The organism is Streptomyces sp. NPDC048383, assembly GCF_040651775.1.
GTDB lineage: Bacteria > Actinomycetota > Actinomycetes > Streptomycetales > Streptomycetaceae > Streptomyces.
This window is the reverse complement of sequence record NZ_JBEZKS010000063.1, coordinates 1-49,741: the sequence shown is the minus strand read 5'-3', so window position 1 is coordinate 49,741 and position 49,741 is coordinate 1. Positions and strand designations below refer to the sequence as shown.

Sequence of the window (49,741 nt, the reverse complement as noted above, 5' to 3'; positions counted from 1 at the left end):
GGCCCCCCCCCCCCCCGCCGAGCGCAGCGAGACGGTTCGTTGGCACAGCGCGCAGCGCTGTGGGACCCGCTTCGCGGGTCTGGGTGACCCCGTTTCACGGAGTCCGAGCCTTCGGCTCGTTGGGGTGTCCGCTCCGCTCCGACCCCGGGCCCTTCCGGCTTCGCCTTCAGGGCCAGTCCGCTTCGCGGACGGCCCGCAACAACGGGGGGCGGGCCTTCTGTCTCCTGGTGCTGGGGGAAGGCTATAGGTCGGGCCGGGGCACGATGGGGCTGCTCTCACCGCCAGCAATGAGCCGGATACGCGCGGCGGGGAACAGACCGGATTCGAACTGGCGTCATCCCCCCTTGTCGAGAAGGGCGCGTCGACCTCTGCGCTACAGCCCCCGCCGCGGTACACACAGTCTATGTGACCGGCCCGGCTTCGCCGGGTCGGTGCCGGTCCTTCGGGCCGGGGGTCCTGCGCTTCGCTCCGTCCCGAATGGCCCGCTAAGCAGGCCCGAGTGGCCCCGTTTCACGGAGTCCGGTCCTTCGGCCCCGTTGGGCGTCCGCTTCGCTCCCGCCCTTTCAGTCCTTCCGGCTTCGCCTCCAGGACCACAGCCCGCTTCGCGGGCGGCTGGCAGTAGCTGAGGTGATGCGGTTTATCAGGCGGTGGGCGATGTCGTGACCGTAGTGGTCGGCGAGGTCGACCGCGCACATGCTCCCCGGGGGTTGCGGTCTCGGATCGGCCCCGTAGGCCAGCAGGATCACTGTGAGCCGGCTGTCGATCGGGGTCCCTGACTGAAGTGCCGAGTCCCCTTCCAGGTCGATGGCATGCTCCAAGAGAGTCATTCCGCAGCAGACCTCGTTGGCGTCTGCGCCTTCCTCGAGGAGGCGGGTCAGCTCGGCATGGTCGCTGGACTCGACCGCCTGGTGAGCGGGCGTCCAAGGGTTCTCGATCATCCGATTCCTTCTACGCTTCCCGCTGCTGGGGGCTCAGACACGTCTCCCCTAGCATGATGCAGCATGTACCGTTGGCGTAAATAGATGATGTGGTCTGGAGAAGGTGGGACGGTTATGGGGAATGCGCGGGCCTACCCGGTCTATCGGGATGAGACCGGGCGCATAGAAGCTGTCATTGCCGTAGCCGAGCTTCTGGTCGGATGCGGGGATCTGCCGGCTGACGCGACCGTGAACCTGGATGCCGGGCTGTCTCGAGTGGACGATGTGCGGTGTGCCGCGAGGCTGTTCCCGCGCGCCTTGTTCCCCCGCGCCTTGTTCTGGGGAGGCGATTCCTATCTTCGGGGTCCGGAGCTGCCGCAGGACGATGCCGTGCTGGCTTCTCTGCTACCGCTGACTGTATCGATGGAGGCGCCGGTTGCAAGCGATCTCCTGACCAGGGCAGCTGAGGTCCTGTCCCGCGCGACGTGGGGACAACTCGCGTGGATGGCCCTGTCCTGGCCTGCCGTGCCTGAGCTCGGCCTCGAACCCGAGCACGCGCGCACCGGCGTGCAGGCGTGCTTCAACATCAATGCCAATCACGAGCCCGCCACTGCCCACACCGTCTACGCCCACGTCCACCCTCAAGCCGGCGAACGAGCACAGCACCTCGCCCGACAGATCGGCCACCACATCACCGGCCCCTCCGAGCACGGCTGGTAAAACCCCCCTCACGAACGTCGAGCTGCTCCTTTAACGGCATCCCGAAAGGCGTATAGCAGTGATTCAGCTCCGTGAGCATCAGGTAGACCAGAAACTCGCATTTCGGAAGTGGGTGGGATTTCCTGCAAGATCATCTGTGGTCCCGCAGGGGGGCCGGGGCACGATCGTGTCCGCGACCGGGTCCGGGAAGACGATCACGGCCGCCGCGAGCGCGCTGGAGTGCTTCCCCACCGGCCGGATCCTCGTCACGGTCCCCACCCTGGACCTGCTCGCCCAGACCGCCCAGGCGTGGCGGCTGGTGGGTCACCGGGCCCCGATGGTCGCGGTGTGCTCGCTGGAGAACGACCCGGCCCTGAACCAGCTCGGGGTCCGCACCACCACCAACCCCATCCAGCTCGCCCTGTGGGCCGGGGCAGGACCGGTCGTCGTGTTCGCCACGTACGCCTCCCTGGTGGACCGCGAGGTACCCGAGGGGCAGCGGAAGGTCCGCGGCCCACTGGAGGCCGCCCTGACGGGCGGACAACGCCTCTACGGGCAGAAGATGGACGGCTTCGACCTCGCCATCGTCGACGAAGCCCACGGAACCGCCGGCGACCTCGGCCGCCCCTGGGCCGCCATCCACGACAACACCCGCATCCCCGCCGACTTCCGGCTCTACCTCACCGCCACCCCGCGCATCCTCGCCGCAGCCCGCCCGCAGAAGAGCACCGAGGGCCAGAAGGCGGAGATCGCGACCATGGCCGACGACCCGGACGGAACGTACGGCGCGTGGCTCGCGGAGCTAGGACTGTCCGAGGCCATCGAGCGCGGGATCCTCGCCGGGTTCGAGATCGACGTCCTGGAAATCCGCGACCCCTCCCCCGTACTCGGCGAATCCGAGGAAGCCCGGCGGGGCCGGCGCCTCGCGCTCCTGCAGACCGCGCTCCTGGAGCACGCCGCGGCGTACAACCTCCGTACGGTCATGACGTTCCACCAGAAGGTGGAGGAGGCCCGCGCGTTCGCGGGCAAGCTCCCCGAGACCGCCGCCGCGCTGTACGTCAACGACGCCTCCGACGCTGACCTGGCCGCCGCCGACAAGCTGCCGAAGTCCTCCATCGACGCGGAGTTCTACGAGCTGCAGGCCGGCCGCCACGTACCGCCGGACCGGGTCTGGTCGGCGTGGCTGTGCGGCGACCACCTCGTCACCGAGCGCCGCGATGTCCTGCGCCAGTTCGCCAACGGCATCGACGCCGACAACCGGCGCGTACACCGCGCGTTCCTCGCCTCCGTACGCGTCCTCGGAGAAGGCGTCGACATCACCGGCGAACGCGGAGTCGAAGCGATCTGCTTCGCCGACACCCGCGGCTCCCAAGTCGAAATCGTCCAAAACATCGGCCGCGCGCTCCGACTCAACAAGGACGGCTCCACCAAGGTCGCGCGGATCATCGTGCCCGTCTTCCTGGAGCCGAACGAGGACCCCACCGACATGGTGGCCTCCGCGAGCTTCCGCCCTCTTGTAGCGGTCCTCCAGGGCCTCCGCTCTCATGACGACCGCCTCGTCGAGCAGCTCGCCTCCCGCGCACTCACCAGCGGCAAGCGCAAGCTGCACGTCCGGCGCGACGAGAACGGGCGGAGCATCGGGGCCGGCGGCGAAGGTGACGGCGAGGACCAGGAGGACGGCACCGACGCGGCGGCCGAGTCGGCGCTGCTGCGCTTCTCCTCGCCCCGGGACACCGCCACGATCGCCGCGTTCCTGCGCACCCGCGTCTACCGGCCCGAATCGCTGGTGTGGCTGGAGGGCTACCAGGCCCTGCTGCGGTGGCGGGCCGAGAACGAGATCACCGGCCTGCACGCCGTCCCGTACGACGTCGAGGTCAAGGTCGGCGTCACCAAGGACTTCCCCCTCGGGCGATGGGTCCACCAGCAGCGGAAAGCCCTGCGCACCGGGGAACTCGAAGACCGGCGCAAGGAGCTGCTGGACGCGCCCGAGGCCGGGATGGTGTGGGAGCCCGGTGAGGAGGCGTGGGAGGCCAAGCTCGCCGTGCTCCGGTCCTACCGGAAGGCCACCGGCCACCTCGCGCCCCGGCAGGACGCCATGTGGGGCGAGGACGACGAGATGGCACCCGTCGGCCAGTACATGGCCAACCTCCGCCGCAAGGGCACCAAGAACGGCCTCGGGAAGAACAAGGACACCGCCACGACCCGGGCCGCGCAGCTCGCCGCGATCGACAAGGACTGGAACTGCCCCTGGCCACTCGACTGGCAACGCCACCAGCGCGTCCTGGCCGACCTCGTCGACGCCGACGGACAGCTGCCCGACATCGCCCCAGGTGTCCTCATGGACGGCGACGACATCGGACGATGGCTCCAACAGCAAAAGCAGCCGGCCACCTGGACGCGGCTGCTGCCCGAACAGCAGACACGGCTGACCGCACTGGGCGTGGAGCCCGCTCAGGCGCCGCCTCCAGCCCCGGCGGCCGCGCGTACAGCGAAAGGGCCGAGCAAGGCGCAACAGGCATTCCAGCGCGGCCTGGCGGCCCTCACCCAGTGGGTCGAACGGGAAGGCGCCCACGGGCCGGTACCACGCGCCCACGAAGAGGAGATCACGGTCGACGGCGAGACGGAACCGGTGACCGTCAAGCTCGGCGTCTGGGTCTCCAACACTAAGACGAGGCGCGACAAGCTCGACCAAGGGCAGCGGGCCGCACTACGGAAACTGGGCATCGGCTGGATCTGACGGTCGTCGGCAAGGTCCCTCCCGTTCAACAACCCCGGCAAGGGTCAAGCCCGCTGGACATGCGCTGGGAGACCGCGCTGAACGCTTTCGACATCGTCTCGACGGCCGCCTCTCTGCAGCACGGCAGTAACCCATCAACCTCAGTTGCACCACTCGTTTGACAGACCTGTGCGGCCGTTGTGCCCCTGTGAGTGCGCCAGCAGACCGCCACAAAAGCGAGCAGGGGAGAGTCCAGTGGCCCCGCTGATCGAGATGATTACAAGTCCCTCGTGAACCGGCTGCGATGTGTGATGAGGTGGCCTCATGGGTTCCCGCTCGAAACGCCGCGACGCGCAACAAAAGGCAGCGCCGTGCTGGGCCCGCGCCATCACCAACGTTCGACCCGCACGCCCAAGTGATGGCGGACACCTGGGAGGCGTTGACATCGCTGATGGCCACCTTCGTCGACGACGAGGACCCGGCGACAGCGGTCGACGCAGCATTCGACAAGGCTGTCGACAAGCTCGTCGCGAAGCTGCAGCGGTTCGATCCCATCCGACTCATCGAGGTAGCGCGCCAACGGTTCCTACCGATGGCGTTCGGAGACGAGATACCCGTCACCGCGGAGGCGGGCGCCACCTACGTGGAACTGCTGGCGCTGGTTGCTCTCGCCGCCCGGCAGGAGACGGCGGAGGCCACAGCTCCCGCCGTCGAACACCAGCAGATGAGCCACTTCGTCTCCGAGGTGAAGCAGCAACTCGACGAGCTCTTGCACCTCGCTCAGCTCCGGTCGCTCGCTGCCGTCGACCCCGCCGATAAGCTCGCCCTCATGTCCCTACTCATCCGGGGCACCGAGGTCTGGGTGCGCAATGCGTCCTACTCGGAGATGGTCGCAACGACCAACCTGGCTCTCCTGGACGGCAATCCGAGCGTTCGCGCAGCCCTGAACACTCGGCTCGGCTTCGACGCGACCGATGCCCTGGCGGTCCTCGACACAGTCCACCACTTGCAGCAGGACGGCCTGAACACCCGGCTGCAAGCAATGGACGCCGCCGTGCAGGAGGCAATGAAGGCGACGAAGGAAGGCCGACCGGATGACAGGCTGACGGCACTGGCCGGAGCCAGTTTGATGTCGCTGTTCGAGCCCGCCGCCGACCGGGCCGCGGTCACGCTCGACGCCGTCGCCGCGCACACGGGCATGACCGTGGAACGTGCCAGAGCCGTGGTCGAGCGGTTCCGCCTGGACCACGTGGAGGCCACTGCTGCGGAGGTTGTCGACGCGTTCACCACCGGCAAGAACCCGATGCGCACCCGGCCGCTCATTGTCGACGGCCACGGGCGCCTCATGCTGCCGCACCCGGCGCTGCACGTGTTCGCCGTCCGGGAAAACCTCGAAGAGCACCTGAAGACAGCGAAGCCCGTCTGGGACCAGTACGCCAAGCACCGCGGCGAACTTCTCGAGGCCCGCACGCGCGACGCGCTGGACCGTGTACTGCCCGGGGCCCGCTTCTGGGACGCCTTCGAGTACTACATACCCGCGAACGACGCACAAGCCACGGCCGCCGATCCGGCGCGGTACACCAAGCGCGTCGAGGGCGACCACCTCATCGTCCTCGACGACGTCGCCATCATCGTGGAGGACAAGGCCGTCGCCTTGAGCGCCATGTCCCGCGGCGGCAAGGCGACACGCATTCGCACGGATCTAACCGGCATCATCACAAAAGCGGCCGAGCAGTCCGGCCGTATGAAGGATGCCATCGAGCGAGACGGTGGTCTGCGCATCGAGAACGAAGGCTGGGTCGACCTCCGCCACATCCGCGAGATCCACACCATCGCCGTCAGCCTCGACGACATCTCCACCGTCCTGACCGCCACCGCGGAGCTGGTGCGGGCCAGCCTGCTTACCCGTGACAACATCCCCTGGACCTTGTCCCTGCACGACCTGGAGCTGATCACCGAGCTCGTCGCACGCCCGGCCGAGTTCCTGCTTTACCTGCGCCGCCGCCGCAACCTCGACGTCACCGTCATGTTTCGCGCACCGGATGAGTTGGATTTGTTCCTGTACTTCTACGAGGCGGGCCTGTGGGTCGAACCTGACCCGGCACAGGTGCAGGTCGCGTACCCCTTCCTCCCCGAGCCGACCACAGCCGAACTACGCCGCTACCGCGCACAAGAGCTGACCTTCCTGACCAGTCGAACCGACGCACTCGACCGGTGGTTCCACAGCAGACAACGTGACGATGTGACTGCCGGACCCGCTCCCAAGCCAACGATGGTGCCCTCACCACTCGCGCCTCTCATCGACGAACTGCAATCACGCAACGTCACCGGATGGCTCAGCATCGGCGCGACGCTGCTATCCCTAGCAACGCCCGCCCAGCACAAGTTCGCGAGCCACGGTGACATACTCCTCAACAACCCGCGCCCGAACGGCCAAGGCCGCAGCATGACGGTGCCCGTCACGGCCAGCGTCGATCCGGCCGAAGGATGGTTGTTCGTGTGGGCGACACGCCCAGCTGGACAGGACCGCGACGGCGCCGAGAAGAGCCTCCGTGGCTACCTGCGGGCTAAGAAGCATCAGCTCGGCCTGCCGCGTGGCGTCGTCTTCCTCTACGACGAACCGACTCGCGATCTCGTCGGGGTCCTTTACGACGGGCACATCGGACCGCTCGACGCCACGCTGAACGCCACCTTGCAAACCCTGCTGCCCGCCACACGCCTGCAACGCTCGATCCATCCGAACGTGAAGCGACCCTCGCAGGGCACGAATAGCACTCCGAAGCGCAAAAAACAGAAGCCGAAGCGGTAGCACGCGAGGGCTGACCGGCACACGCACCGGGGCGTTTACGGGGGCGGATCCAGATGTCGGTCCGCAGGTTGCCGACAACTCCCCCGGACCTGCCTAACAGAGCCATACCGTGGGCATTCCATTCTGACTCTGTCCTTCTACCTGGCACAGGAAGGAGCTCGGCATGCCCGGCGCCTCAACCTGCGACCACATCTGCTGGCACCCGGGATGCAACGGAGTATTCCGCGCGCAAGTTGGCGAAGCCCCGGCGGGGGGGCAACGGCACGCCGCTGCCAGCGGCCACCCTCCGGCCGAGTACGGGCTCCTCCGCAAGGCCTACGTCCCCGCCAGCCACCCCCTCACCTGCCTCTTCGGCACATGCAGCCAGAGTTTCCCTGCCCCGTTCGGCGGCGAAGTCAAAGCCGCAACCAGACACGCCAGAGCAGCTGGCCACCCTGGCGGCGCGTTCATCCGCGGTCCCCACCCCGACGGCCACGCCCCCGTTGCCAAAGCGTCCAAGGCCGGTGGCTCGCTCGACTTGCTGGCCTGGTTCATCATTGCTGTGCACGTCGTCGCGGTCACCAGTCTCATCGCCGGATTCATCACGGCCAGACTCGGCGGTACTTATGGCATCTGCGACGACGCCTACGCCTTTGGGAACTGCACCGATCCTCACCAAGAAGTTCACGCCGTCGCCAATGTCCTGCTCACCGTCGGCTTCGTCGCTCTCTTCGTAGTCGCCCTGATCTGGGCCTTGGTCTTTCTCTCCACCCCCGCCGGCCAGTTCGTCGGATTCATAGCGTTCGGACTCATCACGAGCGCGGCATCAGTCCGCGGCCGCCACCACAAGGGTCACCCAAGCAGCGGCCGCAGCGCCTGGGGGCCCGAGCAGCCAGGTGGCGGATGGGTCTCCAGCGACTAGCTGTGCTGTGACCGTGAACGTTCGCCGGGTCGATGGTCGGGAACCGGGTACCGGGTTCTGTCCGGTGTAGGGCTGTGGCACGATGCCGCGATGATCACCTCACCCATACCGCCCGTCGTTCCCGCAGGCCACATGGCCAATATGGAACAGCCCGTACTCGCTCTCCCCAGTGGTCTGGAGCTGCGTCCCTGGCGTATCAGCGACGCCGACGCTTTGGTAGCCGCCGCTCAGGAACCGGGCATTCGCCAGTGGAACCGGCTCTTCGTGACGACGAAGGAGGAAGCACGCGAGCGAATCGAGCGCATGCGCGAGCGTTGGCAGACAGAGCAGAGCGCGATATGGGCCATCGCACGGCCCGATGGTGGTCAGGCCGTGGGCTTGATCGGCTGGGGTGACATCGACCTCCAGAGCGGCAGCGCCGAAATCCTGTACTGGCTCCTGCCCGCAGGGCGTGGCCACGGCGCCATGGTCGAGGCTACGAAGCGCATCAGCCGGTGGGCGTTCGAAGACCTTGGTCTGCACCGTCTCCGGCTGTGCCACGCGGTGGCCAACTCGGCATCGTGCCGAGTAGCGGAGAAGGCCGGCTACTCCATCGAGGGCACGATGCGCAGCGCCCTGCTACACAAAGACGGATGGCACGACGAGCATCTGCACGCCTTGGTCCACGGCGACCTCTGATGCTGTGCTGGGCGGTCAGGCCGCGGGGTTGAGGGGGCGGCCGCCCCAGCGGATGCCTCTCTCGCTGCGGATGCGGGCGCGTTCGCGCCGCTGTGCTGCGAGGACGTCGGAGTGGCGGGCGTTTCGGTTTCGCCAGCGTAAGTACGCGTGCAGGGCCCGGGTCTGGGCGGTGTGGTTGGGGTGGTGGGAGTTGGCGAGGGTGAACTGCCGCAGGGGTCCAAAGTGGGCTTCGATGGGGTTGGCCCAGGAGGCGTAGGTGGGGTGAAGCACAACTCGATCTTGTTCTTCATCGCCCAGCGCTTCATCCGCCAGTTCGTGTGGGCGGAGAGGTTGTCGAGGATCACGTAGATCGGGGCGCCATCCGGGCGGGCGGCCCGAATCGATCTCAAGGCAGCCCAGGTGTGATCGATGCCCTTGCGTCTGTGGTTGATGCCCCAGAGCTGATCGTCTCCGACGGAGTAGCAGCCATGGAAGTAGGTGATTCCGTGGGTACGGCGGTAGGTGGCTGGCAGTCGGTCGGGGCGGCTTTCCACCGCCCAGCGGGAGCCGGGGGTCGGATGCCGAGCGGGCCGAACTCGTCCAAGGCGAAGGTGCGGTTGGGCCGCTGGTTGATCGCGTACTCGATCCTGGCGAGCTTGGCGTCGAAGTCCGGATCCGGGGACTCCTTCCAGGTCTTCGTTCGCTGGAAGGTGACTCCGCGGCGGGCCAGTAAGCACCGCAGTGCCTCCCGTCCGATCCGGACGGGCCTGGTGATGTTGCGTCGTAGGTGATCGGCGAGCTTGCGGATGGACCAGCGGGTGAAGGGCTTGCCCAGCGCGGTCGGACGGGTGGTGGCCGTCTGGACGACGAAGTCCTCGTCGTCACGGTCGAGAAGGCGGGGACGGCCTCCCGCCCAGCGAGGGTCCAGGCATGCGAGCCCGATCTCGTTGAACTTGTGGATCACGTCGCGGACGGTGTCCTCGTCCGCCTGGACCAGCGGGGCTATGACGGGGACCGTGCTGCCGCCGGCCGAGGCCAGCAGCATCATCGCCCGCCGGAACCGCACTGAGCTGGTATTTCCGCGCTGACGATGTGCTGAAGTTTCTGTCCCTCCTGCTCGGTCAGCCCTCGAACCCGAACCGGTTGCGCCATCCCGCCTCCCCACTGGTGCGGGAAAGTATTTCCAACCAGCACCAGGATGGAACCCGGCGAACGTTCCCGGTCACAGCACTAGCTTTCGCTCGAATGCGTTTCGCCTGATAGCGGGATTCCACCCCTTCGGGTGACAGCAGCTCGTCAACTGGCTCCGGCCGCGTCCCTGACCGCCAGTCCGGGCCCCTTCTTGTCCGTACGGTTGCGATGCCGAGGGCGACGTCGACGAGCGCGACCAGGCGCATGCCGAGCCGGACGACGGCCGCACGGACCACTGACACTTCCGGTGTCGGAACAACTGACATTTCCACGTCGGCCGACAGCCGGCAAGGCGTATCAGGAGGCGGCACCGGCAGCGGTGGAGCAGCTGTTCCCCGCAGCGGTGGACCGCCTGGGCGATCGACGAGCCCTACACCTACGACTGCATCGGCCGGGACCCGCCGGCCACGGGTGCCCGAGGATGGCTCATCGGCCCGCCAGGTGTGTGGTTGATCCGTCCCCTGAGGCAGGTTGCGGCCAGGGTTGTCCGAGTCCGCGATCAGTCCGTAGTCGGCCCTGGCCGAGACGCACTCGGCCAGGTACCGGCAGCGGGTGTACAGGGCCGAAGCAACCCGAGTCGCGGTCGCCTTGCGAGCGGTCGGTCCTTCCGGTGACCGTGACCACTCGTCGTGCGGCCCGGCAGGCGGAAGCGTGCCGGACCGCACATCTGGTTGAGACGGCAGGTTCTGCGACGCCGACGGCGAGTTGCCGTGACGGGGCTGTGGGGTTCTCCGGGGGTCAGCGGGTCCTGAAGCGGCGGTAGAGGTTGCGGGCCACGTAGACGCCTGGGCCGCCGAAGCCGATGATGTCGACGCGTCCGTCGCCGGTGATGTCGGCGAGGAAGCGGGGGTGGTGGTTGACCCGCCAGGCGCCTGCGTCCTCGTTGTACCCGAAGCCGCGGCACACGAGCTGGGCCTGCTCGAACTGGCCGTCACCGAGGCTGTGGGACACCCATACTCCCTCGTCGCCGAAGCCGATGATGTCGGGGTTGCCGTCGCCGGTGACGTCGGCGAGGAGCCGGAGGTGCTTGCCGCTCGCCCACCCCTGGGCGTGCCCGAAGTCGTTCAGGACGAGTTCGGAGGGCTCGAACGTGCCGTCGCCGCGCCCACGTGCGACGACGACACCCTGCGGGCCGAACCCGACGATGTCCACCGCTCCACCATCGGTGGTAGCGACCAGGAACCGGGGGTGCTCTGCGGCCGAGCTCCACCCTTGGCCGACCCCGAAATCGTCAAGAACGTACAGGGGGTCGGCGAACGTGCCCGCCTCGTCCTGGAGCGATACCCAGACGCCGTCGTCGTGGAAGCCGACGATGTCGAGCCTGCCGTCACCGGTGGTGTCCACGAGGAAGCGGGGATGTTTGTCAGCCCGCCAGCCACCCGCTGTCTCGTCGTGGCCGAATGCTCGCAGGACGGCTTCGTCGCCGATCGGCGCGAACTTTCCTTCCTCGTCCTGGAGGGACACCCAGAGCCCGTCGTCGTGGAAGCCGACGATGTCGAGCCTGCCGCTGCTGGTGGTGTCGGCGAGGAAGCGGGGATGCTTGTCGGCGAGCCACCCGCCGGCCTGCTGGCCGTGTCCGAACGCCTTGAGGACCGGCTCGCCGCCCGCGGGCGCGAACCTCCCGTCCTTGTCCTGTGGGGACACCCGGACACCGTCGGCAGCAAGCACGACGGCGTCGGGCCTGCCGACGCCCGTCATGTCCGCGAGGGTCCACAGATCCTTCGGGCTCGAGGAGGGCGCGGGCTGGTGCAGGACGCGCTCGGCGTCATCGAACGTGCCGTCACCTCGACTCGACGACGTCACAGCTCCCTTCGCGGGTTTGAGCCCCACGATGTCCGCTGCGCCCGCTCCCGTGGTGTCGGCGAGGAACCGGTCACCGAGCCCGGCCCACCGGCCCAGTTGCCCGCCGGGTGAGCGGCCGGGTCCCACACTCTTCCACCCCCCGGCGTCCTGGTCGGTCCCGAATTGCTTGAGGACCAGCAGCGTGTCGCTGAAGGAGGGCGCTGCGCTGGGCGCCGGGCGCAGCGCGGCCGAGCGGGCAAGCCGCCAGGAGCGGCGGCCGTTCCAGTGGCTCAGAGGTGCGTAGCGCAGTACGGGGTCGCTGGTGCGTTCGGGCTGGGCCGGGACGAACCGCCAGCGTTGGCTCTCCGCGCTGTCGTCGTACTCGCGCAGAACGACCCGTGTGTCGTCCGTTGCGGGGGCGGCGAGGTCGAGCACGGCGCCGTCGGTGGCGTCCTCGATGAAGTAGAGGCCCGCTTCGCCTTCGACGGGGACGACGTGCCACTGCTGGGCCTTCTTGCCGGCGGCGGCGTCCCACTGGCGGACGCCGCGGTCCGCAGCGGCGGGATTGTCGAGCACCTTGCCGCTGACCGCGTTGCGGATCACATACGCCTGGCCGTCCTGCGCGGGCTTAACGGGGGTGAACTGCCACTGCTCCGGGCTCGGACCGCCCGCGGGGAAGTCGCGGACGACGAGCGCCCCGTCCGCGCCCGGCACGGCCTTGGCGCCGAGGGTCTTGCCGGTGGCGGCGTTGACGATCTCCAGCCTTAGTTCTTCGATGGGCACGGGCATCGTGGTGCCTCTTCCAGGCGGTGCGGGCGTGGGCTCGGGAGGGGTGTGCTGCGGCGGCGGTGGCCGATCACGTGAAGACGTGGTGGTAGGGGACGCTCCACTCGTTGGGCAGCCGTGGGTAGAAGGTGTTGATGACCGTCCCGGTGAAGTCCCCGCCCCAGTTGTAGGTGAGCCGCACTTCGCTGTCGGCCCCCACCGCGTAGTCCTTGAACCCGAGGATGGCGTCGGGGTGGGTGATCGGCACGAACGTGATCCCGCCCCACGGCGTCACCGTGACGATCCAGAGCTGGGTGTCCTCGGGCGCGCCATTCCTTCCGCGCCACAGGGCGTCCACCTTGTCAGGCAGGCCGACCTGAATGGTGTCGGCCGTGCTTTCGGGAGCCTTCTGGTGGACGGTGATGCGCCTGCGCTGCGGCTTGGGCACGCCGTCGTCGCCGCGCCCGGCGTCGGCATCGCCTGCGGCGGCGGGTTTGGGCGTGACCTGGCCCGCGGCACTCTCGATGAAGTACAGCGGTCGCTGCCCGAAGAAGCCGGCGGGGGTGATGTACCAGAGGTGGCCCTTGGCCTCCTTGGTGGCCGGGTCGGGCGCGGTGGACAGCTTGACCCCGTTCTTGTGGTCGTCCTCCTTCAGCTCTGCGGGTCGCAGGTAGCCGCCGTTGAAGGCGTGGACGAGCATGACCGGCCGGTTCTCGACCAGCGCGGCCACGATCGCGTTGTCGTAGCTGTTCACCGCCACCGGGCCGCCGACCACCAGATTCGACATCGCCGTGCGTTCCTGGGTGTACATCGCGGAAACCTCACCTGTTCTAATTATTGAAAACGCATCGGACGCTCATTGCAGTGGCCTGTCGCGCGGCATTTCCGCACACTCGAGAAAGACTGGGTTGACTGACACGAATACCCCACCCGCGCAACAGTCGCAGCTGTGAAATCCGTAGGAGAGTTGATTCGGGAAGTCATCAGTCGAGTTATCGACGAGCCCCAAGCTACCCATGAAATAGGAAAGTTGAGGAGGCTGTCGAGTGTTTATCACTCGATTGAGCGCATAGTGCGGAGATGTCTTCCCGGGCGGCGAAGCGCATGTTAGCTTCGCTTTTCTGAGCAGGCAGATTCTTTTTTGCGTTTCATCAAGTGGAATTTCGGCCAGATTAGTCAAGGGCGGGGAATGTCTTCCAACGCGTACATCCTGGGGCGGGCCAAGCGCCAGCCGCTGACGAAGAAGAACCTGCGGGAGCTCAACATCGCGGAGATTTGGGAGTCCATCCTGGACCACCCCAATCTGGTCTACGTCGACAGCTACGGTGTGCGGCACAAGCCCGTCGGGTTCTCCGTGAACAAGTCGAGCTTCGGCACCTTTCCCGGGACCGCGTTCGAGCGTGGCTGGCTCGCGTACATGAACCTCGGGGAGCCGCTGATCGAGGAGCGGTGCGACATCAGCCAGCCCCCGCCCGACACGTTCTCCTGCCGCACCTACGTCAACCGCAGCCAGACTTCCCCCATGACGTTCACCGACTCGGTCGATTTCACGGTGTCGAACGGGGTTACCTGGTCGCTTTCGGGGGAGGCCAAACTCACCTTCGGTGGCAGCGTCACCGCGCAGCTCCAGCTCCAGCTGCAGAACCAGCTCAAGATGGACCTGCAGACGCAGCTCCAGATGCAGCTGCAGAACGAGATGGCGAACAAGAACGCCAACACGGTGACGAACAAGAACAGCAAGGACAGCGTGGGGGTGGACAATGCCAACGCCACCGAGACGGGTGTGAGGAACGCGGCGACGAACTCCGCTACGAACGGGGTGACGAACTCGGTGGCGTTCACGACCACGGGCAGCGCCACCGGCAGCGCGGCGCTCAACGCCTCGTTGCTTATGGGCATCTCGGGCTCGGTCGGCGGCTCCCTGAACACCAGCTGGGCCTCGAAATCGCAGATCTCCGGCCAGGTCCCGCCCGGCTCCCGCGTGGATACCCTCGCCACGCAGCGGCGTTGCCTCAAGCAGTACCGCTACGAGATCCCGGTGACCTTCTCCGGGTTGATCGCGGTGCTGTACGCCGTGCCGGTGGCGGTGCTGTCTCCCCCGCAGTCCGGCGGCTATCCCGGTCTCGACAAGCTGGTCGCCCGCGACATCGGTGACATCGACCTGGCCGGCGGCGGCTTTCGTATGAAGGGGCTGGCCGAGGTCGTCTCTTCCCTGGACGTCCACCACACGATGTTCGACGGCGAGGACCTGATCGACGACCCGCGAGCCTTGTACAAGCAGCCCTGACCGGGCACACGACGACGACAAAGGGTGACGACCATGGTGTTCAAAAACATTTTCGGCGCTGCGGGCGACAGCGCCGGGCTCTTCTCGGTAAACACCAGCAAAGCCAAACCCCGACCGGCGGCGGGTGTCGACGACTTCGAGGACGTCGAAGCCGACGCATACGACGACACCAGCACGAGCCTGTTCAACAACGCCATCCACGGGGCTTCCTTTCAGGCGAAGGTCGTACGCGAGCAGTCACCCGAAGCACGGGCCATGCTGGGCTTCCTCGGCTCCTTCATCCGGACCACCCAGCAATCGGCCGTTAAGCAGGCCGATTACGCCCAAGATCCCGGCTCGGTGTCCACGGCGGCGGAGGACGGCATGCGAAAGGCGCGTGAGACGGTGGAGAAGCACGAGGGCCTTCAGAAGAACCCGGACCTGGAGAGCAAGCCGACCAAGAGCGAGTACACCAAAGCCCCCAAACCTCCCGAAGCACCCAAGGCCGAGAAGCCCGGCAAGCCCCCCCAGACGAGCGCCGAGAAACCCCCCCGCTTCGAGGAGCCCCCCCGTTCCGAATCCGAGTAGGGCCCGGCTTTACGTGGGTCAGGGGCGACGCGGCCCCTGACCCACGCGTGTGTCACACGGGGAGCAACTGCCACTGCCGGTTGCGTTGGTCGCCCTGCGAGCCGTGCTGCCTGATCACGGTGCGGGCATTGGTGTCGACGTACAGAAGCAGACCGCTGTTCCGGTTCGCGATCTCGAACACCCGCGGGCTGTCGGTCACCGAGCCCACCGGGATCAGCTTCCACTGCTGGTGGCGCGCGACAGCACCCTCGTGGGCACGCTGCCCCACCACCGCCCCCTCCGCCGTTCCCGCTCCGACGACCTCCAGCACCTTGCCGCTGCGCACGTTCTCGATCCTGTACAGAATGTCGCCGTCGTCATGGCCCGCCGCGATCAGCCGCCACTGCTGGTGATCCCGGGAGGCGGCGAGGGTCTGGTGTACCTCGGCCCCGTCCTTGGTCGACTCACGTACGACCCCCATCCGCAACTTGCTGCGGACGTTGGCCCAGGAAGCCACCGTGCCCGAATCGGGCAGCCCGGCCATCCTCGCCGAAGCGACCCTCCGGACCCGGTGGTTGGCGTGGTCAGCGATGTAGAGGGTGTCGACGCAGTCCACGGCGAGCCCGTACGGGTTGTTCAACGGGGCCGAGATTGCCGGGACGCCGTCAGCGCCGAAGGTTCCGGCGCCCGTTCCGGCGACCGTGCTGATGTTCTTGTCGGCCGTCACCTTCCGGACCCGGTGGTTGTAGCAGTCCGCGATGTAGAGGGTGTCGGTGCTGTCCACCACCACCGCCATGGGGGCGTACAACGGGGCCGAGGTTGCCAGGACGCCATCCTTGCCGAAGGTCGGGGTGCCCGTGCCGGCGACCGTGCTGATCTTCCCATCGGCCCACGTGATCTTCCGGACCCGGTGGTTGTTGTGGTCGGCGATGTAGAGGTCGTCCGCACTGTCCACCGCTACTCCCATCGGGTGGTTCAACGGGGCCGAGATTGCGGGGACGCCGTCGGCGCCGAAGGTCGGGGTGCTCGTGCCGGCGACCGTGCTGATCTTCCCGTCGGCCATGGTGATTTTCCGGACCCGGTGGTTGGCGTAGTCGGCGATGTAGAGGTCACCCGCGCTGTCCAGCGCTACTCCCGCCGGGTAGTTCAACCGGGCGGCGGTGGCGAGGTCGCCGTCACCTCCGAAGGCCGCGGCGCCCGTGCCGGCGACCCTGCTGATCTTCCCGTCGGCCATGGTGACCTTCCGGATCATGTTGTTGCCGGCATCGGCGATGTAGAGGTCACCCGCGCTGTCTACCGCCATCGCGCGCGGGCTGCTCAACTGGGCCGAAACGGCGAGGGCGCCGTCTCCCCCGGGTCCCGCGACCCCGGTCCCCGCGACCGTACTGATCTTTCCGTCAGTCGTGATCTTCCGGACCTGATGGTTGCCGGAGTCGGCGACGTAAACGGTGCCGGCGCTGTCCACCGCGAGCCCGAGCGGACCGTTCAACTGAGCCGAAAAAGCACGCTCAGTCTCCCCTTTGGGCGGCCCCGCGACCCCGGTCCCCGCGACGGTGGTGATCGTAGGGTCGAAGTGCTCGTCACCCGTGGCTGCCGTGGGGGCAGTGCTCATGATTTTCCCTTCACCGTTCACCGACCACTGACTACAAGCGGTTTTCAGTTGACTCCAGAAAGTCACAGGAGCGTCAGGGTTGGCAAGATCCCTGCCGGGTGGTCCTTACGGAGCACGTTGACGAAACATCGCCCACGATCGGAAGCCGAAGCGCGCGGCGATGCGCCCCGGCAATCATCGGGCCGTCAAGCCACGGATCAACGGCGGGAGCGCTCGCCTCCAGCACCCTGGCACCGCTCTGCCCGAAGACGATGAACGTTTTGACACGGCCACGAAAGCGGCTCGCCGCAACGGTATCGAAGCCCCGGAGCGTGGAGGCCGCCAGCAGGACCGCAAGGTCGGGCTCCGGCGTAGGCGACCAGCGGCGCGGCCGCAGTCACACAGAGCACGCCGCCGTCGAGCGGCAGCCAGGTCATTCCCCTGACACACCAGTTTCGGCGTCGCAATCCATGGAGCCGCTGGAGCGGCGAGAAATGTGCCTTACATGCCTACATAGACTCCACGCCTACGACCAGCCGTACCTTGGCGCGGCCGGACAGCTGGCGCCAAGGCGCGGCCCGCGGTCGGTTCTTCAGCTGGGGTGCCGAACATGGTGACGGGGCGGGCGGGGCCGGGCCCGATGTTCGCGGCGACGACGAGGGCGCACTGCGAGACCGTGTTGCGGTCGTTCTACGACTTCCACCTGGACGCGGATACCGGTCCGATCATCAACCCGTTCCCTACCCGGCGGGAGCGACGTCAGCTGCCCGCGAGTGTTGGCGGACCGGACTTGCGAGCTGGGCGGGTGATTCGGTCACTGACCGTGACGGCGGCCCTGTCGCTGGCTGGACGGCTGGGTGACCCGCCTGGGAAAGGCGTTCTGGAGTTGAAGCGGTGCTGAGCAGCTCCCGAGCACGGGCATGTCCCAGGTGCCGTGCCAGCGCCGGTGGTCACGGCCTGGGGCGCGGTCCGTCAGCTCGATAAGCCGTTCTCTGATGTCGCGGGTGGACAGACGCAGACATTGACGAGCCATGGCCAGTAGCGCTGCTGCTGCCGGCGCGGATTGCGGGATAGTTCGCCAAGACGGGTCGAGCCGGGGCGGCCCCTTGATCTGCGGCTCACGGCTCTTGGCAAGTCTGTTTTGCGCGTCGTGGTGAGTGCTGAAGGCGTCGAGCAGTCCGGTCTGCGCCGTGAGTCCGGCGACACGGCCAGGCGGCGGAGACGAGGGTGGCCAGGAGGTTCAGGTCGTAAGTATCTCTGGGCCTCGGTGGGGCCAGTGGTCTTCAGCAGGTCGAGCAGTTCTTGCTGGACGGCGGCGATGTCGGGGGTGAGCAGGGGCATGGCGTGCCCGGTGTGAACGTCGGGTTGATCGAGGCGAGCCCCGCTGGTGGGTTGGCTCGGCGCGAAGGAGGGGATCCGGCGGCATCGCGCTGGATGGAGGCCGCCCCGCCCCTGTGCTCGAAGTCCAGACGGAACGGCTGCGGCAGCACCTCCACCACAGTGAGAAAGTCCAGCGCCAGAAGAAGCCGTTGCTCCTCCAGCGACTCGAATCCGTGGTGTCGGCCGGTCGACACCATGAACTGCAGACCAGGGCAGTGCCGCTGTCGGGCCCGCCAGGTGAACCGGCGAACCGGCCGCGAGTCCAACACCGGCACCGACTCCAGGTGCCGCACCGGCCAGACGACTTCACCGCCTTCGAGCAGCAGGTCGTCGACCACCGACGCGGCCAGGACCCGCCCAGCACAAGCTGCCCGCGAAGAGTCTCGTCACCCGTGAACGGGCTGATCAGCGCATCAAGATCGCACCCATCCGACCGGATCACCGGCCTGGCCCGCGTACTCATGCGCCAACGAGGCCACCCCCAGCCGCCTCACCGACCGCAGCGGGACAGATCCCACCCGTCCGAGTGACAGCCGAACCCGGCCCGAGGCATTGTGGTGGCGCAGTTCACTCGCCGATGGCCGCCTTGTAGCCGGCAGCGTCGAGGAGATGATCGAGTTCGGAACTGTCCGACGGCCTGATCTTGAAGATCCACGCCTCGTGGGGCCAGTACCCCGTGTTGATGAGATGCGGTTTGGAGGACAGCTCCTCGTTCACGGCGATCACCTCGCCGCCGACCGGCGCGTGGATGTCCGACTGGGCCGTGACCGCCTCGACGGCACCGACGACATCGTCAGCCGCGACGGGGTTGCCGACCTCCGGCAGCTCCACGAACACCGCGTCGCCAAGCGCCTGCTGGGCGTGATCGGTGAGCCCGACCGCCAACGTGCCGTCCGACTCCAACCGCACCCACTCATGCGACTCGGTATACCGCAGATCAGCCGGAATGTTCGACATGCTTACTCCACAGTTGTCCTAGTTGATCAGCAGACTCAGCATGCCCGATATCACGAAAGATCGACCGGATTTCAATAATGTAACTGACGAGACGTCAACAACCCTTGACGACGCGCAGCCGGCCGACGTGGAGCGGCCAGACCGCGATCATCTTGAACGCACAGAGTGATCAGCGCGTGGCGTTCGCATGCTATGGCGTCCATTCGCAAACTGTGCCTGTGACCGAGCGCCCAACTTGGCCCGCTCGGCCAACTACAACGCTCAACTCCAGACGGACGCGGACAGTCATCGTCGGCAAGCGCCACGAACTCGCCCTGTATCGGGCCCACGTCGACGGCCTCACCCGGCTCCTGCGCGACGCCGTCGACACCGTCGCGGCCCGCAGCACACCCGGGGGTGGCCGGTGCTCCCACTGCGACGGCACCGGGCTTGCCCGCCCGCTGTGGGAGCCGGCCGCCGGACAAGCCTGAACACCTGAACACCCTGGGCAAGCCCAAGGCGACCCTGGGCAAGCCACCCGCAAAGGCGGCTTGCCCAGGGGCCGGGCTACGCCATCGCGGCGGCCACGGTCTCCAGGTTCCGTGGTGACGCCGTGGGTGACTGTGCGGATGAGGTCGTGGAGGTGCCCCATCGTCTCCGTCCCGGACAGCTCCACCCGTGCGGCGAAGAGGACGTCGTCCGGCTCGGTGAGGGACAGCAGGGCCTCCGGTCGCTCGAACGGCACGAGGCGGCCGACCGGGTCGTGGTGGGCGGCGTGAAGACGCGCCAGGGCCAGCCACATGTCGCCCGCATCGCTCTGCCCGAGCACGGCCGGGCTCTCCTGCTTGATTCGTCTCATGACTCCGGTCTACGGCCTGCGAGGAGGCGTCGGCCGGCTTGTTACGACGGCGTCGCCATCGGGGTCGCGCACCGCCCTTCCGACATCAGGGTCTTCCTGGCCGCCGCCGGCCTGGAGAGTGCCGAGAACGTGGACCTGACCGATCCCGACTTCGTGGAATGGAGGGGTGCCGGCCCCGAAGCGTGGGAGCCGACGCCGTAGCGGCCGGGCCCCTGTCCCGGCCTGCGAAACCACCGTCGGCGGCCGGCCCGAGAAACACGACCGCCGCGAGATCGTCGACGCGATCCGCTACGTCGTCGACACCGGCTGCAAATGGCGGGCCCTGCCCGCGGACTACCCGCCCTGGCGGACCGTCTGGGGGTTCATGGAACGCTGGGCCGCCCGCGGCATCATCAATCAGATCCGAGACGTCCTCGCGCAACGAATCCGCCGCGACATGGGCAAAGGCCCCCGCGCGGTCGCCACCGTCATCGACTCCCAGTCCGTCAAAGCCGCCGAGACCGTCGGCAAGGACTCGCGCGGCTACGACGCAGGCAAAAAGATCAACGGCCGCAAACGCCACATGGTCGTCGACACCCGCGGCCTGCCCCTGCTCGTCATGGTCACCCCCGCAGACCTCCACGACAGCCACGCCGCCAAGGAAGTCCTCTTCCGCCTCCGCCTCATGCACCCTGAGATCACCATCGTCTGGGCGGACTCCGCCTACGCGGGCAAGCTCGTGACCTGGGCAAAGAAGTACCTCAACCTGACGATCAAGACCGTCAGCAGACCCAAGGACTCCTCCGGCTTCGTCATCCTGCCCCGCCGATGGGTCGTCGAACGAACCTGGTCCTGGATGATGCGAGCCCGCAGACACGTGCGCGACTACGAACGCCTCATCCAGCACTCCGAAACCCTCATCACCTGGGCAGCCATCACCCGCATGACCCGCCGCATCACCAAGACACGCAAGCCCCCAGAGCGGTTCTCACCCCTGCTCTGACCAGGTACATCAAGCCATCCACCCCCGTACACAACGTCAGCACTGCACCTCGCCACAGCACTTCTCATGGCGGCCCCACAGACGCTGAGACTTCAACCCACGAGGTCACGCCAGAACGGGACGGTCGCCTGGTGGGCACAGGCCTCGCCCTGACGATCCGGCTTGGGCCCGCCGAACTCCTGATGGACATAGTCGATCAGATCGGCGCCGTAGTAGATGATGTCGGTCTGATACATCGACAAGACGGGGTGGCCATAGGTACCACGCCCCGCAGGCAGGTATCGATGCGAACAGATGGGCACCATCTTCGGCACTTCAGCCAGACGTGCGCGGGCCAGCACCAGGGCATCGGCCGGCGCTCCAGGCTTGGCCCCCCCAGTCTTCCGACCAGAAGTCGTTGTGCTCGACGTCAAAGAGCACTCCGTCAACCGGCCAGGCCAGCTGGTCACGGAGCTCGTCAGGATCACCGTTGCGCCAGTCAGGCCACCTTGGCGAGACACGCCCCTGCCCTGACGGACGACCGATGGGCAGGCCTGCCGCCAAGAACGCGCGGTGGTCGTCACTGAACTCAAAACCGAACTGCTCTTCGATGCGTCCGAACTCTGCATCCGACAGGCCCGGCGAAATATCGAAACGCCCGAGTTGAGACAAACGGCGGGCGGCTTCCGCCCCCAACGGGGCACCTTCACTCGTGATCATGCCGCGATGGTAACGACGGCTCGACGCGGCCCTCCATGAAATTTGCGTTGCCACCTCCACGCAGGAGGTTCCACCCCTTCGGGCGCGCTCCATGCCCCATGTCATGCGTGGATCACAAACAGGCAGTTACCTGCTTCTGCTGACGACCGCTTGTGCAGGGCTCGATCGCTACGAGAGTCGGTTCTGGTCGGGCCGGCCGTACGCCAGACGCTGAGCTTCGGCCGTGACCTCGGCATCGAGCTGGGCCAAGGTCCTGTCCCCGTACTCGATGATGTCGTACTCGTCATCAAGCTCGGCAAGGCGCTCGGCCAGGGGTAGCTGGTGGCCGAACCGCTGGTGGATACGCAAAGCAAGCTCTCGCGGCGTCAGCCGGTCCACCAGCATCTGGTGCGCGAGCGCCCGCACGGCGGCCTCCTGCCCGGCCTCGCTGTCGCGCGGGTAGAACACAAGGCCAAGCTCATCGAGTACGACGGGAAGCAGGTCGGGAACGTCGTACTCCGCCTCGGCACGTGTGTATCCGGCCAGAATGCGCAGTGCCGGGCTGTCTAGTCCGGCAACGAGTGCCGCGCAGGCAGCCTCGACGACATCGTGAGCATGGGCCCCGCCAATACTCCAGAGAACAGCGAGGTCCTGCAGGTCATCGGTTGCGGCTTCGATCGGCGACACCCACACATGATCCCCTGCAAGAGATGATCCCGTCGACCGCATTTCGGCCCAGGCGCCGACCGCGCTGACGGACGATCTACTGCTCAGACAGTCGCCCGTGACCAGCGTGAGCGCCCCGAGAACCGATCACACCAGCCCTTTGACCTGCGACTTCAAGTTGGCGGAGACTCACTCGATGCTCTGCATCGGATGCAGAGCATCGTCCACTGGATGGTGAACATCGTGGATTCCACTCGGTGGACGATGCCGGGCATCGTCACCACAGCCAGGCAGTGGAGTGCCGCACCCGGGACAAGGCGCGGGCATCGCGGCGCGCGGCGGCGTTGCCGATCCGGCTCTGCCGGGAGCGGGGCCAGCGCGTGGCTTTGTTCACGACTTCCGGGTTCTGGCACAGATCTTGGGGAGCCATCGCGGAGCGTTACCTCAATGTTCGATTGTGAGGAGACCGGCTCCTGTGAGACGGCGTACGCCTTGTCGTCTGACAGTCGGAAGTGACGCTCCCTCAGGTGCTTGCCGGTCTCTGCTGTGGTCGGTTGTGGACGGTGATCGTGCTGGTCATGCAGACCGATGCACCGTTCTGGGACTCGCTGGTGTTCGACGGGATCGACGATGTGGATGTCGCTGCGGTTACGGCCGCGTTCGGCACGGTCGAGGTGGTGGCGAGAGGCCGCGCGGCCGAGGCTGCATGTCCGGACTGCGGCTGCTTCTCGGACCGGGTCCACGACCGATACCAGCGCAGGCTGAAGGACCTTCCGCTCGCTGAGCAGGGCTTTGTGATCCGGCTGACGGTCCGGCGCTTCATCTGCGGGTCGGCGCACTGCCCGCGTCGGACGTTCGCCGAGCCGTTCTCTCGGCTGGCTGCCCCGTACGCACGGTTCACGACTCGGCTCAACCGCGTTTTGGAGCGAGTGGGGGTCGCGCTGGCCGGGCGGGCCGGAGCTCGGCTGGCTGCCCAGCTGGGATTCGGCGCGGGATGGATGACCTTGTTACGCAGGGTCATGGCACTGCCTGATCCGCAGTTCAGTACTCCGCGTGTGCTGGGCGTGGACGACTTCGCGATCCGTCGCGGCCAGACCTACTCCACCGTCTTGACCAGCGTCGAAGACCATCGCGTGGTCGATGTGCTCCCGACGCGTGAAGCCGGGCCGCCGGCCGCGTGGCTGATCCTCCACCCCGGCGTGGAAATCATCTGCCGGGATCGGGCGGGCGCCTACGCCGAGGGCGCCCGCCGCGGTGCCCCCAACGCTCTGCAGGTCGCCGACCGGTTCCACCTGTGGCAGGGCCTCGGCCGAGCCCTGGAAACCTGCGTCGCCGCCCATCGCGACTGCCTGCGCAATTCTTCACCCAGCGGCATGCCGCCGGAGGCCACCCGAGGGGCTGCCGGTCGACCGCCGGACGACTCGGCACCCGTCGGCCGGCGGGCCGAGCGCAAGAAGGCCGCACACGCCCTGGTCCACGAGCTGCTTGCCCAAGGCCACTCACGCCGGGCGATCGCCCGGCACCTGGGCTGGGGCCTCAACACCGTGCTCCGCTACGCGAACGCCACACGCTGGCAGGACACCATCCGCGACAACCAGCCCCGGCCCAGCAGGCTGGACCCCTACAAGCCCTACCTGGAACGACGGTTTGCCGAGGGATGCACCAGCGTCACCACCTGCACAGTGAACTCGCCGCCGCCAACGCGCCCGTCTCGTACCAGATGGTCCGCGCCCACATCGCCAGCCTCCGCGGGGCTCCGGCCGGCGCGCCGCCTCGGCCGCCGTCGGTCCGGCAGGTGACCGGCTGGCTCACCCGACACCCCACCGTGCTGAGCGAGGACGATTGCACGGGCCTGAAAGATGTCCTGACGCGCTGCCCCGAACTGGGACACAGCCGCCAGGCATGTCCGCGACTTCGGCGAGATACTCAGCAACCGTCTGGGTGCCACGCTTCCTGCCTGGATCGACTCGGTCGACGCCAGTCAGCTACCCGGCCTCACCGGCTTCGCACTCCACCTGCACCGAGACCTCGACGCCGTGACAGCTGGCCTCACCCTGGACTGGAGCTCCGGCAGCATCGAGGGAGCCGTGAACCGCATCAAAAAGATCAAGCGGCAGCTCTACGGCCGAGCCGGATTCGAACTACTCCGCAAAATGATCCTGCTTCAGTAGCGCCCGCCGACGGTGTTGGTCTGTCACGGGCGGGCACGTTCGCGATCAGAGGTCGGCCGTCCAGAACCCCACGGCTACTGCAATATGGCTCAAGTGAGCGTATCAACTGAGCAAGTGCAGACCGCAGGTCGTCTCTGGCAGGAACACCGCCAAGCCCCCTTCCCCGACAGCCTACGGCGTGCCGAGTTCGGGGGGACAGACGTGTGGCTGCTCGACCTGTACACCGCTGGCTGCGTTCTTGCATGGCTGGACAACGACGGCACACTCGATGCGGAGAACGGCCGCATCCTGCAGAGCTGCATCGAGGACCTGGACCGCGTCATCCCTGAGATCAACGACCCTGAAGGTGCTCAGTACTGCCAGCGGTTGCACCAGCTCGCCGTGCTCGTATCCAGGAACCTAGCCAGCACCAAATGATGTAGTCCCCAAATCGAACGACGTCGTCACCGTCCGCGACGGCTCCCCAAGATCTGTGCCAGAACCGAGTTTTGGTAGCACTCCAACTCTTGCCTGGTGTTGCGCAGGAGCATCGTCGCCAGGCGTGATGCCCGGCTGGCCTGAGTGCCAGTTCGGGTGAGTGCGGAGGCGATGGTGTCGGTCGAGTCCGCGGGCAAGTCCAGGTCGCCGAGGGCGGGCAGCAGGAGGAGGAGACGGACGTCGGGGTCGTGGATGCCCGGTGCCGTGAGGTCTGGGGTGCTGGCTATGTGGGTCAGTTCCCGCCAGGACAGGCCGGGTCCCTCCTGGTGGGGGCTGATGGTGGCGAAGTGGCCTGCCGACCGCCCCAGTCGGGGTGGGCCACGAGGTATTCCGTTCCGGCGTCGTCGGGCAAGTTGCGGCTTATCACCAACGCGGTGTGCCCGTCACCGAACGGGATTCGGAACGCGGGCCAGCGCTCTGCGTCCATGAGCGCTTCGCACGCTGCGTCCACGTCTGCCTCGTCCGCGCCGAACCACTCGAACTCTGGCTCGCCGTCCTCGTCGCCTGCCCCGCACAACCAGATCAGGGAGACAGCCCGGCAGGCCAAGCAGCTCCTCACCGGGAATCAGAGGGGCGTCGTCATATCCATCGATCAGCACAGGGCAAGACTGCCAGCCACCACCGACAACGCCGCTCACCCCACATCCTGCCGCTGCACCAGCCTCGCGAGCGCTACCAGTCCACAGCACTATTTCGCATACGGAAGATCGCTACGTGCTGCTGAAATCGAGCAACAAACGGTGCTAGTTCTGACCTACGCAGCCAGACGGCACCCCGCCCGCCACCAACCAGGTGAAGAAGGGCTGGCGCAGCAGTGCGGGCGCCACCCGGTGAGGGTGACGGCCCGCGCGACTACGCCAGGTCAGCGGCTTGTGCCGCCGGGGTCGGCTCCGTCGAGAAGCTCGATGTTGGCGACGTCGGTGAGAACTTCTCGGCCCCCCGCTGTGGGGCGGATGTAGGAGCGGTGGGAGGAGCGGGAAATGCCGGTGTGGGTGGGGAGGTCTTCCCGGACCACCGCCATCAGCCGGCCCTCGACACCGGAGGCGATGTCGCGGACGAGGTGCCCGAGCAGGGGGTGGTCCTCGTGGCCGTCGCCCTTCACCACTTTGCCTCGGCGACCTTGTGGTGCAGGCCGGCGAGACGACCCAGGCCCCCAGTCCGCACACACCGGCAAGGCCGGCGTAAAGGCACTGACAACCCGACCGTGCGATCCCACGGTAGAAACCACTCCCGGCCGGAGGCCACCCGTCGGACCTCGCCGCACGGCCGCACGGCGGGCACATGAGACTGCGTGCCGTGGTCGGCCGATCCGGCCAACCACGCCGCTCGGTACCGAGTGTCAGGTGACGGTCACGCGCAGCACGTAGGGCTCCCCGTCGCTGATCGCGCAGGCCTGCTCCCACAGATCCGCCCCAGAGAAGCCGAGGAGCGCCCGATCCGCGGCGTGGGCCAGGAGGGGCAGAATTTCGGCGGCGGGCCGGCCGCGGTGCGTGCGCGCGAGCTCGGCGAACCTGCTGAAGGGGGCGCCTGAGGAACGATCGCCCGGGTCCGTTGCCTGCGCTACCCGGCCCGCCGGCTGTTCCGACGCCGATGCGGACGTCCACGTCAGAAGCACGGGGGATCGGCGTAGGCCGGGCCGGCTTGGGGCACGGCGACGACCAGGACAGCGACGATGCCCAGCGCGCGGACAGCTCGGGTCAGCAGTCCTTCGTCCGGTCCGCGGTGATCTTCGTGATGAGCCATGTGTCGCCCTCCAACGTCGCTTGGGACGTCACCGGGTACTTCAGACGCTGCTCAGCCGGCTGAACCGCCTTCCCTGAGTTCCTGTCGACGGGCTTCCAGTTGGTCGAGTCGAAGCAGTCGAAGAGCGTGGCGGTCCTGCTCTTGATGTCGACGGAGGTGACCGTGGGGCTCATCTCCGGCCGGCCCGTGAACTTGATGTTCTCCGACGTATTGAGCAGGGCGGAGCCCTTCAGGTCGGCTGCTGCGTCTCCCTTGGCGAACTTCGCCAGCTCCTCGGTGCGCAGCTTCCCGTCGGCGGCCGTCTTGATCTGAATCTCGCGTGTGTTGGTGTAGGCGGTAAGGACCTTGTCCTTCGCGGCCTGGTCGGGGTCGCTGGGCGGCGACTTGGACGTCGACACGGAAGGAGTGGCCGATGCCGCGCTCGGCGCGTTGCCGGAGCTGCAGCCGGCCAGTGCTCCAGCGGCCACGGCGCACGTGAGCACAGTGCCGGCCGTACGCAGGGCGTGGGTTCGGGTCATGGTGGACGGTGCCATCGGTAGATCCCCCTTGAGTGTGTGGATTGTTGAAGGGGGGTGAGGTTCCAGCTACATGAGACCCACGGAGCCTTACCTTCTTGGCGGCGGACTCTCCTGAGCCACCCCCCCCTGGGCCGCGTACTCCACGAAGACGGTGCCAGCCGACCCAACCTTCAGAGACTATCTCCAGACACTGACAGGGTGACGGGGCCGGGCGGCGAGCGGCTCTTGGGGTGCTCGGCGTGCCTGACGGGCCGCGCGGTGCTCAGCCGGGCCGACCCAGGGTCGGCCCTTCGAGCCGGTATTCCCTGCGCTTCACTTCGGCCCAGTTCGAGCTTCGCCCCCCTGCGCGGGTGACCCCGATTCTCCCCCGGACTCGGTGGCCCGCGGGGATCGTCAACCAGAAGCAGCACCGGTACCGGCTGCACCCGGACCGGCTCGCCGCTCGCTGCGCTCAGCGTCGCTCCGGCGCGGACGGTTCAGGGTTCGATTCCGGCGCGGCCGACACGGCCGGCACAGGCGTGGGCGCGGGCGAGGCCGCTCGGCGGGCGCGGTCCGCCTCCGTCCAGGCCGCCTCCAGGGCCCGCCGTTCCTCCTCTTGCGCCCCGCACAGCAGGGCGAGGCGGTCGACCACGGCAAACTCCTCCGGGAGGAGTCGCGCCCGAGCAGTAGCGGTGGAGGGTGGACGCGCTGACGCTCAACCGCCGGCCCAGCGCCTCGTAACTCCTCCCGTTCCGCGCCTTCAACGCGCGCACGAGCTCCGCGAACTCCTCGACGACGGCGTCTTTCGGCATTCCACCCCCCTCGACCCTGCGTCCCATCCTTCACGTCCTTGCACGTCAGCGGGGGTGGAATGATTCCGGGACGGCTGGTGGGCGCGTGATCGTTGCAGTCGGCGGGCGCAGGCCCCACGCTGGTTGAGCACTGACCGAACGAACGACCCGACGGGGGACCCACCACCATGAACAAGCTCCGCACCGCACTCGCCACCGCAGCCGCTGCCGCATTGGGCCTCGCGGCCCTCGCCACAGCCCCGGCGCAGGCCGCTGCCCAGCCCGCCTTCCTCGCCACCTCCCAGATGCCGCCGTCGTCGACGCCGTGGACCGCCACCCAGGTCTTCACCGGCGTCCCCGAGAACGGCGGCGTCCTCTGCGCCCCCTACAAGATCCCGGCGCAGAACACCCGCTACCGCGAGTTCAGCACCGAACTCGACACCAACGGCGTCCAGGTCACCACCGTCGCCCGTACCGAGGCCGACGCCGTGAAGCTGGTCGACACCCTCCGCGGGGCCCTCGCCGGCTGCGGCCCCCTGCTGGAGCAGCAGAACCCGGGCCTGCAGGCCGTCAGCGCCTCCCACGGCAAGCTCGCCGTCGAGGAGGGCGCCTGGGTCTACAGCCTGGACACCGCCGACCCGCAGATCGGTATCTCCGACATCCACCTGTTCTCCATCGGCCGCGACGGCCGCACCGTCACCCTCGTCCGCTGGGGCCAGATGGGCGACCTCGCAGACGCCCCGCTGACCGCCTTCCGCACTACGACGAAGATCGCCGTCAACAAGCTCCACTGACCCGGGGGCTCCCCCGAGGGCTGACCACAGCTTGACAGCGGCGCGGCCGGAACCCGGGCGCGCCGCTGTCGTGCCCACCTGCTCCGCCGACGACGACCACTTTCCGGCCTTGGGTCACGTCCAGCAGCTGCCCGTCCAGCGGACCGCCGAGCAACTGCACATACGCGTGCCCCTCCTGCGGCCCTACCGGGTCACCCGGTTTCCGACCCGTACACAGCCCGCCCCGCCCACGCAGCATCCATGCCCGCAGCCTGCCACCCCACGAGGCGGCCATGGGTGGTGATGCCACATCACCACCCGGCACCGGACTAGCTCACACCACCGGGGGGCGGCGCCGCCTCCACCGCCGAGCGGGTCATCCGCCACGACCGTGTGATCACATCGGCGGGCGTTTCCTCCGGCATCGATATGGCCCTTGGCCTGGCCGCCCTTCTCACTGACGACGTCACCGCGCAGGCTATCCAGCTCTACACCGAGTACGACCCCCGGCCCCCCTTCGACACCGGCTCCCTCATCAAGGCCGCACCCGAGGTCCTGCTGCGCACCCGTACCCTGCGTCGGTAGGTCGACAACGACCAACTGCTGTGCGTCGGCGTCAGCGCGGGGCGCGGAGCCGCTCCACCTGTCGGGTGATGAGACTTGCCGGGAATTCCATGGCCTCCGCCGAGTGCGACGGATTCGGGTAGAACTCGGCGATCACCGATCCGACTCGCACGACCGTCAGCCTTTGGAGGATGCGTACCTCTTTCACGTCGGGGTTGATGTCGCTGACGTCGGTCCAGGATGTCAAGAGGTAGGCGACGGCCTCGTCTCCCTGCGTCGGCGGTGCCGCCGGGCTGAGCGTGGCGCGTGTTCCCGTGCCCGGGCCAGGTGTTCGGTACTCGCGGCAGTCCTGCAAGGACTTCCGAAGCCGACCGAACTGCGCGGCGGCCGCCGCTGGTTCGGAGTGCGCGGTGAGGGTGGTGGTGGCGGTCCAGTCGACGCGGTCCTTGCTGTGGAAGGTTTGCACCATGGTGGTGGTCCACGGCTCGCCGCGGTACGGGTCGAGGGTCGGCAGACAGGCGGGGTCACTGACAGGCTTCGGCTCCGACCGCGGGTCGCGTTCGACCATGCTTTTCTCGCTCGATCCGGCGGGATCGATCTCGTCCTCCGGCAGGGCGGCCCGGAGCAGATCCGCCGCGTCGAGCCGCCCCGCCGACAGCGGCTGCGCAGTCGGTGACGGCACCCCGTCCGAAGCCGGGGTGGAGCCCGCTGAAGACCCCTTCGGCGTCGCGGGCCCGACCGGGTCCGCAACGCCGCAGCCCGCGGCCACTGTCGCCACCAGCAGCACCGCGACGCCACGCCTTGCTCTACCGCCCACTTCAACAGCTCTCGGAAACAGCGCTCGGTCCCTGGTGGACCAAGGATCAAGATCAATGGTTGTACCGTCCGGCTGACGGATCCCTCCCGCCGCCTCCAGGGTTGTGGGCCGCCGCCGGGTCATGGCGCTGCCCCCGCTTCCGGGGAAGATCCCGGAAAGGGTCGGGCGCCGTGCCGGATCAGGCTTCGTACCAGCCGTGGGCTCCGGCCTCCTCGGGCCAGTCGAAGGACTGGTGCAGGGCCACGAGAGCGGTGATCAGCAGCGGGTCGAGATCTCCGGCCCGCACGCGGTAGTCCTCGCTCATGCCTCGGAACGTCAGACGGGTTCGGCCCGAGGCGTCGCGCCAGGAGATGCGCCGTGGTGGGCGGAAGCCGCCGTCCTCCTCGGCCAGGAGGACGGCGATGACACACACCCAGCTCAGCAGCAAACCCATCGGCCACCACACCGCCCACCACACCAGGCGACCTTGACGACCGTGCAGGGGCGCCCCCTGGGCGGGCTCCACCGTCCAGCGTGCCCGGCAGACACGCAAGACCGGCCGGCGGCGGTGGGTGATCCGACCCAGCGGACGGCCATGGTGGTCGTCCACACGATAGACCGCGGGCCCGCCCGTAGTCCGTGACCCATGTCGTTCCGTGCGCAGGTACGCAAGCGGCATGCCATTGTCGGCCAGGAGGCGAAAGGAACGGGTCCCGGGACGCGTGTCGTGCTCGGGCCCGTAGGCATCGCGGTTCAGCCAGCCCATGCCGGTCACGGAGCCGTCACCGTCCGTGCGGACAACGAGCGGGGTGGACCCCCGATATCTCACCTCGTACGTTGCCGAACCGGTGGCCATAACCTCCCCCTTCGTAGTGCTTGACGCAGCCGCCATGCTCTCACCACCTGCAACGCTTGCGACCATCGAGTCTGCGGGAATGACGTCGGCGCTGAAAAGAAGCCTGCTGCTGCGCAAGCGCGCTCAGCGGTACAGCCCGAGACACCACAGCGGGCGGCCATCCGTGTTCCTGCCGCCTCCCGCTTCCGCTTCCCTTTTGCCTGCAGCAGGTTCACCCCGATCCCCGATGGTGTGGATCGGGGGGCGGTCTATGCCGGTTCCGCGGCTTGGGTGCCGCCAACGCCGGGACGCCACTCAAGCCCTCAACAACTGACCCCGGCACCCCGGGCAACAGGTCGAACGATCGCCCAGGCCGCATCGAATCACCGTTCGCCGAGCGCTGCTGTTCGACGGACTGCCCGGCTCCCCACCACACGAACAAGGCCAGGGCCACACCACCTGCCTTGCGCGCACTCGTGGCCGCCCGCACCTGGCCCGCCTCTAAAAAGGTTTGCGGAACTGCTCGATCAGTGCCGTGTAACCGTCGCCACCGCACCCTTCGGCGACGGCCTGCTCCGCGAGTGTCTTGATGAACGTCGGGAGCGCGGTGTCGACGCCGAGGAGTTCGCTTTCCTCGACCAGGTGCGTCATGGCGGCCACATGGGTATCGATCGTGGCATCGACAGCGGGATGAGTACCGTTCTGGATCTGCCGGGCGTACTCGGGAAGCCAGCCGTTCACGGTTCCCGCCACCTGCTGGGCGAACGGGGCGAACGCCGAGGCGTCCACACCGGCGGCACCCAGGAGAGCCGCGCCATGGAGGAAGCCGTTCAGAACGCTCCACATCAGGCCCAGACCGGCAGCGTCGTACAGCGAGGACAAGCCGTGGTCCTCACCGAGATGGGTCACCGCTCCGGCCAGGCTCCCGAGCGCGGACCCGTGCTGGTCGAAGGCCGCGCGGGGCCCGCTGAGAATGATGGCGGCGTCCACCGTGCCGATGGCCGCCGGAGCGGCCATGACCGCGCCGTCCAGGTAAGCGGCGGCCCCCCGCTCCCCCGCCAGAGCGGCGCTCTCGCGAGCTTCCCGCGACGTACCGGACGTGAGATTGACCAACACCCTGCCTTGAAGCACCTCACCGAGAGGAGCGAGTAGGTCGCCGACGGCCGGGTAGTCCGTAACACACAGCACCACGAGAGGCCCGGCGGCGACCGCCTCCTCGATCGAAGGGGCGAGCCGCGCCCCCAGGGAGACGAGGTCCGTGGCCTTTCCCTGCGTCCGGTTCCACACGGTCGTGGGATGACCGGCGCGCACGAAAGCCTCAGCCAGCGCTCGTCCCATCAGGCCCAGGCCGATGACCGTCACAGCGGATCGACCCGTCTCATCGTGATTGTTCGTCATGTTTTCTCTCCATACAAGGCCCGAGTGGGGCGGCGGGAATCGATGGAGGAATCGTCGACGTTCACACCGGTATGAAGGTCAAGGGGGCAGGATTGTGCTGATCGGGGACCTGAGCCGGCGGACCGGAGTGCGCACGCACCAACTGCGTTACTACGAGTCCCAGGGACTGCTGGAACCGCACCGCCGCTCCAGCGGCTACCGCGAGTACGGGGACGACGCTGTTCTGACAGTCGGCCAGATCAGAAAGCTGCTCAACGCCGGACTCTCCACCCAGGAGATCGCATACCTTCTCCCCTGCGTCACCGGTGATGGCCCCGACCTGGAACCCTGCCCCCAGCTCCTGGAGACCCTGCGGACGCGCCTGCGCGGAATGGACGATCACATCGAGACCCTGAGCCAGACCCGTCAGATCCTCAACGGCTACATCAAGGCCACCGAACGCAACGTGACCGAGTACGACCCCAGCAGTGGTACGGGCAAGGGAAACGAGGAGCACCACGTACGGTGACCGCGGGCGACAACCACTGCTTCCACAGCCACGGCGCTCGCCGGAACGAACGGATGCGCTGCTCTGAGGGGGGATCAAGGCTCGATGCAGCGGACCGCTGCCCTCGGACACGGAGTCTCCGGAAGGGCATTTCAGCGCGGACGCGTGACAACGGACAACTCGTACTTCAAAAGGAGCCTGAATGACTGATACCCCTTGGACGCCGGTCCATGGGGCCGTCGAGTCCAATGACTTCACGGCCTTGACGCGTTGTCTTGCGGAAGGAGCTGATGTTGACGAGGTGTGTGGAGGGCTCACCCTTCTTATGCATGCCATCGATGTGGAGGGAGATACAGGACTCAAGTCCGGTATACCCCCGGACTGCAGGCTCACAGCGATCCTGCTGGCTTATGGGGCCGATCCGAACGCAACCACCCCTGCCTACATGGCCCCCATCGACCTTGCTGACTTTTACGGGCACGACATCGCCTACCGACTGCTGGACCGGCTCATCAACCCGCCCCTTCCTGCCGCCGTCAACGGCCCGAGAAGCGGGCTGTGGTCCTGGAGGCGAAGTCGTAAGGACTGAGGGGAGCGAAGCGGGACACCGCAACGGCCCGGAGGACCGAACCCCGGGCTTTCCATAGGGTTTTGGCTGGTGGGTGGGTTGGCGGGTTTGTTGTTTTTCTACTGAAGGCCGGCGTCGATTCCCGCCGAAGGTTTCCCGTCGCGTGTGTGGGCTTGTGGGTGGGCCTGACTGCTCGGCCTCTTGGGTCGGCTCGCGCCTGTGGCTCTGCTGGCCTACCGCGTGGCCCGGATCCGCGACCGGCGGCACCGGTCTCCCAGCCGCGCGCCTGGCTCGCCTGGCTCGCCTGGGGAACGACACCTCCGGGAAGGACAGCCTGTCCTCCACCGCGGCGGGCCGTCTCGTGGGCGCGCCCTTGCACTCCCTGACGAAACCGCCCTCAGTGCCTGCCGCGCCCGCGTCGCGGGTCCGCGTTTCCCGGCGGGGGCCCGTTCCGCTCGACAACCTCGTCCGACGCCGCGGCTCCCGGACAGCCTGCCCCGGCGCCGGGCCCGCGCCAGCACCTCCGGCGTGGCTGGTCGAGCACGGGATCGGCACCGACCGCCCGGCTGTCCGGGTACATACCGGGGACTGCTGGGACACCCCCGTTGACGATTGCGGCCCCGAGGGTGGTGGCGGAGCCGACAGCGGCGCCCAGCAGCGCGGCGAGTCCTGAGTCCGTGGGCCCTAGTCTGCCGTTCTTGCTGTTCGTTCAGTTCGGGTAGTCCGAGGCTGCGCCACCACCCGGCGGGCCAAGACCGGGCCGAGCTGTGCGCTCCCCACGCCGAGCTGGGCGTGAAGACCCCGCCACGGCCCGTCAAGCGCCCGCGAAGACGACCCGGTGTCGGCGTACAAGTGAACGTGCACCACCGCGTACGGATGAATGTGCACCGTTGTTGATGCGGTGCGGGGCTGGGGCCACGAGTCTGCTGTCGTCTGTTCAGGGTCGACGGAGGGCGGCGAGGGTGGTCTTGGATCCGCATCGCTGGTTGGAGCTGAGGCGGTTTCGCGGTCTGTATGAGTCCGGTGCGGTGAGCTTGCGGGAGATCGCGAAGGAGACCGGGCTGAACCGTCGTACGGTCGGCAAGTACTTGTCTGGCGAGACGCCTGTCGCGCCGCCGAGGCGGGCTCCCAACGGTCAGCCGTACCAGCGGGTGGTGGACGAGGTCGCGCCGTTGATCGACGCGATGCTGCGGGCCGAGATCCTGCTCAAGGGGGCGGTGATCCACGAACGGCTGGTGGCGGAGTACGGGTTCACCATCAACTACCAGCGCGTCAAGATCTACTTGCAGGAGGCCCGCCCCCGCATCGCGGAGGAACTGGGCATCAGCCCGGGTGAGCTGGCGGGGCTGCACCGCCGGTTTGAGGTGGTGCCAGGGGCCCAGGCTCAGGTCGACTGGGGTGACGAGGGCAAGATCCTCGCTCACGTGGGCATCCCGAAGGTCTACTCGTTCCACATGACGTTGTCCTACTCGCGTGATCCGTTCTGCTGCTTCACCACCAGCCAGGACCTGGCCACCTTCTTCGACTGCCACCGCCAGGGGTTCGCGCACTTCGGCGGTTATGTGGGTGACAACTCTTCCGCGATCTCGTGTTCCCAGTCAGGATGGTCACTCCCGTCGAGGAGCACGGATGGCCTGGCAGCCAGAATTGGTACGACGCGTCGACACCGCAGGGAACCTGGCGGCATCACTGGGGCACGCCCTGGTCGACGACTACCTGGAGTTCGTGGCGGCACGTTGCCGGCCGAACACTCTGCTGGCCACCGCCTATGACCTGAAGGTCTTCTTCACGGTGGTCTCCAAGGAGCCGACCGAGGTCGTCACTGCGGACATCTTCGCGTTCATCACAGCGCAGAAGAAGCCACGACGAGGGACGAAGGTCGTCCGACTTGAGGACGGTGAAGCGGGGCTTTCAGCGCGGACAATCAAGCGTCGGCTGGCCAGCGTCTCCGGGCTATTCGGCTACCTGATGACCCGCGATGACCTCTCCATCGAACGCAACCCGGTGCCGACCGGGCTGGCCAACCGCCGCCGGAGCGGCAATCGAGGGTCGCCGCTGTTGCGCACGCCGCGTACCCTCCCGCGCGTCCTCGGGCCGCGCGAGGTCGAAGAGGTGCTTGGTGCGCTGAACACCAGGCGGGACCGGGCCATGGTTCTCGCGATGCTGCTGGGCGGACTGCGCCGCTGTGAGGTGCTCGGCCTGCGGCTGAGCGACCTGTCGCCGGGCGAGCGTCGCGTCTTCATCAGCGAGGGCAAAGGCGGGCACCAGCGGCTGATACCGATATCCGCACAGTTCTTCGCCTCGGTCGGCGACTACCTTGAGCAGGAGCGTCCTGCAGTCGACCACGACCGGCTGTTCGTCGTACTTCGCGGACCGACCCGCGGTCGGCCGCTCTCCTCCGATGGTCTGGACGAGATCCTCGACGGGGTCCGGAAGCGGACCGGACTGCCAAGGCTGACCTGCCACCAGCTCCGCCATACGTGCCTGACCCGGCTGCGGGAGGCGGGCATGGCCCTGGAAGCGGTACAGGCCCAGGCCGGACACCGCTCCATCGAATCCACCCGGCTCTACATCCACCTCGCGAACAGCTGGCTCGCCGAGCAGTACCTCGAGGCAAGCGCCGCCATCGATGCCGACACGGCGGACGTCTGATGCGCCGGGCCCGAGCCGCAGCATTGCCGATCGTGCGTCCGGACCTGGTCGAGTTCTACCTCGCTCACCGGGCTGCACAGGGCATGAACACCGACCACAAGGTCCGCTGGGGTGCTCGCGCCCTGCTTGTCGCAGTGCCCGATCTGGAGGAGTTCTGCCGCCTTCCGCTCGAGCGTCAACTCGCCTTCAACCATGAGACGCACCGATTCATCAGCTGGCTCTCAGTCACCGGACGTCTGCAGCCCGGGGCGGACTACCTGGTCGCGCGGCGCCCACGGCTGGGCATCGTGCTGGCCAGGACGGAGCCGGAACTACACCTGCGGTTCATGGAGACAGCCCGGACACTCGGCTTCCGCGACTATCTGGCCATGTCCCAGTTCAATCTGCTGGGCCACTTCGTGGCTCTCTTCGGCAAGCAACCGCACGAGCTGCAGCAGAGTGACTGGGACCAGGGCCGTGATCTGCTGCTGGAGGCGGCCCGTCGCATTCCCAATCGCGGGGTCAAGGCCCTGTCGACCTCTCTGTTCAACCTCGAGGCGACGCTCTTCCACTGCGAGCTGTCCAACGAGCTCCCGCGCCGACGTCACCCGGATCGAGCCGGCATCCGTGCCGCCGAGTGGTCACGCGTTGCACCCACAATGGCGTCCACGATGCAGAACTACCTCGAACAGATCGCGGGAACGCTGCGGCCGGGCACGGTGAAGAACGCCGAGCTGACGCTGCGGGAGTTCGCCCTGCTGGTGGCCGCCGAGGACACGACCGTGACATGTGTTGCCGAGCTCAAGCGGCAGCACGTCGAACGCTACCGGCAGTGGCTGCTGGAGCGGCCTGCCGCCCGCGGTGGGCCGCTCCACCGGCACACCGTCCGCGACCGGCTGAGCAAGCTCCGAGGATTCTTCCGCCGCCTGGACGAGTGGGACGCCGTCGACCGGCCGCCCCGCCAGCTGGTGTTCGACAGCGACTTCCCGATCGCGGACGAGCCACTACCGCGCTTCCTCGACGACGCCGCAGCTGCCAAGCTGCTGGCCGCCGCCCGACGTGATCCCGATCCGTTCGTCCGGCTGGCCATAGAGATCCTGGCCCGAACCGGAATGCGCCGCGGCGAGATGCTCGGACTCACCATCGACGCAGTCGTCCAGATCGGGTCCGCCTATTGGCTCCGCATTCCGGTCGGCAAGATGCACACCGACCGCTACGTCCCCCTGCACCCGCAGCTGAAGACGCTGCTGGACGACTGGCTATCACACCGGCCCGAGGGCCTTCGTTCGAACCTACTGTTCACCGATCACGGTCGTGCGGTCAACGCCTCCCGCATCGAAGCCGCCGTCCGCAGGGCCGCCGAGCGAGCCGGCCTCGGCCGGGTCACGCCACACCAGCTGCGGCATACTCTGGCCACCCAGGCGATCAACCGGGGTATGTCCCTGGAGGCCATCGCCGCGCTTCTTGGACATCGTTCGTTGTCCATGACACGCGTTTATGCTCGGATCGCCGACCGGACCGTGGCGGACGAGTACTTCGCCGTCTCGGAGAAGGTGGAGGCGCTCTACGACGCCCCGCGCTGCCTGCCGGCCGATGCCGAGGGCTCGGAAATGGCCAAGCTCCGCCGGGAAATGCACCGTCGCATGCTCGGGAACGGGTACTGCGCTCGCCCGGTCGAGATGGACTGCCACTTCGAGTCGATCTGCGAGTCCTGCACGTTCTTCGTCACCACGATCGAGTTCCGTCCAACGCTCGAACGCCAGCGGGACGACGCGGCAGCGAAGGGGCAGGTTGCCCGCGAGCAGATCTTCGACGGGCTCCTTCACCGACTCGACGAACAGGCCGGGTGACGACGTCACTGAGCGGGACGCCAGAATCCGGTGCGCCTATATCGCCACCAGTAAAGGACAGTGCGGTCGTCAGGCCAGGCGGCTAGCTGCACGGCCTTGGGCTCGAAGCGATCGCGGTCTGTATCGATGGGGCGCCAGCTCGAGTCCAGCGGCTCGTCGTCCTCGGGATACCTGACGTGTTCCATGGACCGTTCGTCGCATGCTCCGTAGTCCTGGAAGTTCTGCTGGGCCTCGATCAGGGAAGGCCTGTTGGCGCCACCTGAGTAGTCCGGCCAGCGCAGCTGGATGGCGTCGTCCTCCCAGAAACAGACCGGGCAGATCTGATACGAGCCGGGCCCGTCGTTCATCGTCAGGTGGCCGCAGCACACGCAGGGATACTTCAGGATCACGTCCGACATCCTGCCGGATGCCTACGTGAAGCTCCAGCGGGTATCCCGTGCTTGACATCGAGACCCGCATATTAGAGGGGTGCCGATGTCGATCGTCTACGACCGCACGAAAACGGTGGTCCGCTGGCACGTCGCACCGGGTGAGGCGGTGCCTCTGCATCCCGAGGCCGTCGCGTTCGCGGGCATTACGACTTCGATCCCGACGTGCTGGCCGCCTACCGGCCCACGGGGAAAGGCCGGGTCGAGAGGCAGGTACTGATCGTCCGCGACCACGTTCTGGCCGGACGCGCCTTCTCCTCCATCGAGGAAATGAACGCCGCGTTCACCGCCTGGGTTCCAATGCGGCGGGCGAAGGTTCACGGCACCCACGGCGAGGTCATCGGCCTGCGGGCGGTCCGCGACCACGTGGCCCTGCGACCGCTGCCGCAGACGCTTTATGTGGTCACACAGCGACACCTTCGCTATGTCGGCAAGGACTGCCTGGTCGCCTTCGATGCGAATCTCTACTCGGTGCCGGCCCGCAGGGTTCGTCCGCGTCAGCTGGTCGAGGTCAGGGCCACGAAGTCCCAGATCATGCTGCATGCCACCGTCCCCGGTCACAGCGGCGAGACGCTGCTGGCCACACATCCGCGGGCCCCCGGGCGGGGCGCCCGGGTCGTGGATGAGAAGCACTGGGACGGCCTGCCCACGGGATCCGGCCGCCGCGTCACAGCCGGCGACGGGAGCCTGCCGCTGCCCCGCCGGCAGAACACAGGCCCCGATTCCGGGCCGCTGGCGGCCTTGCTGAACCGGGCCGCGGTCACCCGGGTCGAGGTCGGCCGCCGGCCTTTGTCGGTCTATGACGAGCTGACCGGCACCCGCCCCTTCACCACCAAGCCGAGCACGAGGGAAACGTCTTGAGTGAGCTGGTCTCCACCCGCATCCGCAACACGGCCGGCAAGCTGGGACTGCCCCACCTGGCCGAGGCCCTGACTCAGTACGCTCAGCGGGCTGACGAGGCCAAGATGGGCTACCTCGACTTCATCGACCTGGTCCTCTCCGAAGAACTCGCGGTCCGTGACGACCGCCGCTTCCGCACCGGCCTGCGGATCTCGAAGCTGCCGCACCACAAGACGCTGGACGACTACGACTTCTCGTTCCAGCCCGAGCTCGACCCGCGCAAGGTCAAGGACCTGGCGACTCTCTCCTTCGTCGAGGCCAAGGCCAACGCGGCTCTGCTCGGGCCGCCGGGAGTGGGCAAGACACACATCGCCGTCGCTCTCGCGGTCGCGGCATGCAGGGCCGGATACTCGATCTACTTCACCAGCCTCGACGACATGGTCCGCAACCTCAAGACCGCCGAGGCTGCCAGGCGCCTGACCAGCAAGCTCGGCAGCTACCTCCGACCTGCTGTCCTCGTCGTCGACGAAGTGGGCTACCAACCCCTCGAACGTGCCGAGGCCAACCTGGTCTTCCAGGTGATCTCAAAGCGCTACGAAAAGGGCTCGATCATCCTGACCTCGAACAAGACCTTCAGTGAATGGGGACAGGTGTTCGGCGACGAAGTCCTCGCCACCGCCATCCTCGACCGACTCCTCCACCACTGCGACGTGATCTCCATCAACGGACCCAGCTACCGACTCAAGAACCGGATCGCAGCCATCGAACGCGACCGGGACGACGCAGCCTGACCAAGCTCCCGGGAGTCTTCACAGGTCAGTCCAGACATGCCCCTCGGAGTAGTCGTGCCAGCCCCGAAAGAACCAGTTGGCAAGATCCCCGATTCGCTCGATGCAGTCCTCGAAGTAGGCATCGGGCGCCGGCTTTGGAAAGTTCGGATGTGACGTCCACGACGGAACCCAGGTCGCGACCTCATAGAACCCCTCAGCGACCCATCGATCGAGTTTCTCGTCAGACTGGGACCGCTCGCATGCGGCCCGCATCGCCCGCTCCAGGCAGGTGAAGGCAGTCCGGTCCCAGTCCAGATCTCCACGCAGCCGCAGCAGGAAGCTCCCTTCCTCTGCGTCGAACTCCCGCCTCAGAACCTTGGTGATCTCGTCCATGGCCGAGATCATGACAGGCCCCCGAGAGACCCCCGACACTGCCTTCGGTCAGCCAATCCCAACCATCACGCCGACCGTCAAGCGGTGCACGTTTGTCTGTACTTGGCGGAGCACTCAGAGGAGTACGCCGACACCCCCACGGCTTCAGCCATCACCCGCACATGCAGCGACGACACCGACCCAGGCCCCTGGTCCACCGCCAACAACCGACGCACCACCACACCCCGCGCCAGCCGCAACTCCTCACCCATACCCGCCAGCACACCCGGCGACCACGACAACGAACACCGGAATGGGCAAACCCATGACAGCCACCCATTGCCGTGCTAGCCACCACATGACAGCAACTTGGTCACCCAGTGGCAGCCAACATCACCAGCCCGAGACAACCGACACCAAGAAAACCCCCAGCTACACAAGGCCCTCAACACGACGAGCTCCCGCACCCCCGCTGACGCCCAACCGCTGCCACCACCCCACCCACTCACAAAGGGCCTCCGGCAGGGTCGGACAGAGAAGAACTGAGGCAGCCCGGTGCACTGCCCCAGAGCGTCAAACCAAACCCGCAGGCAAATAGGTCAACCGGCCGAGGGCGTGGGAAGCGGAACTCCTGCGGTGCCGACCCGGTGGCCATCGCTATCGAACACACCGATCCGCACCGCCGTGGCCGGACGGTTGGGCCAAGCCTCGTAAACAGCGAAAAGGTTGCCGGTCTGCTCCGGCGGCTTGCCATCAGAATGGGGCAGATCGGTGTGCAAGTAGACATGCTGCCTGTCACCCGACTCCACGACCTGTACCGCCTTGACCCGGGCCGAGGCCGCCTGCTGCCCGCTGTCGGCGTTGGCACTTGCCCATTGCTTCAGCTGTTCGGCACGCACAGCGTCCTCGGGCGCATAGGGGCCGTGTGGGGCGGGAGCAGGCAGGCTTGCGGGAATACCGGCAGTGTCAACCGGCTCGCTGGTAACGGAGCACCCGCTGAGCAGCACGGCACAGAGGGCGGCAACGACAGTGGCGCGGTGGCGGTGTTGTACAGGCATGAGCGTGCCTTCCAGTACGAGAGACGAAACTGCGCCCCTGCAAGATATGGCAGCAGGGGCGCAGCAAAAGTTGGCATGGCGCCGGAGATCACATAACTAGCTCGTCAGCCTTGTCGCCCCAGTTCCCGCCGGTGGGGTAACCGTGGTTGTGGAGGTTGTCGAGGCAGCCGCCGAGGGCGGTGATGATCTGCGGATCGGGCATCCCCGTGCGCCAGTCGTACAGGGCCATCCCGCCCATCTCGTCGTTGTTGCACGTGGACGAAGCCTTGTCCCGGATTCCCCAGTCACCGAGCTTCTTGGAACCGTCATCGGACCACTGGTACTTGCGACCGTAGTAGTTCGCGTCCATCCACAGGCACGTCCACCCCCAGTTGCACGTGGGCGTACCGTTGCCGTCGACGAGAATCGAAGCCTCGCCCGCGCTGGGGGACAGAGCACCGCCTGCGCTGGGGGAAACCGCACCGCCAGCGCGCGGGGCGAGCGCACCGCGGCCCTTCGGAGCGGTAGGCAGAGCGTCCTTGGTGCCAGCCTTGTGCCGCCCGTTGTACGCCGCAAGGTCAGCGGCCGACTCCTTCTCGGAGTCGAAACACTTCACCGACTTGTCCGGGTACTCGGAACACACCGCAACAGCGCCCAAGTCATCCTTGGCCAGGTTGATCTTGCGACCCTTGTACTCGGCGATGACCCCGCCGGTGCGCGCGCCTCCTGCAGCCTTCGCCCGCTCATCCTGCTCACGCTGCTGCTCGGCCTGCACACCTGCCGGATCCGGCGACGCCGCGCTCGTGGCCTGTGTCGTGGCTGCGAGGATCGCTGCGGCTATCGCCACCGAAACACCCATACGGCGGATTCTCAAAAGGACTCCCGTGATAGTTCCATGTCGCTCAGTCACACAAACTACGGGGTCCGGGGCACGCGCCGGCGGGCAGCGAAACGAAGTGTGCACGCTTTGGCTTGTTCTCGGTTCCGACACTCGAACAATGTCTCGAATCAATTCGCTCACCTGGAACGTTCCACCCGGCAACAGAAGTGCGCCCGGCCCCGAACCGGCGCATCCGCACGGGCACATCCAGGGGCAAACAGAACCGTACGCCCACCCCCACGGCCCGTGGGTGAAGAGAACTTCACCCACGGGCCGCCGGCTGGGCTGTCAGCCCTTCGGGCAGTGCTGGCAGGTCACGTCACGGCCCGTGCGCAGCATGATCTTGAGGGCGGAGGCCGTGTGGTCGGTCATGCAGGCCGGTGCCCGACCGCCGGTGACGTCGGCGGGGCGGGAGGCGTGGACCGTGCCGGCCGCCGTCAGCAGCCGGGCGGAGCCGTGGCCGACGTTGAGCCATGCGGCCACCACGCGGGCCGCTGCCGCTTCCTTGGTGTGGTGGAAGCCCTTCGGGCCGAACGCGACCGACCAGGCCGCGTAGCGGCCACGGGAGGCGATGACGCCCGCTTCATCCGACACGATCCCGACGGCCCGGCCCGCGAGGACGACGCGGTAGTCGGTGGGGACCGCCCCGGCCCGGCTGATGCGGGTCAGGGTGGTCAGGGCCTCGGGGGTGGTGATGACGGTCATGAGCCGTACCTCTCTCAGGTGGTGATGGGTGATGCCGGCGAGCGGGTACTGGCCGCCCCTTCCGACACGGACAACAATGCATCAATAGCCAACAGACATCCAGCGGATCGGGCTGATTCGCCAACCTTCAACCCTTTTGGGTTACTTGACCGTCTTTTAGGTGGAATCTGTGGTCTATCGATGTAACACTGACCACGTCGGAACGGGCGGCGCGTACCCGTCACCCCGGACCGGGCCGCCGGCCCGCCACCACGGAGACCATGCGCGAGGACCAGGACGTCACCGAGCACCAGGAGCAGCACGACGGAACCGGGCGCCGCCGAACCCGGAAGGGCATCCGCGGTGACACCACGCGGGTAAGCCGCGGCCTCCCGAACATGACGATGGGGCCGGCGGCCCACACCCCGAAAGGTGTGGTCAGTACCCACCGACCCCTACCCGTCACCACCACAAGGGCAGGACTGCGTACAGCAGTCTAGAGCCCCCACCCCTGCGGACAGGAGCACCATCCCGTGATCCCCCACGGCCGCCCGGCCATGACCGAGGACGACATCGCCACCGCCCGAGGGCTGCACATCCAGACATGGCGCCGCCGCGAAGCCGCCGCCTTCCGCGCCCACGTCCCCGTCATCAACCCCGGCGACCGCCTACGGCTCTACGACCGCGACCAGGCCCACGCCCACCTCAACGGCACGCCCCTGCCCGCCCTACCCCCGCCCGGAGACCACCCCGACGACCTGCTGACCGATCGCGAGGCCGGCGACGTCCTCGACGTCAGCCCCCACACCATCCGTGCCTACGCCTCGACCGGCCACCTCTCCCCCGGCATCGAGCAGTACGGCCGCCGCTGGTGGCCCCGCCACGAAATCAACGCCCGCCGCACCGCCGGCGACCAACGCCGGGCCCCCCGCAAGAGGGCCGTACGTGAACTCGCCGACGAACTCGCCGGCCCCGACTCCTTCCAACCCACCGCCGCCCAACTCGCCAAACGCGACCAGATCAGCACCCGCACCGCACGCCGCCGCCTCACCGCCGCACGACAGCAGCTCACCACCACCGAAAACCAGCAGCACACCAACTGACGCACCAACACCGGTCGAACCCGGCCGAGCCCGGGCGACAGCCGACAACCCGGAACAAACGGAATGCATCGTTCCGAAGTGGTATTCAGTGAATCGCGTGCAACGCGATATTAAAAGAGCTAAGTTCGGGCATGGAGTTTCTTTTCACCGAGAGGCGCACGCGCCTTTCCGTGAGGTGACCTGCGACGTCCAGGACACCCCACGGGAGGACGCACAACCTGTGCGTCCCACAAAGGAAAGGAACACCATGAGCAAGCACCCCACCGGGGACCGCCGACGCCTGCGCCGCGCACTGCGCATCGCACGCATCCTCACACCCGGCGTCAAGCTGCTCGCCGCCTGCGCGACCCTCGCGGCCGCACTGGTGAAACTGGGCTGACACCGCCCCGGACCTCTTAGCCAGGCCCGGGACGGCGGTCCACAGGAGGCCTGCCCCGCACCCAGCGTGGCAGGCCTCACGCATGCACAGAGACGACCTCAATACATACTGAAATGCCAATACGCAACGGCACCGCGCAAGGCCGCCTGACACATTAAAGCGTATCGGCCAACATCTGAAACTGTAAACCATGTCCACGTCGATCTACCGCGGAAATGACTCCGGACAGTAGCACCAAATGGCTGCGAATCAATGACGACAACGACCGTCACATGATGACGGGAAAATGTCGTCATCCATCCTGGAAAGCGGGCCGCAGGAACACGGAACGAGGCGGCCCGGTGGTACTGCCCCCGCAAGCGCGGGCACCGGGCCTCACTCGCGCACGCCATGTCGGCACGGGCTACCCCGACCCTAGCCCCACCACCGACTACGCTCGCATCGCCCCACAACCACCCGGTACTTCCCGCTACGGCGAGTCGCCCCGCCACACGAACCGGTCCACGGCGTCGCCGGCCCCGGCCGGCTCCGCCGGCTCGTAGTCCGACCGGCCACCCGGACCGAACGCGCCACGATCGGACATCAGCAGCGCACCGCCCGCCACGTCCTGCGGCGTCCACCGGGTCACGTCGAGCAGCAGGCCATCAAGCGGACCGCCGAGCAGCTGCACGTACGCGTGCCCCTCCTGCGGCCCTACCGGATCACCCGGCTCCGCCCCGTACACCCGCCGGCCCGCCCAACCCTGAATCGTCCGTCCATCCTGACGGCCACCCCACCTTGCTGTGGCTCAACAGCCAATCCACCACCCCCGCCCGGTCGAAGCGTGGGGCGGACGACGTCCCGGAGGCCGCGGTGGGGAAGTCGGCGTGCCGGCGGCGCCAGGCGGTCACCGTGCCCCGGCCACCCCCGCCACGCGGGCGATCAGCGGCAACGTCATCCCCGCATCGTCGGCCGACTCCCACCGGGCCAGCGGTGAGCGACGCCCCGACCCCAGAGCACGCAGTGCCGGCCAATCGACCTCCGGCCACCGCAGCGACACGAGAGCGACGTCACGGCCGGCGTAGAGCGGCACATCGACCACACCGCCCTGCGCCCGCCCGAAATCCACCTCCCTCGTCCCGACCGCGCGCAGCATGCGCAGCCGGACAAGGTGGTCCACCTCCGTCCGACGTACGCCCAGTCGGCGTCCGGCCTGGTCCGGGCCGAGGCGACAGTGCCGGTCGAGCAGGGCGGGCAGGTCCCGGCGGCGGGTGAGCGCCTCGACCTGGTCCCGGTGGACGGTCGGGGTCCGGCGGTCGCCGCCCAGCCACACCAGCAGCCCCGCCGACGCCAGGTCACCGACCATCGCGGCCGTGACCGCCGGACGCCCGACCGGAAGCGGGTCACCGAGCGCCGCCGTCAGCCGCTCCGCCGCCGCGAACGCCGAACACCCCAGCAGCGCCGCGCGTACGCCCTCAGCATCGACGTCCGCGACCAGCCGCGCCGACCAGCAGCCATCCGGGCCGTCCGCCGGCGGGACCGCGCCCGTGGCCACCGCCCACCGCCACGCCGCCACCGGCTCCCCCACCCGATCCGCCGCCCGCCACTCCTCCAAGAACACCGATCCATCCATGAAACGCACTCCAAACGCACATCAGCGCCCCGACCGTCGGGGTAACGCCCGAAAGAACGTTTGTCGGCGGGTGCGGAGAGCAGCCGGCGGCTCGGTGGCGTCGACATATCAGCGGGTTCCGAAACCACCCACGCGGAGTGTCGAGCCTGGGGATCTGGAATCAGTGGGGCGGCGTCCCGGTGGACTGTCTGTCGTACCCCGATCCTGGAGTACGGCGTATGACCCGTCGCACCTCCGCCCGCCCGGTACGGCCTTGGGGATCACCGAACAGCCGTTGGTGCTGAGATTGATCACGGCGCCCAGCATGTCTTCCCGCCACAGGGCTGACTGAGCGTGCCCTGTCGGTCAAGGCCCGGCTCCGGCAGGGTGGGAGCGTCCGCGAAGTGGTCAACGGGAGGGGGCACGGCATGACGTACGTGCCACGGCATTCCATTCTTCTCTGAGCGGGTCGGTCGAAGGCGAGTGCTGAATCCTTGGGCTGGCACGGCACCGGCCTGGGTGGGCGCGGGAAGATCAGCACTGCACTTCATTGAGGCCGCTCAGGCTGAATCGTTCCCGGATCGACCGGGGCATCACGAGGGGAGAGGTGATCATGGGGGAACTGGACGGCAGGACCGCACTGGTGACGGGCGGCTCGCGCGGGATCGGGCGCGCGGTCGCCCTGCGGCTCGCCGCCGAGGGAGCGCTCGTCGGGGTCCACTACGGCGGCAATGATGCGGCCGCCGCGGAGACCGTGGCGCGGATCGCCGAAGTCGGTGGCCGGGCGTTCGCGGTGCGGGCCCGGTTCGGCGAGAGCGGTGCGGTGGACCGGCTGTTCAAGGAGCTCATCGCCGGGTTGGCGGACCACGGCGCGGAGGGCCTGGACATCCTGGTCAACAACGCGGGCATCCACTCGGTCAGTTCGATCGGGCAGCTCACCGAGGAGGAGTTCGAGCGGCTGCTGGCGGTCAACGTGAGCACGCCGGTCTTCGTGGTTCAGCGGGCGCTGCCGCTGCTGCGGGACGGCGGACGGATCGTCAACATGGGGTCGGCGGCCACCCGGATCGCGGAACCCGGCCAGATCGGTTACACCGTCACCAAGGCCGCACTGGCAGCTCTCGGCCCGTCGCTCGCCAACGAGCTGGGCCGGCGTGGGATCACCGTGAACACGGTCGAACCCGGGGTGGTGCTGACCGACATGATCGCCCCCTACGCTGCGGTTCCCGAGGCGGTGGCCGCGCTTGAGTCGATCACCGCGCTCGGGCGGATCGGCGAGCCGGAGGACGTCGCCGACGTGGTGGGCTTCCTGGTGGGCCCGCAGGGGCGCTGGGTGACCGGCCAGACCATCGATGTCTCCGGCGGTACCTACCTCGGACCGATCGCGGCCGGGTGATCACCCGGGGCACGCTCAGGAATCGTTTCGAGGAACTGCTTGCCAAGACTGGGCTGCGCTACTCACGCCACCTGGCTGAGGCTCCCGGAACAAAGCTGGGGTCCCCGGGCTGGACCTAGGAACCCTGCTGGCCCGATCGCGATACCTGCGGTAGCCGAATGGATCACTTGCTGACGGGCCGAATGCGAGGCTCCAGGCGTGGTGGCTGCCTCGGGAGGGGACGGCGCCGCCCTCGCCCTCCGCCTGTCGTACGGGCCCGAGCCCGGACCGCCCGCGTGTCCGATAGGGCGCTCCGGGCAGGTGCGGCACCGGACGCGCTCCCGCGCGGCTTCGTCACCGCGGGCGTCCCGCCCCTCCGGTCAAGCGCCGGGGAGGAAAAGGCAGAACAGGTGACCGTGCGGATCCCGCATGACCCGTACACCTTCTTGAGGCTGATGTCCCTCCAGCCTCGCGCCCAGACCCAGGGCACGCTCGGTTTCCGCATCCAAGTCGTCCACCTGGATGTCCAGGTGCGCCTGCATCTGCTGCGTACCGGGGCCCTGTGGCCATACCGGGGGCGTGTGGTCGCTCTCCAGCTGAAAGCTGAGGCTTGGGCGTTCTGATTCCGGCGCGCGCAGGCGGACCCACTTCGGCTCACGCTCCACCTCTTCCCAGCCCAGCAGAGCCCGATAGAAGTCAGCCAGGGCAGGCGGATCGTACGTACCCAACACGAAAGCACCGAGCATCGTCGTCATCCCGCACCCCTGCCCAGGACACCACCGCCTACACGGGATACCGGGGCATCACCCGGGACACCACCTCCTCCACGGGATACCGGTACATCACCTGAACGCGGGGAATACACGCCCTTGCACCGCGGCTCACCACGGAGACCGTAGACCGGACCAGAGCGCGTGCAGCCGCTGAGGGACAACGATGAGCGATCCCGACCCCGACGACGTCACCTCGGGCCTGGCCCGGCTTGAAGGCCACCTGATGCACCAAGCCGCACTACGCCGCGCACAGGAGGAAGGCGAGGCCTTCGCCCGCGAGCTGTCCTGGCTGGGCCCAGACGAACAACACGAAGTCGCCACCCGCTTCGCCCACCACCACATGCGGATGAACCGCGAAATGCTCACCACCCTGCACGCACACGGGCGGGCGCTGAAGGCTCCCTACAGATCTCGCTGCCGCCAACTACAACTCTGCCTCGTCGCCCTGTGCTGCTGCGCCTCCATCATCCTCGTCCTCCTCGGCACGCCCTCCACACGCTGACACCCGTCGGCGGGAACGGCTCCAGGGCAGCGAGTAGGAACGACAGACGGAACGGCCCGGCGGACGTTGCCGGCGAAATCGCTGCGCGGACCCGTCGTGGCGACCGCTACGTCGTGTGAACGTTCACGTTATTCGGCTCTGTCGCTGATCTTGTGATCGGAGACAGGGCCCGTAACTCCCAGAGCTGGCCGACGTTCGGAGCGTCCGTCCCGCGGGAAGCGGAAAACCGTTCGACAGGCCTGGCCGGGATGGAGCATGATCCGCGCTCGTGACGACGCCGAAGCAGCTCCTGATCCAGGCCGCCGCCCGCAACAACGCCGAGTGGTGCGCGGCGATGAGCCGATCGCACGACCTGGCGAGTGAGTTCAGGGCACAGGCCTGGGCCGCCCCGGCCCGAACGCCGTTGTATTACCCCGACGCGGTGACGCTGGTGCCGGGTGCCGACTCGGCCGTGCTGGCGGCCCGGATCGACACCACCGCGCCCGGCGCCTCCGTCAAGGACAGCTTCGCTGACCTCGACCTGACGGAGGCCGGCTTTCGGGTGCTGTTCGATGCACGGTGGATCTACCGCCCGGCGAGTGCGCCCGTCACTGCATCGGACCTTGCCTGGGACGTGGCGGGCGACTCGGACACGCTGCGCGCCTGGGCGCTTGCCTGGGACGACGGGGACGGCAATGCGGACATCTTCCGGCCCGAACTGCTAGACGATCCGGCCACCTTCGTGCTCGCCGGACGGTCCCCTGGCGGCCAGGTGATTGCCGGAGCGGTGGCGAGCCGCAGCGACCGTGTGGTCGGAATCTCCAATGTCTTCGCTCTGGACGGCGGCCCTGATGCGGCCTGGCCGGTCGTACTTGACGCGGTGCACTGGCTGTTCCCCACCCTGCCGGTGGTCGGCTACGAGCACAGCGACGCCCTGGCGGTCGCCGTCCGCCACGGCTTCGAGCCGGTCGGTCCGCTGCGGATCTGGCTGCACGGCTAGGTTCTGTTTCTTGGATCTCCTGATGTGATCATGCGTCTCGGTCCAGGCTGGTCAGCATGGTTGGCCGGGGAGATTTGACGAATGCGGA

At 67.7% G+C, this 49,741-nt stretch carries 45 protein-coding genes and 6 pseudogenes; 26 read left to right on the top strand and 25 right to left on the bottom strand.

All coding sequences use genetic code 11. The features are described from left to right. Positions 1–563 precede the first annotated feature (563 nt). A complete protein-coding gene (locus AB0D46_RS32515; RefSeq protein ID WP_362882797.1) occupies positions 564–938 on the bottom strand; it encodes an ankyrin repeat domain-containing protein in 375 nt (124 codons plus the stop codon). A gap of 114 nt (positions 939–1,052) precedes the next feature. Here AB0D46_RS32515 and AB0D46_RS32510 point away from each other — a divergent pair, with 114 nt between their 5' ends. The 5 genes from AB0D46_RS32510 (at position 1,053) to AB0D46_RS32490 (ending at position 8,720) form a co-directional block, all read left to right on the top strand. Continuing rightward, complete coding sequence (locus tag AB0D46_RS32510) at positions 1,053–1,637, top strand: hypothetical protein (protein ID WP_362882796.1); 585 nt, start codon at positions 1,053–1,055, stop codon at positions 1,635–1,637. A gap of 58 nt (positions 1,638–1,695) precedes the next feature. Beyond that, entirely contained in the window at positions 1,696–4,353 is a 2,658-nt protein-coding gene (locus AB0D46_RS32505) for a Helicase associated domain protein (RefSeq protein WP_362882794.1), read from the top strand. A gap of 397 nt (positions 4,354–4,750) precedes the next feature. Continuing rightward, positions 4,751–7,141 (top strand): preprotein translocase subunit SecA, encoded by a 2,391-nt coding sequence (locus tag AB0D46_RS32500; protein WP_362882792.1) that lies wholly within the window; start codon positions 4,751–4,753, stop codon positions 7,139–7,141. A gap of 163 nt (positions 7,142–7,304) precedes the next feature. Then, complete coding sequence (locus AB0D46_RS32495; protein ID WP_362882790.1) at positions 7,305–8,042, top strand: hypothetical protein; 738 nt, start codon at positions 7,305–7,307, stop codon at positions 8,040–8,042. A gap of 90 nt (positions 8,043–8,132) precedes the next feature. Next, positions 8,133–8,720, top strand: a complete 588-nt coding sequence (locus AB0D46_RS32490; RefSeq protein ID WP_362882788.1) for a GNAT family N-acetyltransferase — start codon at positions 8,133–8,135, stop codon at positions 8,718–8,720. 15 nt (positions 8,721–8,735) lie between these two features. On the opposite strand, the pseudogene AB0D46_RS32485 reads toward AB0D46_RS32490, so the two are convergent. From AB0D46_RS32485 to AB0D46_RS32475, 3 genes and pseudogenes are all read right to left on the bottom strand, one after another. Then, positions 8,736–9,851: pseudogene (locus AB0D46_RS32485) on the bottom strand (IS630 family transposase). A gap of 777 nt (positions 9,852–10,628) precedes the next feature. Continuing rightward, on the bottom strand, positions 10,629–12,461 hold the full coding sequence (locus AB0D46_RS32480) for an RICIN domain-containing protein (protein WP_362882787.1): 1,833 nt from the start codon (positions 12,459–12,461) through the stop codon (positions 10,629–10,631). A 67-nt stretch (positions 12,462–12,528) separates the two neighbouring features. Next, positions 12,529–13,248, bottom strand: a complete 720-nt coding sequence (locus AB0D46_RS32475; protein WP_362882785.1) for a hypothetical protein — start codon at positions 13,246–13,248, stop codon at positions 12,529–12,531. Positions 13,249–13,626: 378 nt separating this feature from the next. Between AB0D46_RS32475 and AB0D46_RS32470 the strand changes: the two genes are divergently transcribed. Both AB0D46_RS32470 and AB0D46_RS32465 read left to right on the top strand, forming a co-directional pair. Continuing rightward, entirely contained in the window at positions 13,627–14,724 is a 1,098-nt protein-coding gene (locus AB0D46_RS32470; RefSeq protein WP_362882784.1) for a hypothetical protein, read from the top strand. A 33-nt stretch (positions 14,725–14,757) separates the two neighbouring features. Beyond that, the gene (locus AB0D46_RS32465; protein WP_362882801.1) at positions 14,758–15,291 is read left to right on the top strand and encodes a hypothetical protein; all 534 of its coding nucleotides are present in this window, start codon (positions 14,758–14,760) and stop codon (positions 15,289–15,291) included. 52 nt (positions 15,292–15,343) lie between these two features. Here the strand turns inward: AB0D46_RS32465 and AB0D46_RS32460 are convergent, their stop codons facing one another. The 3 genes from AB0D46_RS32460 to gcvH form a co-directional block, all read right to left on the bottom strand. After that, the gene (locus AB0D46_RS32460; RefSeq protein WP_362882782.1) at positions 15,344–16,882 is read right to left on the bottom strand and encodes an RICIN domain-containing protein; all 1,539 of its coding nucleotides are present in this window, start codon (positions 16,880–16,882) and stop codon (positions 15,344–15,346) included. A 1,262-nt stretch (positions 16,883–18,144) separates the two neighbouring features. Then, entirely contained in the window at positions 18,145–18,579 is a 435-nt protein-coding gene (locus AB0D46_RS32455; protein ID WP_362882780.1) for a hypothetical protein, read from the bottom strand. A gap of 229 nt (positions 18,580–18,808) precedes the next feature. Continuing rightward, the gene (gene gcvH / locus AB0D46_RS32450) at positions 18,809–19,198 is read right to left on the bottom strand and encodes a glycine cleavage system protein GcvH (RefSeq protein WP_362882779.1); all 390 of its coding nucleotides are present in this window, start codon (positions 19,196–19,198) and stop codon (positions 18,809–18,811) included. A gap of 218 nt (positions 19,199–19,416) precedes the next feature. On the opposite strand from gcvH, the gene AB0D46_RS32445 reads away from it, so the two are divergent. The 3 genes and pseudogenes from AB0D46_RS32445 to AB0D46_RS32435 all read left to right on the top strand — a co-directional run. Further along, on the top strand, positions 19,417–19,668 hold the full coding sequence (locus AB0D46_RS32445) for a hypothetical protein (protein ID WP_362882777.1): 252 nt from the start codon (positions 19,417–19,419) through the stop codon (positions 19,666–19,668). Between the two features lie 122 nt (positions 19,669–19,790). After that, entirely contained in the window at positions 19,791–20,237 is a 447-nt protein-coding gene (locus AB0D46_RS32440; RefSeq protein ID WP_362882776.1) for a hypothetical protein, read from the top strand. Continuing rightward, positions 20,203–20,982, top strand: a pseudogene (locus AB0D46_RS32435) (IS5 family transposase); the annotation flags it as partial. The gene AB0D46_RS32440 and the pseudogene AB0D46_RS32435, both read left to right, overlap by 35 nt. Positions 20,983–21,110: 128 nt before the next feature. On the opposite strand, the gene AB0D46_RS32430 reads toward AB0D46_RS32435, so the two are convergent. The 3 genes from AB0D46_RS32430 to AB0D46_RS32420 form a co-directional block, all read right to left on the bottom strand. After that, entirely contained in the window at positions 21,111–21,254 is a 144-nt protein-coding gene (locus tag AB0D46_RS32430) for a hypothetical protein (protein ID WP_362882774.1), read from the bottom strand. Between the two features lie 79 nt (positions 21,255–21,333). Then, positions 21,334–21,717, bottom strand: coding sequence for an SMI1/KNR4 family protein (locus tag AB0D46_RS32425; protein WP_362882772.1), 384 nt, complete (start codon positions 21,715–21,717; stop codon positions 21,334–21,336). Between the two features lie 168 nt (positions 21,718–21,885). Then, on the bottom strand, positions 21,886–22,383 hold the full coding sequence (locus AB0D46_RS32420; RefSeq protein ID WP_362882770.1) for a hypothetical protein: 498 nt from the start codon (positions 22,381–22,383) through the stop codon (positions 21,886–21,888). Positions 22,384–22,925: 542 nt separating this feature from the next. Here AB0D46_RS32420 and AB0D46_RS32415 point away from each other — a divergent pair. Both AB0D46_RS32415 and AB0D46_RS32410 read left to right on the top strand, forming a co-directional pair. Further along, positions 22,926–24,533: pseudogene (locus AB0D46_RS32415) on the top strand (ISL3 family transposase). Between the two features lie 93 nt (positions 24,534–24,626). Beyond that, the gene (locus tag AB0D46_RS32410) at positions 24,627–24,950 is read left to right on the top strand and encodes a hypothetical protein (protein ID WP_362882768.1); all 324 of its coding nucleotides are present in this window, start codon (positions 24,627–24,629) and stop codon (positions 24,948–24,950) included. A 922-nt stretch (positions 24,951–25,872) separates the two neighbouring features. On the opposite strand, the gene AB0D46_RS32405 is transcribed toward AB0D46_RS32410, so the two are convergent. From AB0D46_RS32405 to AB0D46_RS32390, 4 genes and pseudogenes are all read right to left on the bottom strand, one after another. Next, on the bottom strand, positions 25,873–26,115 hold the full coding sequence (locus AB0D46_RS32405; RefSeq protein ID WP_362882767.1) for a hypothetical protein: 243 nt from the start codon (positions 26,113–26,115) through the stop codon (positions 25,873–25,875). Between the two features lie 234 nt (positions 26,116–26,349). Continuing rightward, positions 26,350–26,625 (bottom strand): hypothetical protein, encoded by a 276-nt coding sequence (locus AB0D46_RS32400; protein WP_362882765.1) that lies wholly within the window; start codon positions 26,623–26,625, stop codon positions 26,350–26,352. A gap of 82 nt (positions 26,626–26,707) precedes the next feature. After that, on the bottom strand, positions 26,708–27,151 hold the full coding sequence (locus tag AB0D46_RS32395) for a hypothetical protein (protein ID WP_362882763.1): 444 nt from the start codon (positions 27,149–27,151) through the stop codon (positions 26,708–26,710). 580 nt (positions 27,152–27,731) lie between these two features. Further along, positions 27,732–28,062, bottom strand: a pseudogene (locus tag AB0D46_RS32390) (helix-turn-helix transcriptional regulator); the annotation flags it as partial. Positions 28,063–28,229: 167 nt separating this feature from the next. Between AB0D46_RS32390 and AB0D46_RS32385 the strand changes: the two are divergent. After that, positions 28,230–28,835 (top strand): hypothetical protein, encoded by a 606-nt coding sequence (locus AB0D46_RS32385; protein ID WP_362882762.1) that lies wholly within the window; start codon positions 28,230–28,232, stop codon positions 28,833–28,835. Between the two features lie 408 nt (positions 28,836–29,243). Beyond that, positions 29,244–29,399 (top strand): hypothetical protein, encoded by a 156-nt coding sequence (locus AB0D46_RS32380; RefSeq protein WP_362882760.1) that lies wholly within the window; start codon positions 29,244–29,246, stop codon positions 29,397–29,399. Between the two features lie 31 nt (positions 29,400–29,430). On the opposite strand, the gene AB0D46_RS32375 is transcribed toward AB0D46_RS32380, so the two are convergent. The 3 genes from AB0D46_RS32375 to AB0D46_RS32365 all read right to left on the bottom strand — a co-directional run bounded on the left by AB0D46_RS32375 (position 29,431) and on the right by AB0D46_RS32365 (position 32,407). After that, positions 29,431–30,165, bottom strand: coding sequence for a sensor domain-containing protein (locus AB0D46_RS32375; RefSeq protein WP_362882758.1), 735 nt, complete (start codon positions 30,163–30,165; stop codon positions 29,431–29,433). 208 nt (positions 30,166–30,373) lie between these two features. Next, complete coding sequence (locus tag AB0D46_RS32370; protein WP_362882756.1) at positions 30,374–30,628, bottom strand: hypothetical protein; 255 nt, start codon at positions 30,626–30,628, stop codon at positions 30,374–30,376. An 882-nt stretch (positions 30,629–31,510) separates the two neighbouring features. After that, a complete protein-coding gene (locus tag AB0D46_RS32365; RefSeq protein WP_362882754.1) occupies positions 31,511–32,407 on the bottom strand; it encodes an NAD(P)-binding domain-containing protein in 897 nt (298 codons plus the stop codon). Between the two features lie 94 nt (positions 32,408–32,501). Here AB0D46_RS32365 and AB0D46_RS32360 point away from each other — a divergent pair, with 94 nt between their 5' ends. The 5 genes and pseudogenes from AB0D46_RS32360 (at position 32,502) to AB0D46_RS32340 (ending at position 37,943) form a co-directional block, all read left to right on the top strand. Beyond that, a complete protein-coding gene (locus AB0D46_RS32360; RefSeq protein WP_362882752.1) occupies positions 32,502–32,915 on the top strand; it encodes a MerR family transcriptional regulator in 414 nt (137 codons plus the stop codon). Between the two features lie 181 nt (positions 32,916–33,096). Continuing rightward, positions 33,097–33,483, top strand: coding sequence for an ankyrin repeat domain-containing protein (locus tag AB0D46_RS32355; RefSeq protein ID WP_362882751.1), 387 nt, complete (start codon positions 33,097–33,099; stop codon positions 33,481–33,483). 941 nt (positions 33,484–34,424) lie between these two features. Then, a pseudogene (locus tag AB0D46_RS32350) lies at positions 34,425–35,021 on the top strand (IS21 family transposase); the annotation flags it as partial. Between the two features lie 70 nt (positions 35,022–35,091). Further along, positions 35,092–36,114 (top strand): tyrosine-type recombinase/integrase, encoded by a 1,023-nt coding sequence (locus tag AB0D46_RS32345; RefSeq protein WP_362882749.1) that lies wholly within the window; start codon positions 35,092–35,094, stop codon positions 36,112–36,114. Positions 36,115–36,146: 32 nt separating this feature from the next. Beyond that, positions 36,147–37,943, top strand: coding sequence for a tyrosine-type recombinase/integrase (locus tag AB0D46_RS32340; RefSeq protein WP_362882747.1), 1,797 nt, complete (start codon positions 36,147–36,149; stop codon positions 37,941–37,943). 5 nt (positions 37,944–37,948) lie between these two features. Here the strand turns inward: AB0D46_RS32340 and AB0D46_RS32335 are convergent, their stop codons facing one another. Then, on the bottom strand, positions 37,949–38,341 hold the full coding sequence (locus tag AB0D46_RS32335; RefSeq protein WP_362882745.1) for a CPCC family cysteine-rich protein: 393 nt from the start codon (positions 38,339–38,341) through the stop codon (positions 37,949–37,951). Positions 38,342–38,408: 67 nt separating this feature from the next. Here AB0D46_RS32335 and AB0D46_RS32330 point away from each other — a divergent pair. Next, positions 38,409–39,232 (top strand): annotated as a pseudogene (locus AB0D46_RS32330) (IS21 family transposase); the annotation flags it as partial. Then, positions 39,229–40,002, top strand: a complete 774-nt coding sequence (gene istB / locus AB0D46_RS32325) for an IS21-like element helper ATPase IstB (protein ID WP_362882743.1) — start codon at positions 39,229–39,231, stop codon at positions 40,000–40,002. The pseudogene AB0D46_RS32330 and the gene istB, both read left to right, overlap by 4 nt. An 18-nt stretch (positions 40,003–40,020) precedes the next feature. Here the strand turns inward: istB and AB0D46_RS32320 are convergent, their stop codons facing one another. The 4 genes from AB0D46_RS32320 to AB0D46_RS32305 all read right to left on the bottom strand — a co-directional run bounded on the left by AB0D46_RS32320 (position 40,021) and on the right by AB0D46_RS32305 (position 42,975). After that, complete coding sequence (locus AB0D46_RS32320) at positions 40,021–40,374, bottom strand: hypothetical protein (RefSeq protein ID WP_362882742.1); 354 nt, start codon at positions 40,372–40,374, stop codon at positions 40,021–40,023. 578 nt (positions 40,375–40,952) lie between these two features. Continuing rightward, entirely contained in the window at positions 40,953–41,252 is a 300-nt protein-coding gene (locus AB0D46_RS32315; RefSeq protein WP_362882740.1) for a hypothetical protein, read from the bottom strand. A gap of 247 nt (positions 41,253–41,499) precedes the next feature. Beyond that, on the bottom strand, positions 41,500–42,249 hold the full coding sequence (locus AB0D46_RS32310; protein ID WP_362882739.1) for a peptidase inhibitor family I36 protein: 750 nt from the start codon (positions 42,247–42,249) through the stop codon (positions 41,500–41,502). 309 nt (positions 42,250–42,558) lie between these two features. Then, positions 42,559–42,975, bottom strand: a complete 417-nt coding sequence (locus tag AB0D46_RS32305; protein WP_362882738.1) for a hypothetical protein — start codon at positions 42,973–42,975, stop codon at positions 42,559–42,561. 512 nt (positions 42,976–43,487) lie between these two features. Between AB0D46_RS32305 and AB0D46_RS32300 the strand changes: the two genes are divergently transcribed. Both AB0D46_RS32300 and AB0D46_RS32295 read left to right on the top strand, forming a co-directional pair. Next, positions 43,488–44,057, top strand: a complete 570-nt coding sequence (locus tag AB0D46_RS32300; RefSeq protein ID WP_362882736.1) for a DNA-binding protein — start codon at positions 43,488–43,490, stop codon at positions 44,055–44,057. 247 nt (positions 44,058–44,304) lie between these two features. Further along, positions 44,305–44,436 carry a hypothetical protein gene (locus tag AB0D46_RS32295; protein ID WP_362882734.1) on the top strand — a complete coding sequence of 44 codons (132 nt, stop codon included), beginning with the start codon at positions 44,305–44,307 and terminating at the stop codon, positions 44,434–44,436. Positions 44,437–44,905: 469 nt separating this feature from the next. Here the strand turns inward: AB0D46_RS32295 and AB0D46_RS32290 are convergent, their stop codons facing one another. Together AB0D46_RS32290 and AB0D46_RS32285 are read right to left on the bottom strand one after the other, a co-directional pair. Continuing rightward, positions 44,906–45,184, bottom strand: coding sequence for a hypothetical protein (locus tag AB0D46_RS32290; RefSeq protein WP_362882799.1), 279 nt, complete (start codon positions 45,182–45,184; stop codon positions 44,906–44,908). Positions 45,185–45,322: 138 nt separating this feature from the next. Beyond that, positions 45,323–46,048 carry a hypothetical protein gene (locus tag AB0D46_RS32285; protein ID WP_362882732.1) on the bottom strand — a complete coding sequence of 242 codons (726 nt, stop codon included), beginning with the start codon at positions 46,046–46,048 and terminating at the stop codon, positions 45,323–45,325. A 592-nt stretch (positions 46,049–46,640) separates the two neighbouring features. Here AB0D46_RS32285 and AB0D46_RS32280 point away from each other — a divergent pair. Beyond that, the gene (locus AB0D46_RS32280) at positions 46,641–47,420 is read left to right on the top strand and encodes an SDR family oxidoreductase (RefSeq protein WP_362882730.1); all 780 of its coding nucleotides are present in this window, start codon (positions 46,641–46,643) and stop codon (positions 47,418–47,420) included. 359 nt (positions 47,421–47,779) lie between these two features. Here the strand turns inward: AB0D46_RS32280 and AB0D46_RS32275 are convergent, their stop codons facing one another. Beyond that, the gene (locus AB0D46_RS32275; RefSeq protein ID WP_362882729.1) at positions 47,780–48,154 is read right to left on the bottom strand and encodes a VOC family protein; all 375 of its coding nucleotides are present in this window, start codon (positions 48,152–48,154) and stop codon (positions 47,780–47,782) included. 181 nt (positions 48,155–48,335) lie between these two features. Here AB0D46_RS32275 and AB0D46_RS32270 point away from each other — a divergent pair, with 181 nt between their 5' ends. Further along, complete coding sequence (locus tag AB0D46_RS32270) at positions 48,336–48,674, top strand: hypothetical protein (protein WP_362882727.1); 339 nt, start codon at positions 48,336–48,338, stop codon at positions 48,672–48,674. A gap of 268 nt (positions 48,675–48,942) precedes the next feature. Continuing rightward, complete coding sequence (locus tag AB0D46_RS32265; protein ID WP_362882726.1) at positions 48,943–49,653, top strand: hypothetical protein; 711 nt, start codon at positions 48,943–48,945, stop codon at positions 49,651–49,653. Positions 49,654–49,741 lie beyond the last annotated feature (88 nt).

What these genes read in the sequence shown, in the direction of transcription:
- AB0D46_RS32515 (WP_362882797.1), bottom strand. Translation starts at nt 938, where the DNA reads ATGATCGAGAACCCTTGGACGCCCGCTCACCAGGCGGTCGAGTCCAGC.
- AB0D46_RS32510 (WP_362882796.1), top strand. Translation starts at nt 1,053, where the DNA reads ATGGGGAATGCGCGGGCCTACCCGGTCTATCGGGATGAGACCGGGCGC.
- AB0D46_RS32500 (WP_362882792.1), top strand. Translation starts at nt 4,751, where the DNA reads ATGGCGGACACCTGGGAGGCGTTGACATCGCTGATGGCCACCTTCGTC.
- AB0D46_RS32495 (WP_362882790.1), top strand. Translation starts at nt 7,305, where the DNA reads ATGCCCGGCGCCTCAACCTGCGACCACATCTGCTGGCACCCGGGATGC.
- AB0D46_RS32490 (WP_362882788.1), top strand. Translation starts at nt 8,133, where the DNA reads ATGATCACCTCACCCATACCGCCCGTCGTTCCCGCAGGCCACATGGCC.
- AB0D46_RS32480 (WP_362882787.1), bottom strand. Translation starts at nt 12,461, where the DNA reads ATGCCCGTGCCCATCGAAGAACTAAGGCTGGAGATCGTCAACGCCGCC.
- AB0D46_RS32475 (WP_362882785.1), bottom strand. Translation starts at nt 13,248, where the DNA reads ATGTACACCCAGGAACGCACGGCGATGTCGAATCTGGTGGTCGGCGGC.
- AB0D46_RS32470 (WP_362882784.1), top strand. Translation starts at nt 13,627, where the DNA reads ATGTCTTCCAACGCGTACATCCTGGGGCGGGCCAAGCGCCAGCCGCTG.
- AB0D46_RS32465 (WP_362882801.1), top strand. Translation starts at nt 14,758, where the DNA reads ATGGTGTTCAAAAACATTTTCGGCGCTGCGGGCGACAGCGCCGGGCTC.
- AB0D46_RS32460 (WP_362882782.1), bottom strand. Translation starts at nt 16,882, where the DNA reads ATGAGCACTGCCCCCACGGCAGCCACGGGTGACGAGCACTTCGACCCT.
- gcvH (WP_362882779.1), bottom strand. Translation starts at nt 19,198, where the DNA reads ATGTCGAACATTCCGGCTGATCTGCGGTATACCGAGTCGCATGAGTGG.
- AB0D46_RS32430 (WP_362882774.1), bottom strand. Translation starts at nt 21,254, where the DNA reads ATGTATCAGACCGACATCATCTACTACGGCGCCGATCTGATCGACTAT.
- AB0D46_RS32425 (WP_362882772.1), bottom strand. Translation starts at nt 21,717, where the DNA reads ATGATCACGAGTGAAGGTGCCCCGTTGGGGGCGGAAGCCGCCCGCCGT.
- AB0D46_RS32385 (WP_362882762.1), top strand. Translation starts at nt 28,230, where the DNA reads ATGAACAAGCTCCGCACCGCACTCGCCACCGCAGCCGCTGCCGCATTG.
- AB0D46_RS32380 (WP_362882760.1), top strand. Translation starts at nt 29,244, where the DNA reads ATGGCCCTTGGCCTGGCCGCCCTTCTCACTGACGACGTCACCGCGCAG.
- AB0D46_RS32370 (WP_362882756.1), bottom strand. Translation starts at nt 30,628, where the DNA reads ATGGGTTTGCTGCTGAGCTGGGTGTGTGTCATCGCCGTCCTCCTGGCC.
- AB0D46_RS32365 (WP_362882754.1), bottom strand. Translation starts at nt 32,407, where the DNA reads ATGACGAACAATCACGATGAGACGGGTCGATCCGCTGTGACGGTCATC.
- AB0D46_RS32355 (WP_362882751.1), top strand. Translation starts at nt 33,097, where the DNA reads ATGACTGATACCCCTTGGACGCCGGTCCATGGGGCCGTCGAGTCCAAT.
- AB0D46_RS32345 (WP_362882749.1), top strand. Translation starts at nt 35,092, where the DNA reads ATGGCCTGGCAGCCAGAATTGGTACGACGCGTCGACACCGCAGGGAAC.
- AB0D46_RS32335 (WP_362882745.1), bottom strand. Translation starts at nt 38,341, where the DNA reads ATGTCGGACGTGATCCTGAAGTATCCCTGCGTGTGCTGCGGCCACCTG.
- AB0D46_RS32320 (WP_362882742.1), bottom strand. Translation starts at nt 40,374, where the DNA reads ATGGACGAGATCACCAAGGTTCTGAGGCGGGAGTTCGACGCAGAGGAA.
- AB0D46_RS32310 (WP_362882739.1), bottom strand. Translation starts at nt 42,249, where the DNA reads ATGGGTGTTTCGGTGGCGATAGCCGCAGCGATCCTCGCAGCCACGACA.
- AB0D46_RS32305 (WP_362882738.1), bottom strand. Translation starts at nt 42,975, where the DNA reads ATGACCGTCATCACCACCCCCGAGGCCCTGACCACCCTGACCCGCATC.
- AB0D46_RS32295 (WP_362882734.1), top strand. Translation starts at nt 44,305, where the DNA reads ATGAGCAAGCACCCCACCGGGGACCGCCGACGCCTGCGCCGCGCACTG.
- AB0D46_RS32285 (WP_362882732.1), bottom strand. Translation starts at nt 46,048, where the DNA reads ATGGATGGATCGGTGTTCTTGGAGGAGTGGCGGGCGGCGGATCGGGTG.
- AB0D46_RS32280 (WP_362882730.1), top strand. Translation starts at nt 46,641, where the DNA reads ATGGGGGAACTGGACGGCAGGACCGCACTGGTGACGGGCGGCTCGCGC.
- AB0D46_RS32275 (WP_362882729.1), bottom strand. Translation starts at nt 48,154, where the DNA reads ATGACGACGATGCTCGGTGCTTTCGTGTTGGGTACGTACGATCCGCCT.
- AB0D46_RS32270 (WP_362882727.1), top strand. Translation starts at nt 48,336, where the DNA reads ATGAGCGATCCCGACCCCGACGACGTCACCTCGGGCCTGGCCCGGCTT.